This window comes from Oceanobacillus timonensis (genome assembly GCF_900166635.1).
Classification (GTDB): domain Bacteria; phylum Bacillota; class Bacilli; order Bacillales; family Amphibacillaceae; genus Oceanobacillus; species Oceanobacillus timonensis.
In genome coordinates this window covers 4,136,526-4,194,196 of sequence record NZ_LT800497.1, presented here as the reverse complement: position 1 = coordinate 4,194,196, position 57,671 = coordinate 4,136,526, and the positions used below count along the sequence as shown (strand labels likewise).

The 57,671-nt window shown below is 38.8% G+C and carries 54 protein-coding genes, 8 tRNA genes, 3 rRNA genes, 1 pseudogene and 1 riboswitch (2 of these 67 cut by a window edge); of the genes and pseudogenes, 47 read left to right on the top strand and 19 right to left on the bottom strand.

Translation table 11 applies throughout. The features are described 5' to 3' along the window. Positions 1-87 carry the start of a hypothetical protein gene (locus B7E05_RS20605; protein WP_080875962.1) on the bottom strand. Its footprint begins 243 nt before the window's first position, so 87 of the gene's 330 nt are visible here — the first part of the coding sequence; it begins with the start codon at positions 85-87; the stop codon falls past the left edge of the window. Positions 88-106: 19 nt separating this feature from the next. Then, positions 107-865: an SDR family oxidoreductase gene (locus tag B7E05_RS20600; protein ID WP_080875961.1), complete on the bottom strand. Its 759-nt coding sequence runs from the start codon at positions 863-865 to the stop codon at positions 107-109. 738 nt (positions 866-1,603) lie between these two features. Between B7E05_RS20600 and B7E05_RS20590 the strand changes: the two genes are divergently transcribed. The 3 genes from B7E05_RS20590 to arsC all read left to right on the top strand — a co-directional run bounded on the left by B7E05_RS20590 (position 1,604) and on the right by arsC (position 3,749). Beyond that, complete coding sequence (locus B7E05_RS20590; RefSeq protein WP_080875959.1) at positions 1,604-1,954, top strand: DUF4181 domain-containing protein; 351 nt, start codon at positions 1,604-1,606, stop codon at positions 1,952-1,954. A 62-nt stretch (positions 1,955-2,016) separates the two neighbouring features. Then, on the top strand, positions 2,017-3,315 hold the full coding sequence (locus B7E05_RS20585; RefSeq protein ID WP_080875958.1) for an arsenic transporter: 1,299 nt from the start codon (positions 2,017-2,019) through the stop codon (positions 3,313-3,315). A 14-nt stretch (positions 3,316-3,329) separates the two neighbouring features. After that, positions 3,330-3,749: an arsenate reductase (thioredoxin) gene (gene arsC, locus B7E05_RS20580; protein ID WP_080875957.1), complete on the top strand. Its 420-nt coding sequence runs from the start codon at positions 3,330-3,332 to the stop codon at positions 3,747-3,749. Between the two features lie 152 nt (positions 3,750-3,901). Here the strand turns inward: arsC and B7E05_RS20575 are convergent, their stop codons facing one another. From B7E05_RS20575 to B7E05_RS20560, 4 genes are all read right to left on the bottom strand, one after another. After that, on the bottom strand, positions 3,902-4,471 hold the full coding sequence (locus B7E05_RS20575; protein WP_080875956.1) for a Uma2 family endonuclease: 570 nt from the start codon (positions 4,469-4,471) through the stop codon (positions 3,902-3,904). Between the two features lie 109 nt (positions 4,472-4,580). After that, positions 4,581-5,624, bottom strand: coding sequence for a YkvI family membrane protein (locus B7E05_RS20570; protein ID WP_080875955.1), 1,044 nt, complete (start codon positions 5,622-5,624; stop codon positions 4,581-4,583). Positions 5,625-5,686: 62 nt separating this feature from the next. Next, a complete protein-coding gene (locus tag B7E05_RS22725; protein ID WP_080875954.1) occupies positions 5,687-6,142 on the bottom strand; it encodes a CBO0543 family protein in 456 nt (151 codons plus the stop codon). Further along, the gene (locus B7E05_RS20560) at positions 6,063-7,229 is read right to left on the bottom strand and encodes a DUF2515 domain-containing protein (RefSeq protein WP_080875953.1); all 1,167 of its coding nucleotides are present in this window, start codon (positions 7,227-7,229) and stop codon (positions 6,063-6,065) included. The genes B7E05_RS22725 and B7E05_RS20560 overlap by 80 nt, the downstream gene beginning before the upstream one ends. A gap of 84 nt (positions 7,230-7,313) precedes the next feature. Between B7E05_RS20560 and shc the strand changes: the two genes are divergently transcribed. The 6 genes from shc (at position 7,314) to B7E05_RS22275 (ending at position 13,138) form a co-directional block, all read left to right on the top strand. After that, positions 7,314-9,188 carry a squalene--hopene cyclase gene (shc, locus tag B7E05_RS20555; RefSeq protein ID WP_080875952.1) on the top strand — a complete coding sequence of 625 codons (1,875 nt, stop codon included), beginning with the start codon at positions 7,314-7,316 and terminating at the stop codon, positions 9,186-9,188. A 164-nt stretch (positions 9,189-9,352) separates the two neighbouring features. After that, positions 9,353-10,402 (top strand): 2,3-butanediol dehydrogenase, encoded by a 1,050-nt coding sequence (locus tag B7E05_RS20550; RefSeq protein WP_080875951.1) that lies wholly within the window; start codon positions 9,353-9,355, stop codon positions 10,400-10,402. A 293-nt stretch (positions 10,403-10,695) separates the two neighbouring features. Then, on the top strand, positions 10,696-10,989 hold the full coding sequence (locus B7E05_RS20545) for a hypothetical protein (RefSeq protein WP_080875950.1): 294 nt from the start codon (positions 10,696-10,698) through the stop codon (positions 10,987-10,989). Between the two features lie 310 nt (positions 10,990-11,299). Beyond that, positions 11,300-11,399, top strand: a riboswitch (guanidine-I (ykkC/yxkD leader). A gap of 80 nt (positions 11,400-11,479) precedes the next feature. Then, positions 11,480-11,821, top strand: coding sequence for a DMT family transporter (locus tag B7E05_RS20540; protein WP_080875949.1), 342 nt, complete (start codon positions 11,480-11,482; stop codon positions 11,819-11,821). Further along, positions 11,821-12,135 (top strand): DMT family transporter, encoded by a 315-nt coding sequence (locus tag B7E05_RS20535; RefSeq protein ID WP_080875948.1) that lies wholly within the window; start codon positions 11,821-11,823, stop codon positions 12,133-12,135. Before B7E05_RS20540 ends, B7E05_RS20535 begins: the two co-directional genes overlap by 1 nt. Positions 12,136-12,256: 121 nt before the next feature. Continuing rightward, on the top strand, positions 12,257-13,138 hold the full coding sequence (locus B7E05_RS22275; RefSeq protein ID WP_179134602.1) for a hypothetical protein: 882 nt from the start codon (positions 12,257-12,259) through the stop codon (positions 13,136-13,138). A gap of 198 nt (positions 13,139-13,336) precedes the next feature. Here B7E05_RS22275 and B7E05_RS20525 read toward each other — a convergent pair whose 3' ends face one another. Further along, positions 13,337-14,230 (bottom strand): DMT family transporter, encoded by an 894-nt coding sequence (locus tag B7E05_RS20525; protein WP_080875947.1) that lies wholly within the window; start codon positions 14,228-14,230, stop codon positions 13,337-13,339. A gap of 138 nt (positions 14,231-14,368) precedes the next feature. Here B7E05_RS20525 and pdxR point away from each other — a divergent pair, with 138 nt between their 5' ends. From pdxR to B7E05_RS20385, 28 genes and pseudogenes are all read left to right on the top strand, one after another. Next, positions 14,369-15,796 carry a MocR-like pyridoxine biosynthesis transcription factor PdxR gene (pdxR, locus tag B7E05_RS20520; protein ID WP_080875946.1) on the top strand — a complete coding sequence of 476 codons (1,428 nt, stop codon included), beginning with the start codon at positions 14,369-14,371 and terminating at the stop codon, positions 15,794-15,796. Between the two features lie 541 nt (positions 15,797-16,337). Then, positions 16,338-17,902: ribosomal RNA gene (locus B7E05_RS20515) — 16S ribosomal RNA — on the top strand. Between the two features lie 247 nt (positions 17,903-18,149). Further along, a 23S ribosomal RNA gene (locus tag B7E05_RS20510) occupies positions 18,150-21,071 on the top strand. Positions 21,072-21,137: 66 nt separating this feature from the next. Continuing rightward, a 5S ribosomal RNA gene (gene rrf / locus B7E05_RS20505) occupies positions 21,138-21,253 on the top strand. The 16S, 23S and 5S rRNA genes sit together here with 8 tRNA genes alongside, the layout of an rRNA operon. 129 nt (positions 21,254-21,382) lie before the next feature. Beyond that, positions 21,383-21,457 (top strand) — tRNA-Glu (locus B7E05_RS20500). Between the two features lie 29 nt (positions 21,458-21,486). Further along, positions 21,487-21,562, top strand: a tRNA-Val gene (locus B7E05_RS20495). A 22-nt stretch (positions 21,563-21,584) separates the two neighbouring features. Continuing rightward, a tRNA-Met gene (locus B7E05_RS20490) sits at positions 21,585-21,661 on the top strand. A gap of 4 nt (positions 21,662-21,665) precedes the next feature. After that, a tRNA-Asp gene (locus tag B7E05_RS20485) sits at positions 21,666-21,742 on the top strand. Positions 21,743-21,764: 22 nt separating this feature from the next. After that, positions 21,765-21,840, top strand: a tRNA-Phe gene (locus tag B7E05_RS20480). A gap of 15 nt (positions 21,841-21,855) precedes the next feature. Then, a tRNA-Tyr gene (locus B7E05_RS20475) sits at positions 21,856-21,941 on the top strand. Between the two features lie 10 nt (positions 21,942-21,951). Then, positions 21,952-22,025 (top strand) — tRNA-Gly (locus tag B7E05_RS20470). A gap of 10 nt (positions 22,026-22,035) precedes the next feature. Next, positions 22,036-22,109, top strand: a tRNA-Ile gene (locus B7E05_RS20465). 414 nt (positions 22,110-22,523) lie between these two features. Next, a complete protein-coding gene (locus tag B7E05_RS20460) occupies positions 22,524-23,126 on the top strand; it encodes a class I SAM-dependent methyltransferase (protein WP_080875945.1) in 603 nt (200 codons plus the stop codon). 622 nt (positions 23,127-23,748) lie between these two features. Then, positions 23,749-24,648, top strand: coding sequence for an ABC transporter ATP-binding protein (locus B7E05_RS20455; RefSeq protein ID WP_080875944.1), 900 nt, complete (start codon positions 23,749-23,751; stop codon positions 24,646-24,648). Positions 24,649-24,671: 23 nt separating this feature from the next. Next, complete coding sequence (locus B7E05_RS20450; RefSeq protein WP_080875943.1) at positions 24,672-25,418, top strand: ABC transporter permease; 747 nt, start codon at positions 24,672-24,674, stop codon at positions 25,416-25,418. 31 nt (positions 25,419-25,449) lie between these two features. Continuing rightward, complete coding sequence (locus tag B7E05_RS20445; protein WP_080875942.1) at positions 25,450-25,899, top strand: LytTR family DNA-binding domain-containing protein; 450 nt, start codon at positions 25,450-25,452, stop codon at positions 25,897-25,899. A 1-nt stretch (position 25,900) separates the two neighbouring features. Continuing rightward, positions 25,901-26,311: a DUF3021 domain-containing protein gene (locus tag B7E05_RS20440; RefSeq protein ID WP_080875941.1), complete on the top strand. Its 411-nt coding sequence runs from the start codon at positions 25,901-25,903 to the stop codon at positions 26,309-26,311. A gap of 218 nt (positions 26,312-26,529) precedes the next feature. Further along, positions 26,530-27,093, top strand: coding sequence for a Uma2 family endonuclease (locus B7E05_RS20435; RefSeq protein ID WP_080875940.1), 564 nt, complete (start codon positions 26,530-26,532; stop codon positions 27,091-27,093). A 15-nt stretch (positions 27,094-27,108) separates the two neighbouring features. Then, on the top strand, positions 27,109-27,399 hold the full coding sequence (locus B7E05_RS20430; RefSeq protein ID WP_080875939.1) for a hypothetical protein: 291 nt from the start codon (positions 27,109-27,111) through the stop codon (positions 27,397-27,399). A gap of 264 nt (positions 27,400-27,663) precedes the next feature. Beyond that, positions 27,664-28,647, top strand: coding sequence for a tRNA dihydrouridine synthase (locus B7E05_RS20425; protein WP_080875938.1), 984 nt, complete (start codon positions 27,664-27,666; stop codon positions 28,645-28,647). 15 nt (positions 28,648-28,662) lie between these two features. Further along, positions 28,663-29,015, top strand: a pseudogene (locus B7E05_RS20420) (DUF2200 domain-containing protein). A gap of 274 nt (positions 29,016-29,289) precedes the next feature. Then, the gene (locus tag B7E05_RS20415; RefSeq protein ID WP_080875937.1) at positions 29,290-30,231 is read left to right on the top strand and encodes an alpha/beta fold hydrolase; all 942 of its coding nucleotides are present in this window, start codon (positions 29,290-29,292) and stop codon (positions 30,229-30,231) included. A gap of 729 nt (positions 30,232-30,960) precedes the next feature. Continuing rightward, positions 30,961-31,773 (top strand): AraC family transcriptional regulator, encoded by an 813-nt coding sequence (locus B7E05_RS20410; RefSeq protein WP_080875936.1) that lies wholly within the window; start codon positions 30,961-30,963, stop codon positions 31,771-31,773. A gap of 103 nt (positions 31,774-31,876) precedes the next feature. After that, positions 31,877-33,037: a Gfo/Idh/MocA family protein gene (locus B7E05_RS20405; RefSeq protein ID WP_080875935.1), complete on the top strand. Its 1,161-nt coding sequence runs from the start codon at positions 31,877-31,879 to the stop codon at positions 33,035-33,037. 2 nt (positions 33,038-33,039) lie between these two features. Next, entirely contained in the window at positions 33,040-34,224 is a 1,185-nt protein-coding gene (locus B7E05_RS20400) for a dihydrodipicolinate synthase family protein (RefSeq protein WP_080875934.1), read from the top strand. Next, positions 34,221-35,042, top strand: a complete 822-nt coding sequence (locus B7E05_RS20395; protein ID WP_080875933.1) for a sugar phosphate isomerase/epimerase family protein — start codon at positions 34,221-34,223, stop codon at positions 35,040-35,042. Before B7E05_RS20400 ends, B7E05_RS20395 begins: the two co-directional genes overlap by 4 nt. 92 nt (positions 35,043-35,134) lie before the next feature. Continuing rightward, positions 35,135-36,226 (top strand): Gfo/Idh/MocA family protein, encoded by a 1,092-nt coding sequence (locus B7E05_RS20390; RefSeq protein WP_143833321.1) that lies wholly within the window; start codon positions 35,135-35,137, stop codon positions 36,224-36,226. Next, positions 36,223-37,410, top strand: a complete 1,188-nt coding sequence (locus B7E05_RS20385) for a Gfo/Idh/MocA family protein (RefSeq protein ID WP_080875931.1) — start codon at positions 36,223-36,225, stop codon at positions 37,408-37,410. The genes B7E05_RS20390 and B7E05_RS20385 overlap by 4 nt, the downstream gene beginning before the upstream one ends. A 94-nt stretch (positions 37,411-37,504) precedes the next feature. Here the strand turns inward: B7E05_RS20385 and B7E05_RS20380 are convergent, their stop codons facing one another. From B7E05_RS20380 to B7E05_RS20370, 3 genes are read right to left on the bottom strand one after another with little or no spacing between them, the layout of a single operon-like run. After that, on the bottom strand, positions 37,505-38,806 hold the full coding sequence (locus B7E05_RS20380; protein ID WP_218672726.1) for a TRAP transporter large permease: 1,302 nt from the start codon (positions 38,804-38,806) through the stop codon (positions 37,505-37,507). Between the two features lie 6 nt (positions 38,807-38,812). Next, positions 38,813-39,298: a TRAP transporter small permease gene (locus B7E05_RS20375; protein ID WP_080875929.1), complete on the bottom strand. Its 486-nt coding sequence runs from the start codon at positions 39,296-39,298 to the stop codon at positions 38,813-38,815. Positions 39,299-39,319: 21 nt separating this feature from the next. Continuing rightward, a complete protein-coding gene (locus tag B7E05_RS20370; RefSeq protein WP_080875928.1) occupies positions 39,320-40,345 on the bottom strand; it encodes a TRAP transporter substrate-binding protein in 1,026 nt (341 codons plus the stop codon). Between the two features lie 378 nt (positions 40,346-40,723). Between B7E05_RS20370 and rhaM the strand changes: the two genes are divergently transcribed. The 6 genes from rhaM to B7E05_RS20340 all read left to right on the top strand — a co-directional run bounded on the left by rhaM (position 40,724) and on the right by B7E05_RS20340 (position 48,333). Beyond that, on the top strand, positions 40,724-41,038 hold the full coding sequence (gene rhaM / locus B7E05_RS20365; RefSeq protein ID WP_080875927.1) for an L-rhamnose mutarotase: 315 nt from the start codon (positions 40,724-40,726) through the stop codon (positions 41,036-41,038). A 32-nt stretch (positions 41,039-41,070) separates the two neighbouring features. Beyond that, positions 41,071-42,390 (top strand): MFS transporter, encoded by a 1,320-nt coding sequence (locus tag B7E05_RS20360; RefSeq protein WP_080875926.1) that lies wholly within the window; start codon positions 41,071-41,073, stop codon positions 42,388-42,390. A gap of 48 nt (positions 42,391-42,438) precedes the next feature. Further along, positions 42,439-43,863 carry a rhamnulokinase gene (rhaB, locus tag B7E05_RS20355; protein WP_080875925.1) on the top strand — a complete coding sequence of 475 codons (1,425 nt, stop codon included), beginning with the start codon at positions 42,439-42,441 and terminating at the stop codon, positions 43,861-43,863. Next, positions 43,860-45,116, top strand: a complete 1,257-nt coding sequence (rhaA, locus tag B7E05_RS20350; protein WP_080875924.1) for an L-rhamnose isomerase — start codon at positions 43,860-43,862, stop codon at positions 45,114-45,116. Before rhaB ends, rhaA begins: the two co-directional genes overlap by 4 nt. Positions 45,117-45,424: 308 nt before the next feature. Next, on the top strand, positions 45,425-47,491 hold the full coding sequence (locus B7E05_RS20345) for a bifunctional aldolase/short-chain dehydrogenase (RefSeq protein WP_080875923.1): 2,067 nt from the start codon (positions 45,425-45,427) through the stop codon (positions 47,489-47,491). Between the two features lie 80 nt (positions 47,492-47,571). Continuing rightward, positions 47,572-48,333, top strand: a complete 762-nt coding sequence (locus B7E05_RS20340; RefSeq protein WP_080875922.1) for a DeoR/GlpR family DNA-binding transcription regulator — start codon at positions 47,572-47,574, stop codon at positions 48,331-48,333. Positions 48,334-48,512: 179 nt separating this feature from the next. Here B7E05_RS20340 and B7E05_RS20335 read toward each other — a convergent pair whose 3' ends face one another. The 4 genes from B7E05_RS20335 to B7E05_RS20320 all read right to left on the bottom strand — a co-directional run bounded on the left by B7E05_RS20335 (position 48,513) and on the right by B7E05_RS20320 (position 51,750). After that, the gene (locus tag B7E05_RS20335) at positions 48,513-49,196 is read right to left on the bottom strand and encodes a DUF4956 domain-containing protein (protein ID WP_080875921.1); all 684 of its coding nucleotides are present in this window, start codon (positions 49,194-49,196) and stop codon (positions 48,513-48,515) included. A 1-nt stretch (position 49,197) separates the two neighbouring features. Next, positions 49,198-49,968, bottom strand: a complete 771-nt coding sequence (locus B7E05_RS20330) for a polyphosphate polymerase domain-containing protein (protein WP_245833201.1) — start codon at positions 49,966-49,968, stop codon at positions 49,198-49,200. Between the two features lie 434 nt (positions 49,969-50,402). Continuing rightward, positions 50,403-51,401: an HAAS signaling domain-containing protein gene (locus tag B7E05_RS20325; protein ID WP_080875919.1), complete on the bottom strand. Its 999-nt coding sequence runs from the start codon at positions 51,399-51,401 to the stop codon at positions 50,403-50,405. Then, entirely contained in the window at positions 51,388-51,750 is a 363-nt protein-coding gene (locus B7E05_RS20320; RefSeq protein ID WP_080875918.1) for a PadR family transcriptional regulator, read from the bottom strand. Before B7E05_RS20320 ends, B7E05_RS20325 begins: the two co-directional genes overlap by 14 nt. Positions 51,751-51,942: 192 nt before the next feature. Between B7E05_RS20320 and B7E05_RS20315 the strand changes: the two genes are divergently transcribed. Then, the gene (locus tag B7E05_RS20315) at positions 51,943-52,479 is read left to right on the top strand and encodes a GNAT family N-acetyltransferase (RefSeq protein WP_080875917.1); all 537 of its coding nucleotides are present in this window, start codon (positions 51,943-51,945) and stop codon (positions 52,477-52,479) included. Between the two features lie 329 nt (positions 52,480-52,808). Here B7E05_RS20315 and B7E05_RS20310 read toward each other — a convergent pair whose 3' ends face one another. Next, entirely contained in the window at positions 52,809-53,264 is a 456-nt protein-coding gene (locus tag B7E05_RS20310) for a hypothetical protein (RefSeq protein WP_080875916.1), read from the bottom strand. Positions 53,265-53,647: 383 nt separating this feature from the next. Here B7E05_RS20310 and B7E05_RS22270 point away from each other — a divergent pair, with 383 nt between their 5' ends. After that, positions 53,648-53,800: a hypothetical protein gene (locus tag B7E05_RS22270; protein WP_179134601.1), complete on the top strand. Its 153-nt coding sequence runs from the start codon at positions 53,648-53,650 to the stop codon at positions 53,798-53,800. Between the two features lie 59 nt (positions 53,801-53,859). Here the strand turns inward: B7E05_RS22270 and B7E05_RS20305 are convergent, their stop codons facing one another. Together B7E05_RS20305 and B7E05_RS20300 are read right to left on the bottom strand one after the other, a co-directional pair. Beyond that, complete coding sequence (locus B7E05_RS20305) at positions 53,860-54,075, bottom strand: YjzC family protein (protein ID WP_080875915.1); 216 nt, start codon at positions 54,073-54,075, stop codon at positions 53,860-53,862. 175 nt (positions 54,076-54,250) lie between these two features. Beyond that, a complete protein-coding gene (locus tag B7E05_RS20300) occupies positions 54,251-54,919 on the bottom strand; it encodes an RluA family pseudouridine synthase (protein ID WP_080875914.1) in 669 nt (222 codons plus the stop codon). A 248-nt stretch (positions 54,920-55,167) separates the two neighbouring features. Between B7E05_RS20300 and B7E05_RS20295 the strand changes: the two genes are divergently transcribed. Further along, positions 55,168-55,635 (top strand): nucleoside deaminase, encoded by a 468-nt coding sequence (locus B7E05_RS20295; protein ID WP_080875913.1) that lies wholly within the window; start codon positions 55,168-55,170, stop codon positions 55,633-55,635. 210 nt (positions 55,636-55,845) lie between these two features. Next, positions 55,846-56,445 (top strand): class I SAM-dependent DNA methyltransferase, encoded by a 600-nt coding sequence (locus B7E05_RS20290; RefSeq protein WP_080875912.1) that lies wholly within the window; start codon positions 55,846-55,848, stop codon positions 56,443-56,445. Between the two features lie 46 nt (positions 56,446-56,491). Here the strand turns inward: B7E05_RS20290 and B7E05_RS20285 are convergent, their stop codons facing one another. Both B7E05_RS20285 and B7E05_RS20280 read right to left on the bottom strand, forming a co-directional pair. Further along, on the bottom strand, positions 56,492-57,403 hold the full coding sequence (locus B7E05_RS20285; RefSeq protein ID WP_080875911.1) for an EamA family transporter: 912 nt from the start codon (positions 57,401-57,403) through the stop codon (positions 56,492-56,494). Between the two features lie 93 nt (positions 57,404-57,496). Continuing rightward, positions 57,497-57,671, bottom strand: partial view of a helix-turn-helix transcriptional regulator gene (locus tag B7E05_RS20280; RefSeq protein ID WP_080875910.1) — the final stretch only. 518 nt of this gene lie beyond the right edge of the window; 175 of the gene's 693 nt are visible here — the last part of the coding sequence; the start codon falls outside the window, past its right edge; it ends in the stop codon at positions 57,497-57,499.

Below are 57,671 nucleotides of genomic sequence, written 5' to 3'. Positions count from 1 at the left end.
TTTTCTACTTGCGTTTACATCCCCGGTGGAAGCCAAAATAGATATTGTCGTTTCTGTTGGAGCATATTCAGCTAAAAAACAATGCATGGAAATCTCCTCCTTTTAATTAGCGGGTTGTATACCCTCCGTTAGCAAATATGGTTTGGCCATTAATCCACCATCCGTCTGTTGTCAAAAATGTAACGACAGGAGCGATATCTTCAATTTGTGTTAATTGATTATGAAGTGCTTGCGACTGATGAAACGCTACTCTTTCATCCGTTTCTTGGGGATAAAAGAAAGGAGTGTCCATTGGACCGGGAGCAATGTTATTTACGGAAATTCCCCGGCTCATTAATTCTGCTGAAGCAGCTCGTGTATAGTGCTCAACAGGCGCTTTTTCACCCGCATACGTAGAATATCCATCCGTATAAGCGGCTAATAATGCTGTGACGATGGTAACGATTTTCCCGTTGTCGTTCATATGCTTCGCTGCTTCTTTGATAAAAAAGTAGGCGGTTTTTGCATTAATCTGCTGCATGCTGTCATATTCTTCTTCCGACGTTTCTACAATCGGTTTGCGAAGAACTTTGCCCGTTGTATTAACAGCAATATCAATGTTGCCATACTGACTTACAGCAAAATCGAACAGTTCTTCCATTTTCGCTGGGCTTGTTAGATCCCCTTGAAATAATACAGCTTCACCGCCATTATCTTTCATCCATTCAACCGTTTGTTTTGCTTCTTTCTCAGAGGAAGCACTATGATAATGCACAACTACTTTTGCTCCGTCATTTGCAAAATTTTTGCTTACCAAAGCGCCAAGGTTCTTCCCGCCGCCTGCAACAACGACTACTTTATCTTTCAATGTATCAAATTTTGCCATGATCATTACCTCCTTGATAATTATTCATCTAGAGTGTAAACCTTGAAGCGCGCTTGAAGGCAATAGAAAAATAACATACTACAAATATTTCTTCCCGCAAAGCTTAGATATATAAGGAGATGAATGCATCTTTTTCGTTCCTTTCTAGCGGAAGTGCAGATTGCAAATAGGGGTATCCAACGTCAAACCAATAACCTTTACTCCCCTTGAGATGATAAATCTAGAGCGTTTGAAGAAAACAAATGAATAGTGGTAGGATAAGGAAGAAATGGTGAGATATGATTTGAAGGATACCATGAAAAATAATTTTCTATATTTGTTTTAGTTTTTGTGCTTATGCTTATCATGTTTCAAATTCCTCTTGCTGCGATGTAGGGTACGAGTGGAGTTTTTGAGGTTTATACATTTTGGGTTGTTGTACTGTATAAAGAAATTAGAAGAGGCAGAGAGGAGAAAAGTATGCATGTATAATAACAAAGATAAAAAATTCCATTGTGATCATTGCAACAAAATCATAGAGACAGGTGAAAAATGCTGGATAAAATGGAATTTTCCTCCTAGCCATTTAAAGACACAAACAATGCCCAGAAAGAGTTTTGAATGGGGAAATGTGCCTTTGATTTGCAGCCAGTGTTCAAATAAAGATATTAAAATGTCAGATTACTAGCCTATATCTTTTGGTAAGCTTGCATCGATTAACATTTATATATAATGCCGGCCACAGGAAGGAGGCATAAAGTGATACGCATTCTTACCATGATCATTGTCATTTTGATTTTAGATCATTTTATCAACCGATATCTCATAAAGAAATGGGATATACAAACATCTGATTTGGGATTAAAATATGTGAATAAGCTACATAAATATGGGGAGAGAATACTTTACCTGGGAAGTTTAATTGTGTTAGTTATTGCAGTAAATGATTTTCCAGACCTTCGAATATGGGTGTTTATTAGTATGGCCGTTTTGTTCGCATTTCGTACTATCATGAAATGGACGTATGCAAAAGAAAACAAAACATATCTTCTAAATGCTGTAACCTGTGGATTATTTATTGTAAGTTCATTTGTTTACGGCTTTTTATAAATTAAAAGAACTGGAAAAGAAAGGAACACGCATTTGTTGTTGTTAGGTTTGGAGGTTTTATTTTGTCGGCGACACTTGTATTCGCTATTATTATATTTATATTAACCCTCGTTCTGGTTATTTGGCAGCCGAAAAATTTAAATATCGGCTGGTCTGCCATGGGGGGAGCTGTTCTTGCTTTACTCACAGGAGTAGTGGGATTGAGTGATGTACTGGAAGTTATCGACATCACATGGAATGCAACATTATCCTTTGTTGCCATCATTCTTATTTCTTTAGTATTAGATGAGATTGGCTTATTTGAGTGGGCAGCATTACATATGGCGCGTTTAGCAAAAGGGCACGGAATCAGGATGTTTATCTATATAAGCATGTTAGGTGCGGTTGTCGCAGCTTTATTTGCAAATGATGGTGCAGCACTCATTCTAACGCCGATTGTACTAGCGATGGTCCGTCATTTGGATTTTAAAGAAAAAATGATTTTTCCATTTATTATGGCGAGCGGTTTTATTGCGGATACAACCTCCCTGCCGTTTATTGTCAGTAACCTAGTGAATATTGTTTCGGCTGATTTCTTTGGAATTGGATTTGTGGAGTATGCTTCAAGAATGCTTATTCCAAATTTATTTTCTTTCGTCGCAACGATTTCAGTATTATTCATTTATTTTCGTAAAAACATACCAAAAAATTATGATGTATCCAAATTAAGAGCCCCGAGTGAGGCGATCAGGGATGTGAAAATGTTTCGCCTATCATGGCTTGTGCTAAGTATATTAGTAATTGGATATTTTACGAGTGAATTTATCCATGTCCCTGTGTCGTTTATCGCCGGCATCATTGCAATTTTCTTTATTGTTATGGCCAAAAGCAGCACCGCTGTGAATACGAAAGAAGTCATAAAAGGAGCCCCATGGAATATTGTATTTTTTTCCATTGGCATGTACGTGGTGGTCTATGGATTAGGTAATGCCGGACTTACATCGGCACTTGCAAGCGTGATTCAAACTGTAGCCGATCAAGGTTTATTTGTTGGGACAGTTGCGATGGGATTTATTGCAGCATTCTTATCTTCCATCATGAACAATATGCCTACTGTCATGATTGATGCATTAGCTATTGCGGAAACAAATACATCTGGTGTGCTGCGAGAAGCGCTTATTTATGCAAATGTAGTCGGATCGGATTTAGGGCCGAAAATCACACCAATTGGTTCTTTGGCAACATTAGTATGGTTGTATGTATTATCACAAAAAGGCGTGAAGATTTCTTGGGGAACGTATTTTAAGACAGGGATTATTTTAACCCTTCCTATTTTATTAATTACATTAGTAGGTTTATATCTAACATTGATTCTAATTTAACAAGGAGCATGATGATGTCTACAAAAAAAATTTATTTCTTATGTACTGGAAACTCTTGCAGAAGTCAGATGGCTGAAGGCTGGGCGAAGAAACATCTTGGAGATACTTGGGAAGTGAAGAGTGCAGGTATAGAAGCGCATGGTTTAAATCCAAAGGCTGTAAAGGCAATGCAAGAGGTGGATTTGGATATTTCAGATCAAACATCCGATATAATTGACTCCGCAACCTTAAATAATGCGGACTTTGTCGTCACTTTATGCGGAGATGCTGCGGATAAGTGTCCTATGACACCGCCGCAAGTGAAACGTGACCATTGGGGATTTGATGACCCTGCAAAAGCAAAAGGAAATGAAGCGGAGAGATGGGCAGTGTTCCAACGAGTTCGTGACCAGATTGGAGAAAGAATCAGGCGCTTTGCGGAGACAGGGGAATAATGTGTGTACGGGTTTATGATAAGGTAGTCAACAATGCGCTTTCGATTATCATAAAATGATTCGAAAGCGCATTGTTTTAGCTATAGTATAAGGGGATAGATGTAAAATCAAACAACATATAGTAATGGGCTGTTATCCGTTGCTTTTGATATTTAGTCCTCAAACAAATTTTCAGTTTCGATGGTAAAGTCTTCAAATAATCTGGAAGCCACTTTCTCATTCTCACTAACTAAATCAAATTGCACCTCGCCATTTTCATCCAGCGTGTACATCATGATACGTTTTTCCATCGGATCAACAATCCAATATTCCTTTACGCCAAATTCCATATAAAGATTTAGCTTTCTTACTAAGTCGTGTGATTTATTTGATGGACTCAATATCTCAATGATAAATTCTGGTGCTCCGATATATTCATTTTCAGTAAAGTTTTCAGGGTTACATGTCACAAATAAGTCGGGAACAACCCTTTTATTTTTATTATGATCATTCTCGTTTTGCTCAAATAGGACATCCGTTGGTGCAGAAAAAACTTCACAGCCGCTATTTTTTAATACTTGATGCAGTTCTCCATGAAGAAAAGAAGCTATTCTTTGATGTGTTATGCTTGGAGATGGGGACATGTAAATAATTCCATCGATATATTCTAATATTTCATCCGCTTGTTGTCGTTTCTCTTCAAATTCTTCATAGGTGTTGAAATTTTTATCTGTTAAACTCAATTCAATCACCATCCTTATCTAAATTATAAGCGAATTCTTATTGAAAATAAAATGAAATATCTATTTACTTTATTATTCCCAACCAAAAACATCTATTTTTATTCCTATTTCATTTCTCAGGCATTCTTTTAACTAATAAAAACAACAGAAAGAACAACCCCAGATAACCAAACAACGGATACAGTACCGACAGTAATTTTCCATATCCCACCTGGCTGATTAGAGAGATAACAAGCAGGATTATCAAGACAGCGTGCCGATAACGAAGATGAAACGCAGACTGCAGCTGGCGTGTAATGCCAAACACATTCCCGACCACCGTATTGAAAATCTCCCCGTAAATAACAACTAAGAACAGGACGTGAATAAGAGCTCCGAAATGTTGGACAATCTCGGCCATTGGTATTTCATAAGGAAATGTTTCCGGAAAGACGGATAATGAAAAATGAATCCATAAAAGGATAAAGAATAAAGCCAGTCCACCCAGAAATCCGCCCCAGCGTAAGATATGTTCATCCTGAATTTCTTTTCCTAATGGAACAAGGACCACCTGTGCTGTCATCAGATTAAATGCTGCGTAGGCAAAAGGGGAACCCGCCCATGAAAGGTTGTCCGATAACTGAACAGGGAGGAGTTTTTCTGCAAGCAGATACGGATGTTCGCCCGCGATAGAGCCTGCTACAAACAGGACGAAAAGAAGCATTAATGGCACAATGTAGGAGTTAATGGCAAATAACCCATTTAACCCTTTCATGACAACGATGTAAGAGAGAATCAGTGTCAGGATAATTCCTAATTGAAACGGAAGGCCAAGCTGTTCATGAAATACAGCGCCTGCCCCGGAAAGCATAACGGAAGTAACGCCGATAACGACGAAAAAGATAAAAAGATTAATCACTTTGGCAATCTTTCTTCCAAAGAGGTATTCATTTAAATCCTGATAAGAATAGGCTCCAATTCGGGCAGATATTATCATTATTTTAGTTCCAATCCAAATAAACAAGACTCCGCTGAATGCAATGCCAATGGTCCCTAAAGCTCCATAGGTACTAAAAAATGTGACAATCTCTTTCCCTGATGAAAAGCCTGCCCCAATAACTGTTCCGACATATGTAGCTGCTAACAGCAATATAGATATTTTTCGATTTCGCATCACGCCACCTCCTCATCATTTTTATGATAAGCAGGACAAGGAAATACCAGCTTTTCCAAATTTCATTTGAAAAAACGAAATACCCTCCAAACAATAACGAGGAACAGCATATATCCGAAAAAAGAATAGGCATGGTTCCAATCCGGGTGATGTATAAAGCCTCCCAGTTTCTCAGCAGCTTTTTCAATAAAAATGACCGCTGTACTAATCGTAAGGATCATTATGCACCGCGGAAGAATCCTCATCCGATTGACCAGATACAAAAATAAAATGACGGAGACAGGAAGAATCAGCAGCGTAAAGGCAATATTGACTGTAAATATTTCTGGGAAAAGACGCATGGGAAAGTGATACATCCCGATGCCGACAAAAAATAAATCTAAGTAGGTCCCGACGACGGAAGAAAAGAGAGCTGCGATGACATACGCCTGCTGTTCTTTACTCCTCTCTAAGGAAGATTGCCTTTTTTGCAATGATGATAAGTTCGATTTTTTCCATTGCCTTGCAGTATTTTTCATGAATTTCCCCACCTGTATTTTTTTCTTCTTCTACGAAATAATCAATCACACTTACATTGTCAAACCAGTCTCCTCTCTCAGCCGGGGAGTGGTTCACGTTTTTCCAAGCATATTTCAATGGAGGGCTATAGATTCGGGGAGCTCCTTTTCTCCGTTCACAATGCCTTGTTCTTCGCCGATAGACCGTACCCGGTGCAGATTCATTCACAGAATGAAACAAATCCTTCCAATAATCGGCTCGGGAGCCTGTATGCGGATGCTTCCTTGCCCAAAGCAGAATATCTTTTAAGACAGATTTCTGTTGAAAAAGGATGGCATATAAACGTTTCCCCAGCATAATCCGCTCATGGAGAGAGCCAAAATGGTGCAGGGTATCGCCAATTAAGGCGGGCTTCTTTTCTATTTTCCCAAGGTGATAATGCGGGAAAATAACATGGTTAAAGCGTAAAAAATCATATAGCTTAAAACCCAATGTATCTAAAACCGTTTCTTTAAAATGAGGATGATGCACCACTCTTTTTTCTAAATAGCTTTGTTCATTAATAATGGTTGCGATGGCTAACAGATAACGGTCACCATGCTCCCAAAAATGATTCCACACCACTTCCATAAATCTAGAGACATTCAAGAAAGGAAGAAGGTGAAAAAGATTTTGATGCATTCTTACACTTTGCTGATACAGCAATAATTGCGGATAAACATCCTGGAATATTAACCAATTACCCCGTTCTAAAAATAAATAGAAGTTTTTTTGTTCTTTTTCAGATAACAAACGTGATAGGAGGTCCCCTTTCAAATCGGTCATGTTCCAGCCGCCGTTGCGTGATACCATATGCCCTAATAAAGCCCAATGGATTTCTGGATGCTGCAAGTAAAAATCGAAGTAGGCTTGTGTCCGGGTGACATTATTTTTATTCCATTTAGTTGTCATGTGATGGATGTTCTGAATGAATACCTGTTCTCTTTTAGGCAGCATGGATACGGATAGGCCGTTTGTTTGTTGGTTCCTTTTATTCTTCAGTTCTCTTTTTATCTTAAGAACAGACTTTTCATACACTTTTTTCTTTTGGAAACAGCCAATTGTCATCCAGTCTCCTCCTTCTCTAAGGAATATGCTTACACGGTGTGTCATATGTATAGGAAAAACGGTTCTTATAAGAGAGGTTTTCTGATGAAGGAAAAGGTAGATGTAGAAATCAATCGTCTGGTTGACAGGCTTACAAAAGAACAAGAGCACGATGGTTCCTGGGCGTATCCCTTTGAAACGGGGATTTCCACAGATTGTTATATGATTATCCTCTTGCGTACATTGGAAATGGATGATGAGGATCTTATCGATGCGCTGGTAAGCAGAATCCTTCGTAAACAAGGAAAAAATGGTGCTTGGAAAATATTCCATGATGAAGGGGAAGGGAACCTCACAGCAACGGTAGAGGCCTGTTATGCGCTCCTTTATTCCGGCCATCGAAAAAAGGAGGACCGGGAGATTCGTTTGGCAACAAGGTTTATCCAGCGGCATGGCGGCTTAAAAGAAATCAATATGTTTGCAAAGGTTATGTTAGCTCTAACAGGACAGTATAAATGGCCGCGTTATCTTCCTGTTCCGGTTCAATTCATCCTTTTTCCGGTTTCTTTTCCACTTAACCTATTTGACTTATCGTTATATGCACGGTCCAATTTGGTTCCGATATTAATTACTGCGGATTATAAATTCAGCCGGAAAACGAAGCGATCGCCTGACTTGTCCTACTTATTTTTACAGCGGGGCGATGACGGCGATTGGGAAGCGGAGTTAAACGATTGGCGTTCCTTTCAAACGCCTTTTCAACGGGGGATTGGCAGTCTGATAGGGAATCCGGAACAGCTCCATGAATTAGCCTTACAGCGTGCAGAGGATTATATGCTGAATCGAAGGGAATCAGACGGGACATTTTACAGCTATTTCAGTGCGACATTTTTGATGATATTTGCCTTGATGGCCAGGGGATATTCGAAAAAAGACCCGATTATTACGAAAGCTGTAGAAGGGTTAAAATCGTTTCAAACCAATATCGGAAAACAAACGCATATGCAGTATACGATGGCAAACGTCTGGAATACGGCTTTAATCAGCCATGCTTTGCAAAAGGCTGGTGTACCGTCATCCTCAACGGAGATTAAAAATGCAAATCAGTATTTACTTGGGAGAGAGCAGATGAAATACGGCGATTGGGCCATCCATAACCCGGATGTGGCACCAGGTGGATGGGGATTTTCTAATATCAATACGTTTAACCCTGATCTAGATGATACAACGGCTTCGTTAAGGTCTATTTGTTCGTTTGCCAGCAACACCCCTGTCTATCGACAAGCGTGGGACCGCGGAATTCAGTGGGCAGTATCCATGCAGAATGATGATGGGGGCTGGCCTGCCTTTGAGAAAAATGTGGATAATACATTACTCTCCTGGCTGCCGATTGAGGGAGGCGGATCGATGCTCTTAGACCCATCAACGGCAGATTTAACTGGAAGAACATTGGAGTTTTTCGGAAATGATACGCATACAGATACGTATCAGCCTTTTATCAAACGGGCAGTGAAGTGGCTTCTCCACAATCAAGAAAAGGATGGCTCCTGGTATGGCAGATGGGGGATTTGTTATATCTACGGAACCTGGTCGGCGATTACAGGGTTAGCAGCGGTGAAAACTTGCAGTAATCACCCGCAGGTTCAACAAGCGATTCAATGGTTGTATGCTATTCAAAATCAGGATGGCGGCTGGGGAGAGTCTTGTAAGAGTGATATAGAGAAAAAATATGTTCCATTAAAGGAAAGTACGCGTACACATACTGCGTGGGCATTAGATGCGCTGATTGCGGCAGAGGAAAAAGCAACGCCAGAAATCAAGCGGGGGATTTCGTATTTACTGGAGACGTCGGAGAAAGCGGATTGGACGACAGCCTATCCGAAGGGCCAGGGGCTTCCGGGAGGATTTTATATTCACTACCATAGCTATGAATACTTGTTTCCCTTGCTGGCTTTGGCGAATTATCGGGAGAAGTTTTGATGATTTTTAAATTTTGACATGATATGCCATACAAGTCGCTTTGTTTAAATATAGGAAGCTTCTGAAAAGGTTTCATTTAAAAACAGTTTCTTTGAGAGAGGAAGTTTTACAGCGTATAATAATAGATGTAATAAAATTTAGTTAGTATTTTGGGAGTGATAGCAGTGAAAGCAGCTGTATGGCATGGAAAAAAAGATATTCGTATTGAAGAAGTGAATGAGAAACCGTTACAAGATTCAGAAGTGAAGGTGAGAGTAGCTTGGGCTGGTATTTGCGGCAGTGACCTTCATGAATATGAAGAAGGACCTGTTTTTGTTCCTGATCAGGAAAAAGATCCGTTAACAAATGAGATAGCTCCTTTGACAATGGGGCATGAATTTGCAGGAATTGTAGAAGAAGTAGGAAAAAATGTTACCAAGTTTAAGCCTGGTGACAGAGTAGCGGTTAACCCAACACTTACTTATGGAAATAAACCGGAAGATGTAGACGCTTATGATGGTTTCAGTTTTATTGGTTTGCATGGAGATGGCGGATTCACGAAATTTGCTCATGCTCCAGAGGGCAATACGTATTTATTGCCAGAGTCTCTAACTTTACAGGATGGGGCATTAATTGAACCTACTGCAGTCGCTGTTCAGGCTGTGAAAGAAGCAGGTCTTCAATTTGGTGATACGGTGGCTATCTTTGGTGCGGGTCCAATTGGCCTGTTAACAGCAATTGCAGCAAAAGCAGCTGGTGCAAGTAAAATCGTTGTACTGGATTTATCACAAACGAGACTAGAAAAAGCAAAAGAATTAGGAGCAACCCATGTGATTAATTCTGGAGAGAAAGATCCGGTAGAAGCAATTAAAGAAATTGTTCCTGACGGCGTCGACGTTTCATTTGAAGTCGCTGGAGTAGCGCCTACATTCAAACAATCTATTGAATCTACCAAACCAAGAGGAACGATGGTTATCGTGTCTATCTTTGCCAGAGAAATAGAGTGGAATCCAATTCAGTTAACGAATACAGGTGTTAAAATTACGTCATCTATTGCGTACACACCGACAACATTCCAACAAACAGTGGATCTAATGGGCACAGGGCAATTAAAACCTCAAGGCATTATTACGGACCAAATTGAACTGGATAATATTGTGGAACAAGGATTTGAAGCACTTACAGCAGATAAGTCTCAAGCAAAAATATTAGTAGAATTAAGCGGAGAAAAATAAAAAATGTACGTGATTAACTTTTGTATACTTATACTGCGCTCCTGTTGAATATGGGTATTTGCTGTTGAATGGCAGATATGCAAAATGGAAACAGAACAGGAAAATGATATATTTAATTGTTATTTAAGCGTGAAAAAAGGCTGAACCCAATAGTGGTGCAGCCTTTTTTTATGTTCACTCCCCTTTTTCATTAGAAATAGGAAGTATTATCCTTTTCATTTAACGTAAGATGTCATTTAATAGGATGTAGACAATTAAAATCAGAGAAAGTCATAACAAGATGAGGTGATAACATGAAAATATTATTAGAATTGATTCGCATCATCGTTATTTTTGGGATACTTGGCGCATTAGGATGGGCTATGATAGGACATATATATACCATCAATGAAGCAACAGAAACTTATTCGTGGCTTGGGGCAATAGCTATGTTATTACTTCTATTTGTATTATATAGAAATAAGTTACAATTTTCCGGATGGCATAAAGGAAAATCGAAACTTCCCAAGTCTGTTACAATCGTATGTATACTAATTGCTGTGATGTTGTTCCTGCTACCATTTTTAATAGGAGAATATTTATCGTAGTGTAACTGGTTGTAGGATTCCCACTTCAAGAAATGAGTGAAAATTTTATTTCTAAATGGGAGATAGGGCAGCCAGTAACGGCCCGATTCGTTTTGACCTACAGGATGTAGATTACAAAGGCGCCTGTGCGCCTAAGACAAGTTGTCGCGAACTTAGCCTTTATTCCTTGATCAGTGGGGAATGAAAGAAACCCCACTGAAGGAAGTTTGATTTTATCAAAATGTTGCATCACTTCCTTCTTTTTGATAAGATGCTTATATAGAAAGCTTGAATTTCTTTGAGACCTGTATAGAATGATAAAAAATGAAATAAAAATGTTTTCTAGGGTTCCGCAAATATAATTTTGGTCTGGACCGAGAGAAAACTCACAGTGAACTACTGTGTCACGGAGGGATAAAAGCCCGGGAGAAACTGTATGTACAGTTGTCTCTCTGGGCTTTTTTTGTTTTTTATTCCCTTTTTGGAAACAATATATTTGGAGGTGTTTACAGTGGATAAAAACTGGTTGAAAGTGTTTATAGCGGCTTTTTTGGAAATCTTTTGGGTGATTGGATTGACGCATTCCTATGATTTTTGGACATGGACCGGAACAGTTATTTGTATTATCGTTAGTAATTATTTAATGATTACAGCGGCACAGGTACTGCCGGCAGGGACAGTCTACGCCATATTTGTAGGCTTAGGAACAGCAGGCACAGTAATTGCGGGAATCTTTTTCTTTGGAGAAGTATTCAAATGGGAAAAAATACTATTAATAGCAGTACTGTTAGCCGGCGTCATTGGATTAAAAATAGTCACACCTGACAAGGAAGAGAAAGGAGCTGTATCCTGATGGCTTGGTTTACATTAATTATAGCAGGATTACTGGAGACGTTTGGTGTCGCCATGATTAATCAACTTACTGTAAAGCGAAATGTACAAACCGTTATTTTACTCATTTTAGGGTTTGGTTCCAGTCTTGCACTACTCAGCTATTCCTTGCAATTCATCCCTATGGGAACAGGTTATGCTATTTGGACAGGAATTGGCGTAGTTGGTGGTGCACTGATTGGCATGATATTTTATGGAGAATCAAAAGACTGGAAGCGGATGGTTTTTATAGCGATGGTTTTATGCTCTGTAATTGGACTTAAACTGATTACGTAATCTCAGTGGAATAAGAATTTGTTACTGTGCATTATTTTGGTTATAATCATGTAATCACCGTATAAAGTTTATCTTGATTCGCTATTTACTCCATAGGAAAAGAACAAGAACGGGGAATTTTATGACAAAAACAAAATGGCTGCTCATTATTTTAGGAATCATGGATTTGATTCTTATCACTGTCCATTATACAGATTATAGCTTTCTTTTTTTGAAACCAACTGGATATGTTATTCCGATGATTATAAACCTTATTGTTCTTACTGTAATTGGTTTTCGTTTAAAGCTCCCTGTACGTTCGAACCTTCCTAAAGTATGGACAATTGCTGGTCTTTTTCTTTTTATACCAATCCTATTGTTTCATGGCTTTATGGTTTTATTAATGGAATATAGTTACACTAAAATCGATTCACCATATGATCAGCAGTCAGTCGTAATCGAATATCGTCACTTTACTTTAGGAGAAACGACATATTCTTATAATTTCTATAAAACGAAATTTGGTTTGCTGGGCAAACAACTGGAGGACCAATCCATTAGCATGATTGTTCGAGACAGAGAACTTCAGTCTGGCGGCCCTGATGCGGAAGGTGCTTTAGGTTTAGGGAACGAAGAATGGTTAACAGCAAATATTGTTCGTTTCTTTACTTGGAACGGAACCGAGGATATTTATTTAGATCCTTCACAAGCCCCGTCTGAAACAGAAGAGACAGAAAACTTGGAGGAAGACGTCGAGCAATTTATGGATAAAGCTAAAAAGAAAGAGAATGGGCAAACAATTACCGTGAATGGAAATACATTAACCATACGGCATGATGAAACGGCGGACCAAGAGTGGATTGATATAGCCAACGAAAATGGAACAGGAGCAATTCCGGCACAGCAATGTTCGCGTATTGTCCCAAATGAGGAGCGCGGATATTATATGTTAGAAGAATGTACACATCAGTGGGAGTATCCCTTCTATCCGATGTCTGAAAAAAAGATAAATCCTCCCAATTAATAATGGATGCGAAATGATATGAGGGGAGGTACAGCCAGTCAACAAGGAGCAATTGTTGTGTATCGATTTCTATAATGCAGGAACAAAATAGGGTATCATTTGTCTGCTTTAAAGAGAAGACTAACGAATAATAGAAAGAGAGAATCGGAACGATATTCGAGTAAACGAGTTTCATTCCGATTCTCTCTTTGTCTGTTTTTAACGATTTCTGAATAACTCGCCCTCTTTCTTGATGTTTGACATAAACACTCCAAATAAAGTAACCACACCTCCTGCGATTGCAAAGAAATGAGGAACCTCGTTTAGCCAAACCCATGCGATAAGAAAAGCAAAAACAGGAGTTAAATAAAGGGAACTCGTTGCTTCTGACGCCCCAGTTTTGGAAGTTATGTACGCCAGCGTGAAATATGGAATCACCGTTGGAAAAACCCCCAGATAAACCACCGCCAGCGTTGCATTCATTGAAGCATTTATGATTGCTTCTCCAAGTCCTGGTAGAAAAATCAACATAAAAAGTGTCCCTGCCCAAATCGTATAGATCGTAAATGAAAAAAATCCATATTTTTTTAAATAAGCACGTTGAAAGACAAAGTAAATACTTTCGGAAAGGGAAGCAATTAAAATAAGAATAACCCCAGCATTCAATGAAAAGTTACCGGCTGAGTCGCCTAATGCGATAAATGCGACACCACAAAAACTGATGAAGGAGCCAATCCATCCCCATAAACCAAATTTTTCACGAAAAAATAGTAAAGCGAATAAAGCTGCGAAGATAGGGGTTGTGGAAACCAATAAACTGGCAATCCCGGCACTAACCGTTTGTTCTCCCAAATTAAGTGCTGTTTGATAGACGGAGAATCCCAAAAAACCTAATAATAAAATAATCGGTACATCTTTGATTTCCGGCAAGCGAATTCTTTTTATACATGCTACAAGAATGAGTACTAATGATCCCACTAATAATCGCAAAAGGGATATATGCCCTGGTGAGTAAGCAGTTAGAGCAGCCCTGATTCCGGGGAATGCGGATGCCCATAAAATAATGGTTACCAAATGGGCAGCAATGATTTTAACATGGAATGATTTTAACATACGTACACCTCATTTATTCTTAAATACAACCAGTTGATAGCGATGCTTCTTATGTTAATATGGCTGTGATAAAATGTATGCAACAGATGAAAAAGAAAAAATCCAACCAGTTTAAACATGATTGGAAAAGGAGTACCTATGAAAAAGCCAAAATATCAAATCATTATTGATTTTATAAAAGAGAAAATTTCTAAGGGAGAGTGGGCGATTGGAAGTCAAATTCCGAGTCAGCGTCATTTGGCGAAAATGTTTGGAGTGAATCGAAGTACAATTATCATAGCATTAGAGGAGTTAATGGCAGATGGATTGATAGAAGGCATAGCAGGGAAAGGGACTGTTGTTACCAATAATACATGGACATTAATGGGAAACCATTTTTCAACCAACTGGAATGGAAATGTCACACAAGGTATTCATAAGCCAAGTGTCTCAACCGTACAAGAAATCAATGATGCAGAATCAGATAATCGTTTCATTCAATTAAGCAAAGGAGAATTATCGCCAGCGTTATTCCCTTTAAAGGAGATGCAGGATATCATCCAAAAGGTCTCGAATCAATTGACTCCATTCGGGTATGAAGAACCAAAAGGGAATAAAAAGCTGCGTCAGACCATTAGTCATTATCTGAAAGAAAGAGGTATCCATGTGTCCCCATCATCCATTTTAATTGTTTCTGGTGCACTTCAAGCTTTATACCTTATTTCTATCGGCCTTTTGAAGGAAAAATCAACGGTCTTCTTGGAAAAACCTTCCTACCTCTACTCGTTATCTGTTTTTCAATCAGCTGGGATGGATTTGGATGGATTACCAATGGATAATAAAGGGGTCAAGGTTGATTCCATTTTTCAAAGGAAGGAAATAGGCAGAAACATTTTATATATCATCCCAACCTTTCATAATCCAACCGGCATCTTAATGGAGGAGGAAAGGAGAGAGGAATTAATGGAATACTGCATCAGAGAGCAGATCCCTATTATTGAAGATGATGTGTATCGTGATTTATGGCTGGATAATTCACCTCCAGAACCGTTAAAAGCACAAGATCGTCATGGTAATGTTTTATATATTGGGAGTTTATCCAAAACATTAAGTCCCGGTTTACGCATTGGCTGGCTGGTTGGCCCGGAGTCAGTGATTGATCGATTGGCAGACTTGAAGATGCAATTAGATTACGGGTCAAGTACATTATCGCAGCTTGCAGCAGAAAAATGGTTATCCAGCGGCATGTATGAACATCATATGGAAAATGTCAGGAAACAGCTGAAAGTTCGTCGGCAAAGAGCGTTAGATGCATTGGAAAAATACTTAGATGCTTTTGCTACTTGGAATGTTCCAAAAGGCAGTTTCTTTATATGGGTGAAAATAAAGCCAGCTTTTAAAGTGAAAAAACTATTTGAAAAAGCATTATCAAAAGGTATTCTTATCAACCCGGGAAGCATCTACAAGGAAAAAGAAGGGCAATTTATACGTTTATCCTATGGATTTGCTTCACTGGATGAAATTGAAAAGGGGATATATCAGTTGAGTGAGATTATTAAAAATAATAAGGTGGAACAAAAATATTGATGATGCATTTTGGAAGTGTATCATCAGCAATCAAATAGTGGAGGAGTTAGTTGAAAATGAGTATAGTAGAATATGCTGTTGAAAAGCCGACTCTGGTCTTTATGGTATTGCTGTAGGGAAAAATAATGTACCGAATTAGGGAACAAATAAAACTGGCTGAGTGTCATTCTAGCCCCATATAGTGATTTCATATAAAGTATTGCATTTACTATTGCAATTTGAGAGCGTAAAAAAAGCAAAAAAATATATTGTAAAGTTATTGACAATGCTTTTGAACCGTGATAAATTAAATAACGTTGCATAACGCAATGCGCATCATATAAACGGTTCGACAAGTTAACGACAAAATAAATTAAAAAAAGTTGTTGACGGCGATACGCAATTATGATATATTAATAAAGTCGCTGTTTTGAGGCGACGTTATACAAATTGCTCTTTGAAAACTGAACAAAACAACCAGTACGAAAAGAAGAAAGACAACCTCGTTTTTCTTAAAAAATAAGTCAGAAGTTGACTTCTGAAAGCTAACGTTTCAAACACTTTTATGGAGAGTTTGATCTTGGCTCAGGACGAACGCTGGCGGCGTGCCTAATACATGCAAGTCGAGCGCGGGAAGCGAACGGAACTCTTCGGAGGGAAGTTCGTGGAACGAGCGGCGGACGGGTGAGTAACACGTAGGCAACCTGCCTGTAAGACTGGGATAACTCGCGGAAACGCGAGCTAATACCGGATAACACTTCCCATCACCTGATGAGGAGTTAAAAGACGGCTTTTGCTGTCACTTACAGATGGGCCTGCGGCGCATTAGCTAGTTGGTAAGGTAATGGCTTACCAAGGCGACGATGCGTAGCCGACCTGAGAGGGTGATCGGCCACACTGGGACTGAGACACGGCCCAGACTCCTACGGGAGGCAGCAGTAGGGAATCTTCCGCAATGGACGAAAGTCTGACGGAGCAACGCCGCGTGAGTGATGAAGGTTTTCGGATCGTAAAACTCTGTTGTCGGGGAAGAACAAGTACGATAGTAACTGATCGTACCTTGACGGTACCCGACCAGAAAGCCACGGCTAACTACGTGCCAGCAGCCGCGGTAATACGTAGGTGGCAAGCGTTGTCCGGAATTATTGGGCGTAAAGCGCTCGCAGGCGGTTTTTTAAGTCTGATGTGAAATCTTGCAGCTCAACTGCAAACGTGCATTGGAAACTGGAGGACTTGAGTGCAGAAGAGGAGAGTGGAATTCCACGTGTAGCGGTGAAATGCGTAGAGATGTGGAGGAACACCAGTGGCGAAGGCGACTCTCTGGTCTGTAACTGACGCTGAGGAGCGAAAGCGTGGGGAGCGAACAGGATTAGATACCCTGGTAGTCCACGCCGTAAACGATGAGTGCTAGGTGTTAGGGGGTTTCCGCCCCTTAGTGCTGAAGTTAACGCATTAAGCACTCCGCCTGGGGAGTACGGCCGCAAGGCTGAAACTCAAAAGAATTGACGGGGACCCGCACAAGCGGTGGAGCATGTGGTTTAATTCGAAGCAACGCGAAGAACCTTACCAGGTCTTGACATCCTTTGACCGCTCTAGAGATAGAGTTTTCCCTTCGGGGACAAAGTGACAGGTGGTGCATGGTTGTCGTCAGCTCGTGTCGTGAGATGTTGGGTTAAGTCCCGCAACGAGCGCAACCCTTAATCTTAGTTGCCAGCATTTAGTTGGGCACTCTAAGGTGACTGCCGGTGACAAACCGGAGGAAGGTGGGGATGACGTCAAATCATCATGCCCCTTATGACCTGGGCTACACACGTGCTACAATGGACGGAACAAAGGGAAGCGAAGCGGTGACGTTTTAGCAAATCCCAGAAAACCGTTCTCAGTTCGGATTGCAGGCTGCAACTCGCCTGCATGAAGCCGGAATCGCTAGTAATCGCGGATCAGCATGCCGCGGTGAATACGTTCCCGGGTCTTGTACACACCGCCCGTCACACCACGAGAGTTCGTAACACCCGAAGTCGGTGGGGTAACCTTTTTAGGAGCCAGCCGCCGAAGGTGGGACGAATGATTGGGGTGAAGTCGTAACAAGGTAGCCGTATCGGAAGGTGCGGCTGGATCACCTCCTTTCTAAGGATTAAAAAGGAACGTCGATTAAGTTCGCCACATCCTGTGGCAACATCGACATGACCCACATCGTGTGGGCCCTCGTACTTGGTTGTTTGGTTCAGTTTTGAGAGAGCAATTCTCTCGTTTGTACCTTGAAAACTAAATAAGAGTAACAACGACATCAAACTTTAGAAATAAGGCAAAAAGCTATGGATATAGCAACACAAATGATTACTTTCAGTAATCAGCCATCTTATTCAAAAACTTTAGTTAAGTGAATAAGGGCGCACGGTGGATGCCTTGGCACTAGGAGCCGATGAAGGACGGGACTAACACCGATATGCCTCGGGGAGTTGTAAGTAAATGTTATTATCCGAGGATTTCCGAATGGGGGAACCCACTGTTCGTAATGGAACAGGACATCTATCTGAATACATAGGGTAGGTGAGGCATACCCGGGGAACTGAAACATCTCAGTACCTGGAGGAATAGAAAGAAACATCGATTTCCTGAGTAGCGGCGAGCGAAACGGAAAGAGCCCAAACCAAGGAGCTTGCTTCTTGGGGTTGTAGGACATTCCATTGGAGTTACAAAGAAATGCTTTAGATGAATCGACCTGGAAAGGTCAGCCAAAGAAGGTAACAGCCCTGTAATCGAAAAAGCGTTTCCTCCGGAGTGTATCCTGAGTACGGCGGAACACGTGGAATTCCGTCGGAATCCGGGAGGACCATCTCCCAAGGCTAAATACTCCCTAGTGACCGATAGTGAACCAGTACCGTGAGGGAAAGGTGAAAAGCACCCCGGGAGGGGAGTGAAATAGAACCTGAAACCGTGTGCCTACAAGTAGTCGAAGCCCGTTTATGGGTGACGGCGTACCTTTTGTAGAATGGACCGGCGAGTTACGATCGTATGCAAGGTTAAGTGGAAGACACGGAGCCGCAGCGAAAGCGAGTCTGAATAGGGCGAGTGAGTATACGGTCGTAGACCCGAAACTGTGTGATCTACCCATGTCCAGGGTGAAGGTCAGGTAACACTGACTGGAGGCCCGAACCCACGTATGTTGAAAAATGCGGGGATGAGGTGTGGGTAGCGGTGAAATTCCAATCGAACACAGAGATAGCTGGTTCTCTCCGAAATAGCTTTAGGGCTAGCCTCAAGCAATAGAGTACTGGAGGTAGAGCACTGATTGGACTAGGGGCCCCTACCGGGTTACCGAATTCAGTCAAACTCCGAATGCCAGTTACTTCCGCTTGGGAGTCAGACTATGGGTGATAAGGTTCATAGTCGAAAGGGAAACAGCCCAGACCGCCAGCTAAGGTCCCTAAGTATACGTTAAGTGGAAAAGGATGTGGCGTTGCACAGACAACCAGGATGTTGGCTTAGAAGCAGCCATCATTGAAAGAGTGCGTAATAGCTCACTGGTCGAGTGACGCTGCGCCGAAAATGTACCGGGGCTAAACGTATCACCGAAGCTGCGGATTGTTCTTACGAACAATGGTAGGAGAGCGTTCAAAGGGCAGAGAAGTCAGACCGTGAGGACTGGTGGAGCGCTTTGAAGTGAGAATGCCGGTATGAGTAGCGAAAAAAGAGTGAGAATCTCTTTCACCGAAAGCCTAAGGTTTCCTGAGGAAGGCTCGTCCTCTCAGGGTTAGTCGGGACCTAAGCCGAGGCCGACAGGCGTAGGCGATGGATAACAGGTTGATATTCCTGTACCACCTCATGATTGTTTGAGCAATGGGGGGACGCAGGAGGATAAGGAGTGCGCACCGATGGATGTGCGTCCAAGCATGCGAGGAAGTCAGATAGGCAAATCCGTCTGACATATTTCTGAGCTGTGACGGGGAGGGAAATGAAGTACCGAAGTTCCGGATTTCACACTGCCAAGAAAAGCCTCTAGTTAGATCATAGGTGCCCGTACCGCAAACCGACACAGGTAGGCGAGGAGAGAATCCTAAGGTGAGCGGGAGAACTCTCGTTAAGGAACTCGGCAAAATGACCCCGTAACTTCGGGAGAAGGGGTGCTCAGGCTGAGTCTGAGCCGCAGTGAATAGGCCCAAGCGACTGTTTAGCAAAAACACAGGTCTCTGCGAAGCCGAAAGGCGAAGTATAGGGGCTGACACCTGCCCGGTGCTGGAAGGTTAAGAGGAAGAGTTAGCTTTCGGGCGAAGCTCTGAATCGAAGCCCCAGTAAACGGCGGCCGTAACTATAACGGTCCTAAGGTAGCGAAATTCCTTGTCGGGTAAGTTCCGACCCGCACGAAAGGTGCAACGACTTGGGCACTGTCTCAACGAGAGACCCGGTGAAATTATACTATGCGTGAAGATGCGCATTACCCGCGACAGGACGGAAAGACCCCGTGGAGCTTTACTGTAGCCTGATATGGAATGTTTGTGCAGTTTGTACAGGATAGGTGGGAGCCTTTGAAACGTGAGCGCTAGCTTACGTGGAGGCATCCGTGGGATACCACCCTAACTGTATGACCATTCTAACCCAGGACCGTGATCCGGTTCGGAGACAGTGTCAGGCGGGCAGTTTGACTGGGGCGGTCGCCTCCTAAAAGGTAACGGAGGCGCCCAAAGGTTCCCTCAGAATGGTTGGAAATCATTCGAAGAGTGTAAAGGCAGAAGGGAGCTTGACTGCGAGACCTACAAGTCGAGCAGGGACGAAAGTCGGGCTTAGTGATCCGGTGGTTCCGCATGGAAGGGCCATCGCTCAACGGATAAAAGCTACCCCGGGGATAACAGGCTTATCTCCCCCAAGAGTTCACATCGACGGGGAGGTTTGGCACCTCGATGTCGGCTCATCGCATCCTGGGGCTGTAGTCGGTCCCAAGGGTTGGGCTGTTCGCCCATTAAAGCGGTACGCGAGCTGGGTTCAGAACGTCGTGAGACAGTTCGGTCCCTATCCGTCGTGGGCGTCGGAAGTTTGAGAGGAGCTGTCCTTAGTACGAGAGGACCGGGATGGACACACCGCTGGTGTACCAGTTGTTCCGCCAGGAGCATAGCTGGGTAGCTACGTGTGGTAAGGATAAGTGCTGAAAGCATCTAAGCATGAAGCCCCCCTCAAGATGAAACTTCCCATCACTTCAAGTGAGTAAAATCCCTCAAAGACGATGAGGTTGATAGGTCCGAGGTGGAAGCGTGGTGACACGTGCAGCTGACGGATACTAATCGATTGAGGACTTATCTAAGTTTTTGTTTGTCACGTTACTCTTATTTAGTTTTCAGGGTGCAAATCCTAAACAAGCTAAAAATAGTCTGGTAGCGATAGCGAAGAGGTCACACCTGTTCTCATGCCGAACACAGAAGTTAAGTTCTTCAGCGCCGATGGTAGTTGGGGGCTTCCCCCTGCGAGAGTAGGACGTTGCCAGGCAATCGATTATTTCACAGTACCTTCACGGTAGAACATCGGTTAATCCCCGATTGCTCGTAGATTTAAGCTCAACTTTTAAAATCTGCCTGTGAAATTATTTATTTGTCTAATATTTGGAAAAAATTAACTGGCCCGTTGGTCAAGTGGTTAAGACACCGCCCTTTCACGGCGGTAACACGGGTTCGAATCCCGTACGGGTCACCATTTTATTTTTATTGACGCATTTGTACTTTGGAGGATTAGCTCAGCTGGGAGAGCACCTGCCTTACAAGCAGGGGGTCGCAGGTTCGAGCCCTGCATCCTCCACCATATAAGATTTATATATTTATATCGCGGGGTGGAGCAGTCTGGCAGCTCGTTGGGCTCATAACCCAGAGGTCGCAGGTTCAAATCCTGCCCCCGCAACCAAACTGGTCCGGTAGTTCAGCTGGTTAGAATGCCTGCCTGTCACGCAGGAGGTCGCGGGTTCGAGTCCCGTCCGGACCGCCATTAAAAATTTAAAACTGCTTATGGCTTGGTAGCTCAGTCGGTAGAGCAGAGGACTGAAAATCCTTGTGTCGGCGGTTCGATTCCGTCCCGAGCCACCATCTTTTCAAAAAAGCGGAGGGATAGCGAAGTTGGCCAAACGCGGCGGACTGTAAATCCGCTCCCATCGGGTTCGTAGGTTCGAGTCCTACTCCCTCCACCATCTTAAATATGCGGGTGTAGTTTAGTGGTAAAACCTCAGCCTTCCAAGCTGATGATGAGGGTTCGATTCCCTTCACCCGCTCCATTATCAAAATGGGCCTGTAGCTCAGCTGGTTAGAGCGCACGCCTGATAAGCGTGAGGTCGGTGGTTCGAGTCCACTCAGGCCCATTACTTATACATATATTTATGGTGCAAATCTCATACATTTGTATGTTAATGTAACGATTATCATTACGTTCTTGAATTAGAACAATAATGCAACTGCCTTCTAAGACCTGGGCAAAGTTCTGAACTCTAAATGAGTTCTTTTTTTGATTGTATTATAATTGGTTGTATAATATTTGACGTTGGTGAAAGAAATCCCTGTCTCCTTAGAAAAGGAGACAGGGATGGAAATTCGCTAACGTCTTTTTTATTTTTTTATATAGAAAACAAGTGCGTTTCCCTATAGAATATGAAGTAAATAGATATTTTTTGGTGAAAAAGACGAAATATTAAAATAATAATATTTCATGGGAGGTATCCAAGGTTTCATGAAGTAAAAAACATTCAAATAAATAGGAAATTGAGGGATAAAATAATATGAATCAAAAATCATTAATTAAAAAATTTGATAAGCAAGCTGAAAAATATGATAAACGGCGCAAAAATGATCCATTGTATCGATTTCGCAAGCGAATTTTTCAAGAAACAGCGGGGAACGTTCTGGAAGTTGCTATTGGTTCAGGTCTTAACTTTCCTTTTTATCGTAGAGATATCGAACTGACAGGAGTGGATTTTAGCTCCGAAATGTTGAAAAGAGCAGCGTATGCGGCAAAAGATTATCCTTTTCAAACGACACTTATCCAAAATGATGTTGAAAGACTTGATTTAAATGAAAACAGCTTTGATACAATCATATCGTCTACTAGTTTTTGTGCCTACCAAGAACCAGTGGGGGTCCTGAATAAGTTTCAAAAGTGGTGTAAGCCGGATGGGAAAATACTGATGCTGGAACATGGCATTAGCGAAAATAAACTCCTGGCAGGAATGCAAAAAATGGTAGATCCATTGGCTTTAAAGGCTGTAGGCTGTCATCAAAATAGAAATATATCTGCTATTATAGAAAAGTCTGATGTAAATCTGATTAGAGAAGAACGTTACTTGGCGGGTTCCTTATATTTGATATGGGCTAAGCCATGTTAATAATTGGTTTTAGCAAAAAAGGTTTAGATTCTCTTCACATCAGTTAATAGGAACAATTTAAGGTAAGTATACACAATAAAATACGCATGAAATGCATCTAAGAACAGAAACCAGGCCTGCGTGAGCTTTGGTCTTTACATTTTGTTTTAAAAATTTGCCATTCCCCCTTTTGTATAGAGTTATATGAAGGGGGGTTATATGGGAAAGTATCGTACCATGAAACCTACCATTAACTAGAACAATTCTTCCAATCTGTATAGATGTCAATCCGTATTCTTAGCAGGTCATACATATATTTCTGCATACTATTCTCCTCCATTCCCCAACGCTTTGTTCTTTTGTCATAATATAAGAGAAAGGAGGGGAAATAATGACTTTTCCAACAGCTATTGTAGTGTCCATAGCGATTATCTGTTTAACATATTTCGTTACGGCAATTACGTTGAAAGCCATGAAAAATGGTGAATAAATAAAGGCTTGCACCGAAAAAACAGCTAACAGTAACTTTCTTTTTTTATACAATTATTTCAGCATGTCATACATTCAACCTTACATGTTATCTCCTTCCTTCCCGCAAACCTTCATTCCTTTGCCATAATAGAAGTGAAAGGAGATGGTGAGTATGCTGACGGTTCAAAACGTAACAAAGCGTTATGATAAAACGGAAGCACTAAAAAATGTTTCCATGACTATCCCTGAGGGAACCTGTTATGGGCTTGTCGGCCCAAATGGCGCAGGAAAATCCACATTAATTAAAATGATTACATCTATTATTCGCGATTACCAAGGAAAAATCGAATGGAATAAACAACGCATCTCAGACAAAACAAAACAGAAATTTGGATATGTTCCACAGGATATTGTTTTGGAGGAGCATATCACAGCGTCTGGCAACTTATATTTATTTGGCAGAATATATGGGTTAAAAGGAAACAAATTGGCCCAGCGGACAAGAGAAGTGTTAACACAAATTGGTCTTAGCGAAAGGAGCAAGGATAAAGTAGCTACTTTTTCAGGAGGGATGAAGCGGAGACTGAATATTGGATGTGCACTGATGCATAATCCGGAGCTTATCATTATGGATGAGCCGACGGTTGGCATAGATCCACAATCACGACAATATATTTTTCAAATGATTGAAGAACTGAAAATTGCTGGAAAGACTGTTATCTATGCGAGTCATTACATGGAGGAAGTGGAAAGACTCTGTGATGATGTTGCTTTTCTCGATCGAGGGAAATTGATTGAAAATGGTGCGGTTGGTGAATTACTCCAACAATATGCAGTTCCTTCCATTTATATTAAAGCAGACTGTATTTCAGAGGAACAGCTGGAATCGTATGGTGAAGTTTCGCAGGAGAAGGATGCATTTTTAATCTATACAGAAGAAGCTCTGTCAGCAATGGAAAATCTGATTTCTTATTGTAGAGAAAATAATATAGATGTAGAGCGGTTAGAACTTGTCCGTCCGCGGTTAGAGGATGTATTTTTTAGACTGACTGGAAGTAATTTGAGAGATTAAAAGTAAAGCTGGAGGTGTTTAGGATGAACGCTGTTATGATAGTGGAATTAAAAAAGCATGTACAGGATAAAGGGCTTGTGTTTTGGATATTTCTTCTGCCGATTTTATTTACGGTTGTATTTATTGCTATCTTTACAGCAGGTGTGGATGATACGGCTAGACAGGAAGTTATTCAGTCTATTGTTCCGGCATATATTGTGATGTTCGTCTTTTTTATTATGATTTCGATGGTACAGGTATTTATTAAAGACAGGGATAAAGGGATGACAGCAAGATTGGCTAGCACACCTCTCAAAAGTTATTTCTATCTATTTGGCAAGTGGCTGCCCTTCATGTTTATTGTTTTCTTTCAGATAATTGTGTTATTTTTATTTGGAGGAGTCGTTTACGATATTTCATTTGGTGAGCCGTTGATTCTGCTGATTGTGTCGTTGTTTATAACATTTACAGCCACAGCAATCGGGTTGGCGATGGCGCTTACCGTTAATACGGAAAATATGGGAATTGCAATTACTCAAATCATTGCATTAGGCGGAGCAATGTTGAGCGGATTATGGATGCCGATTGAGATGCTTCCGGATTTTATGCAGACAATCGCTCAATTCTTACCTCAATACTGGGCAAACCAGTCTTTTCAGGATGCGATGGCAGGAACCACGCAAACTTCCGAGTTATTCCAAACGCTAGGCGTATTATTTGCGATTGGTTTAGCGGCATTTATGATTGCCATAATCCGATACCCATATTTTCTGAAACGAGCTGTGAACTAGCCGAAGATAGTAGCTATGTGGAGGGGTCGGAATGAAAATAAACATTGATATCGATGATAACCATGAAGAAACGCAAATCACTATCCAGGCCAAGGAATGGACGCAGGAACTGGAGGATATTGTGAATGTGATCAAAAGGAAAAAACAGCAGCGTTTATTTGGGGTTGATGAAGAACAGACGGTCCTGCTGGAGCCAAAGGAGATTGATTTTATCCATGCGGAAAAACGAAAAATCTATGCGGTGTCCAAAGAGTGGCGTTTTGAAGTGCGAATGAAGCTGTATGAAGTGGAGGAGTTCCTGATCCCCCATGGTTTTATGCGTTTTTCCAAGTCGGTTATCGGGAATATTCATCGTATTGAAAAATTTGAAGCATCCTTTAATGGGAATTTATGTGTTTATTTTCAATCCGGCAACAAGGAACATATTACGCGAAAATATGTCAGTGCCATTAAAGATAAACTGATGCAGGGAGGGCAGTAATATGATACTTGAAATAGTAAAGCGTTCGACGCTGGGTATCGCTTTCGGAGCGATATTAACGTTTATTGTCCTCACCATTATGAAACTCAATGCCGTGGAGTCAACAGTTTCTGAAATATGGATGCATATGGGAGCAAGCATGTTAATGGGAATCTATTTTGGAGTATCTTCGCTTATTTTTGGAGAAAGCGGGAACCATCTGATTAAAAAATCAATTATCCATTTAGTCCTTACGTATAGTTTCTGGCTGATTATTGCTGGTTTAGTCGGCTGGATTCCTCTCAACGGCTGGGTTATTTTATGGGGCAGTTTGATTTTTATCCTTCTGTATGTCGTCAACTGGTTCTGCTGGTATCTATACTTTAAAAGACAGGAAGCAGCGTTAAATAAATATTTGCATAAAAATAAATAGATGTGGAGGCTGGAACGCTTTTTCTGAATCTGGATTAATCAGGAAAGATATGTTTCAGTCTTTTTATGATGATAATGTATCAAGAAATGATAAAATAAATATAGGAAATACTATCGAAACGGATATATTTATTTTTAAGAAGCGTATCCATGTTAGATGAGTAATCGTTCTGACTATGCTATGATAACTGTAAAATACGCGTTGACGGGAATGATTTCATGTCTATTCCAAATAAAAAGGAGACATATTCGTATGCGGATTATCTGACCTGGGAGGAAAACATTCAATTAATTGATGGCGCCATTTTTAATATCTCGCCTGGCCCTTCACGTAAACACCAGCAAGTATTGCGGGAGCTGTCTGCTGCTTTTTCTGTTTTCTTGAAGGGAAAGGAGTGTGAAGTATTTTTTGCTCCCTTTGATGTACGGTTGTTTGGGCAAGATAAGAAGGATAATGAGATAAACAATGTGGTTCAACCTGATTTATCTATTATATGTGATTCTAAAAAATTGGATGACAAAGGATGTAATGGATCTCCAGATATGATTGTCGAAATCCTTTCACCTGCATCAGTTAAACTAGACCGTTGGATAAAATATCGCCTTTACGAGGAAGCGGGAGTGAAAGAATACTGGATTGTTGATCCGGTGAATGAATCTGTAGAAATCCATCAGCTAACTGACGGGCAATATACATTTAAAGGAGTCTTTACAAAAAGCGATATGATTTCTGTTGAGACACTGCCTAATTTAGAATTAGATTTAGAGCAAATATTTATATAGAGGGAGGAGTCAATAATGTTCGGATGTGCATGGTGTATGAAAAAAATAGGAGAAAATCAGCCATTAACCGCGCTAAATGTGAAGTTTGCTGAAGGAGTAGATTTCAAGGATAAAGAAGGAGAAATCATCCAGGTCTATCTATCCTCACGGCGGACAAGTGTACCAATGGTTGTTCCCACTGCTGACTCAGAAGCAAAAAAGAATAGACAAGACGGCCTGTTTACGGTTTGTGATGAGAAATGTGGCCAGAAGATGAAAAACGCACTTTCCAAAGAAATCGATACGTTCCAGAACATAGATATATAGCAGCAAGTAAAGCTTCCTAATGGAAAAATGGAAGTTAATAAAAATTTGCTAATCTGTACTTTAAAACAACAGGCTTAAGGGTCAAGGCAAAAGGCACTGATCCTTGTTTTACGTGGTAAGAATTCTTTTTGTACTCTCCAGCCCTCTTATGATAATATTATCATGGACAAAATAAAAACGAAGCAGCATCAATGACTGCTTTAACATATTGGATAAGTATATAATGCTTTATCCATCCATAAATGAGAGGATTGAAATGGAGAAATGACTACTAATTTTTGGCGTGATTTACCACGACCGTTTTTTATATTGGCGCCGATGGAGGATGTAACGGATGTTGTTTTCCGTCACGTTGTAGCGGAAGCTGGCCGCCCAGATGTGTTTTTTACAGAGTTTACGAATACGGAAAGCTATTGTCACCCTGAAGGCATTTATAGTGTTCGTGGGCGTTTGACTTTTACGGAAGACGAACAGCCAATGGTTGCGCACATATGGGGAGACAAGCCGGATAATTTTCGTGAAATGAGCATTGGAATGGCGGAAATGGGCTATAAAGGTATAGACCTTAATATGGGATGCCCTGTGCCTAATGTTGCCTCTAAAGGAAAAGGAAGCGGGCTTATCCAACGTCCGGAAGTAGCAGCGGAAATTATTCAGGCAGCCAAAGCGGGCGGAATTCCTGTCAGTGTAAAAACGCGACTTGGTTATTCATATATAGACGAGTGGCGTGACTGGCTGAGGCACGTGTTTGAGCAGGATATAGCGAATCTTTCCATTCACTTGCGTACGAGAAAGGAAATGAGTAAGGTCGATGCACATTGGGAGCTCATTGGTGAAATCAAGAAACTCCGTGATGAGATTGCACCTGATACATTGTTAACTATCAATGGAGATATACCAGACCGGGAAGCAGGATTAAAGCTTGTGGAAGAATTTGGCGTAGACGGTGTCATGATTGGGCGAGGAATTTTTAAAAATCCATTCGCATTTGAAAAAGAGCCGAGGGAGCATAGCAGTCAGGAATTGCTGGATCTGTTACGACTGCAGCTGGATCTGCATGATAAATATTCAGACCAGGAACCGCGGGCTTTCAAACCATTACGTCGATTTTTTAAAATTTACGTGCGCGGGTTCAGGGGAGCCAGTGAACTAAGACATCAATTGATGAGTACCGAAACAACGGATGAAGTTCGCGAGTTACTAGATAAGTTTCATTTGGAAACGGAAGATGCAGTGATGGAACAGTAAAAGGGAGGCTATGCCATGGCGAATCATCGTATATACACAATGACTTTTGCAAGTGTTTATCCTCACTATGTAAACAAAGCAGAGAGAAAAGGCCATACAAAAGAAGAAGTCGATGAAATTATTACTTGGCTGACAGGGTATAGTCAGGAAGAACTAGAAGCGCAAATTGAAAATGAGTAACCTTCGAGATGTTCTTTGCTGAAGCTCCACAGATGAATGGTTCCCGTTCTCTGATAAAAGGTGTTATTTGCGGTGTGCGTGTAGAGGATATAGAAGAACCGCTGATGCAGGAGATTCGTTATTTGGATAAGCTCATTGATGAATTGGCAAAAGGGAAGAAGATGGAGAAGATTTTAAGAAAACCATAATGTACATGAAAAGACACTGATTCTATTTACGGAATCAGTGTTTTTAAATTCTGGAAAGGAATTCCAGCATGAAAAATGGTTCAGAGTTTGAATATTAGTGAAATAATAATTCTAATTAGGTACGTAGATATCGAATTGACAGCGTTTACAATTAGATTTAGACTTAAATGAAGGTGATTGAGGCGATAAGAGAGTAAGCTTTGTTAGAAAGAGAGTTTATTGAAGTGTGCTTTTTTTCATTATTTGAAGAAGTATATAGAGGGAGGAGATTATTATGGGATTACATGAAGTATCATTTATGTCATTTAGTGAGCAGGATACCATTAAAGGATGGATTTATACACCAATACGTAAACCCAAAGGCATTGTTCAGCTGGTACATGGGTTTGGAGAACATTCCAGAAGATATTTGCATATGATTTTACGGTTGAATGAGGAAGGGTATATTGTAGCTTGTGATGATCATATTGGTCATGGGAAGACGGCATATGATTCCGGCAATTGGGAAAATTGGGGAGAGGAAGGTTATATGACGATGGCAGAAGATGAACATCAACTACGCAAAATTGTGCAGGACGAGTTCCCTGATGTACCATTTTTCTTGTTTGGTCACAGTATGGGCTCTATGATAGTCCGAAGCTATCTCACGAAGTATGGAGAAGGTGTAAAAGGAGCAATTCTATGTGGAACGTCAGGAGTCTGGCCGAATGCTCCTGAATTACGCGCAGAATTAAAAGGTCGGATCGATGCAGGGGAAGGTGATCAGGTTGATCCAGAAGTGCAAGGCAAGTTAATGGGCTGGATGACAGAGCGGATTGATCAACCGAATACAGCAAATGACTGGATTAGTGGGGATCCAGATGTTGTAGCAGATCATGCGAACGATCCATTTAATAACTTTGTATCCCCGCCGAATATACGGTCTTTATATTACTTTGTGGAAATGATGGAGCAAATTATTGGAAAAGAGTGGGCAGAGAAGGTTCCTGTTTCCATTCCTATATATAATATTGCTGGTGATCAGGATCCTGTCGGTTTATATGGAGAAGGTGTATATGCTGTAACGAATTGGTTAGCAGAAACAAATCATGCGGTAACAACAAAACTGTACAGCGGTTACCGTCACGAAATTCATAACTATCGTGATATTCGAGAAGAAGTGGAAGATGGTATTGTTGACTTTATAGAAGGTGTGCTAAATAAAGGAGTAAGGTAAATAGGATTGCACTGTCCCTACCCTTTGGTTACTTTGTATCCAAAGGGTATTGTTATACAAAAAATCATTTAGCTTTTGTTTTATTTAAAAATACAAAAATAAATGTAACTTTATTTCATTTTATTCGTCTCACTTATACAGGAAATGATATGGAGAAGCTTACTTATGTCAAAAATCACTCATTCGAAATGATTAATGATTGAGGAAATCTATCATGCGCTTTATCTCTATTAAGAACTATTTAATCAGGTTGAAAAAAAGTGTTGAGATGGCAGATGATGCTATTAAAGCTCGTAATATTAAGAGAGTTCTTTACAAAGATACTATAATAAAAAAAATTAGAGAATGCTGCTATCTAAACTGTTATAATTATTTTAAGTAAGTTAAACGTCTTAATAGGCTGAAAAATACATGTTAAGTGTTGTTAATAATGGCATTTGATAAATTAGAATAAAATATAAAATGTATTGTAAGATGATAAAAAAGGTCAAAAAGATATTTGTAATTATATAGTGAAAATTGAAATTTTCATCAATTATCTAGTTGACAATGTATGAGCAATGAATAATAACAAAGACTCCGGTGGTTTATGTTAGGAATAATCAATGGATACATAACTGCTGTCTTTAATTAATAAAAGCAAGTATGATCTATTTTAGATAAATAATAGAGTTTAGTCTTCACCAGAAAGATTGTTTGATCTAATCGAATTATAAGCAGGTGATAAATATGAACCATTCAGCGATTATCTCACTGTATGAGAGTCAGCATAAAGATAAAGATTTAGTGGAGGCTCATGACCATGTAACCCACCAAATCTTATACATATTAGAAGGCGAGGGGGAGTGTACGCTTAATAAAAAAGACTTCTATACTGAAAAGGATTATTTTATTATTATTCCTCCAGAAACAACACATGCAATTACAGCTAAATCCAAAATGACTGTATTAGTACTAGAATTTGACGCAACGGTGTTGGGAGTCGATGTTCAAAATGAATTAGTACAGACAATTTTTGATGAACCTCGTGTTCAAAAATTAAGCGTATTCGATAGCAGTGAACTTCGTCAACTTTTACGTAAAATGTTATATGAGCAATCACATGGAGACCATTTTTGGAAGATGGCTTTGCAAACCTATATGATTGAATTGTTATTTACTATTGCTCGGTCTTACCAGGAAATCACACAGCCACAAGATATGAACAGTTTAAGAGTGGAACGATTAAAACAATTCATTGAAACACGTTACTTTGAAATTACAAATGCAGAGGACATCGCAAATCGAATGGATATGAGTACACGCTATATTCAAACTATCTTTAAAGAGTATTATGGTTATACTCCCTTACAATACTTAACAAAGATACGGTTAGCTGCAGTTAAAGAAATGTTAGTTGAAACAAACAAAGATATTATTTCAATTTGTTTTGAGGTAGGGTTCGAATCCATTCCTACTTTATATCGTTTGTTTAAGAAAGATACAGGCATTCCTCCAAACAAATACAGAGAAATCACTAAAAAGAATAACCGTGAAAAGTAAGACAATCGTTTAGTTCTGAAAATGATAATTTAATTCCTCTTATAATAAGACGCTTTCTTATAAGAAAATTACAATGTAATTAATATTATAAGGAGGGAAACAAATGACTACACATAATATAGGAATTATTATGAATGGGGTTACAGGAAGAATGGGTACAAGGCAGCATTTAATTCGTTCTATCGTTGCTATTCGTGAACAAGGAGGAGTAGAGTTGGATAATGGGGATTTTGTAATGCCGGATCCTATCCTTGTTGGACGAAACAAAGAAAAATTAAAAGCGCTTGCAGAAGATTATAATATAAATAGATGGACAACGGATTTATCAGAGGCATTGGAAGATGATAGGAATGTAATATATTTTGATTCGCAAACAACTTCTTTACGCGAAGAAGGGATAAAAAGAGCAATCCAAGCAAACAAACATATCTATTGTGAAAAGCCAACTGCTACCTCATTAGAAGGTTCTTTAAAATTGGCTCAACTTGCAAAGGATGCAGGCATAAAAAATGGTGTCGTTCAAGATAAATTATTTTTACCAGGAATCATGAAATTAAAAAGGTTATTGGATTCTGGCTTTTTTGGAAAGGTTTTATCAGTGCGTATGGAATTCGGTTATTGGGTATTTGAAGGAGATTGGCAAGAAGGGCAACGTCCATCCTGGAATTATAAGAAAGAAGAAGGAGGAGGGATTGTTGTTGATATGTTCCCTCACTGGCGCTATGTACTAAATCATCTTTTCGGTTCAATTAAATCTTTATCTGCAAAAACGGCTACTCATATTCCTAAACGAGTGGATGAGCAGGGAGAATTTTATCATGCTACAGCTGATGATGCGGTATATGCAATTTTTGAATTAGAAAATGATGTAATTGCTAGCGTGAACTCTTCTTGGGCAGTTCGTGTGGATCGAGATGACTTATTAACTATACAGATTGACGGGGTAGAGGGCAGCGCTGTTGCCGGATTACGAGATTGTAAGACACAACATAGAGTTAATACCCCAAAACCAGTTTGGAATCCTGATATAGAAAATGAGGTTGATTATCAAACCCAATGGGAAGAGGTACCCGATAATCAATTATTTGAGAATGCTTTTAAAATTCAGTGGGAAAAGTTTTTAAAACATGTTTATCAAGATGATGCTTTCCCATGGGATTTTCTGGAAGGCGCTAAAGGAATGCAACTTGCGAACTTAGCGCTAAAATCTGATGAAGAACGTCAATTTGTAGAAGTGCCAGAATTGGATTTAAGGAGTAAATAAATATGAAAAAATCCATTTATTTACCAAACCAAGATGGAAATGTGTTCGAATATAAATTAACCCAAACAGACGGTTTAAAGAAACCTGAACATAGCCAATTTTCTTCTCGTGTTGCTTATTCTGCTGCTCATGTGGTGGCAGATCCATTTGGAAGTGACGACCCGGTAAGTAAACCAGCTATTGATTGGGAACATACTATGAAATATCGTCATTATTTATGGTCGTTAGGTTTTTCAGTAGCTGAGGCGATGGATACTGCCCAAAGAGGCATGGGACTTCAGTGGGAAGAAGCGAAAGAATTAATTTCCCGTTCAGTAAAAGAGGCCAAGAGTGTAGGAGGGGATATTGCAAGTGGCGCAGGAACGGATCACCTGGAACCCGGGGCAAAAGTTACTATAGAAGATGTTATTCATGCTTACGAAGAGCAAGTGTCGTATGTTGAAAGTGCAGGTAGTAAGGTCATTTTGATGGCAAGTCGAGCACTTGCAACATGTGCCCAAACTCCAGAAGATTACGAGTATGTTTATGGAAGAATACTGACCCAAGTATCACAACCTGTGATTCTACATTGGCTAGGTGAAATGTTTGATCCTAATTTGAAAGGCTATTGGGGGACGAACAATATAGACGATGCTATGAACGTTTGTCTACGAATTATTGAAACACATGCAGATAAAATTGAAGGAATAAAAATTTCTTTACTTGATGATCAGAAGGAAATTGAAATGCGACGTTTATTACCTGAAAACGTACGTATGTATACAGGCGATGACTTTAATTATCCATCTTTAATAGAGGGAGATAATCAAGGTTACAGCGATGCGCTCTTAGGAATTTTTGACGCTATTGCACCTGTTGCATCGATGGCTCTTCAAGATTTAGATAGAGGGGATACTGCTGATTTCCGAGAGAAGTTAAATCAAACTGTCCCTTTAGCTCGACATATCTTTCAACACCCAACATACTCTTATAAAACTGGCGTAGTTTTTTTAGCGTATTTAAATGGACACCAACCTCATTTTCGCATGGTAAGTGGAGCCGAGAGTTCCCGCTCTATACTACATTTTAGTAAACTTTTTGAGTTAGCTGACCAAGGCGGAGTGTTGGTGGATCCAGAACTGGCAATTGAAAGGATGGATCCTGTATTAAAATTAGCAGGTATTCATCAAATGGGGGCAGTAAGATGAATAGAGATGTGGAAATGAGTAGACTCAGTTTGAATCAGATTACTACGGAAAATTGGTCACTAAAGGAAGCTGTAGATGGATGCGTACGTAATGATATTTCTGCAATTTCCATTTGGAGACATAAAATAGCCGAGATAGGGTTAAAAGAAAGTAAACATTTAATTAAATCATCAGGATTAAATGTTTCAAGTGTTTGTCGTGGTGGGATGTTCCCTGCTTCTACAGCTTCTGAACGCCAAGTTCGTATTGATGATAATAAACGCGCTATTGAGGAAACTGCTGAGCTGGATGGAAATGTACTTGTACTTGTATGTGGACCATCACCTGATAAAGACATACAGGAAAGCCGTAAGTGGGTAAAAGAGGGTATTGAATCTATTATTCCTTTTGCTGAGCAGCATGGTGTGAAATTGGGGATTGAACCTTTACATCCTATGTATGCAGCAGATCGTTCCGTAATCACTACGTTAGGAGAAGCAAATGTATTGCAAGCTTCCTTAGGTTCGAAACAAGTTGGTGTGATTGTTGATGTATTTCATGTCTGGTGGGATCCTTTTTTATATGAAGAGATTAAACGTGCGAAAGGAAATATTCTTGGGTTTCATGTTTCTGATTGGAAAGTACCTTTACCAGATATTTTTAAAGGGCGTTCAATGATGGGAGAAGGTGTTATTGATATCCCTCGTATTCGCAAAGCTGTAGAAGAGAATGGTTATCACGATTTTGTTGAGGTAGAAATTATTAACCAGGAAATTTGGGACAGGCCTGGGGGTGAGACACTTCAGTGGATGAAAAATAGCTTTGCTAAGTACGTGTAACCTATAAACAAATGTGCGGAGTGTCTTTTGCTCCGCTTTTTGTAATGTATGTTTATAAACCAAAAGAAGGAGGAATGATTTTTGTGTCTTCAATAAATCCAACTCAGCATACAGAATTTGAACCACAATACCACGAAGAAAAACCTGTCAAAAAGAATGAGCTAATAATGGGCGTTGCTGGATTAGAGCATGGACATATTTATGCAATGTGTCATGGAATGAAAGAGGCAGGAGCAACTATTCGATGGGTTTTTGATGAAGACCCAAAAAAAATCAAAGCTTTTCAAAAAGTATTTCCTGAGGCTAGAAAAGCAAATAGTTTACCTCAAATATTGAAAGATAAAGCATTGCATTTGATTTCAAGTGCTGCTATCCCTTCCGAACGGTGTGCAATAGGGTTAAAAGCGTTAGATAGTGGGAAACACTTTTTTTCTGCTAAAGCTCCATTTACAACTATTGAGCAATTGAGACAAGCTGAAAAAAAGGTGAAAGAAACAGGTCTGCATTGGGCAGTTTTTTATAGTGAAAGATTGCAAGTTGAATGTGCAAATTTTGCTGAACAATTAATTAATAAAGGAGCAATAGGTAACGTTATTCAGGTACTAGGGATGGGGCCGCATCGATTGAATATTGAACAACGTCCAGAATGGTTTTTTTGGAAGAAAACCTATGGTGGAATTATTTGTGATATTGGAAGCCATCAAATTGAACAATTTCTTTGGTTTACCGGGGCAAAGGATGCGACTATCCTGAGCAGTACCGTTCAGAACAATACGCAACCAAGTTTTCCAGAATTTGAAGATTATGGTGATTGTCATTTAATAGGAGATAATGGAGCTGTTCATTACTTTCGAATTGACTGGTTTACTCCGGATGGATTAAGTAATTGGGGAGATGGCCGTACTTTTATTCTTGGTACTGATGGTTATATTGAGCTTAGAAAATTTGTTGATATAACAGAACAATCGATAGGAGAGCGCCTGTACCTAGTTAATCATGGAGGAGAAAGAAAGTATGATGTAAGTGGAAAGGTCGGTTTTCCTTACTTTTATCAATTAGCTCATGATATACTTAATCATACTTGTTCAGCCATGCCGCAAGAACATACATTTAAAGCAGCAGAGCTTAGCTTACTAGCGCAACAAAAAGCGCAGTTTTGGTCTAAGGGAGAGGAAAATGAATGACAAAAACATGTGAGATTGTCATAATTGGAGCCGCTGGTTATGGAGAAATATATCTAGAAGCATTACAAAAAGAGAATAGGCTTAGTTGGATTAAAGGGATTGTAGACGTTCACCCTGAACGAAGTGCTTTTTTTTCTGTCTTCAGACAAATGAATATCCCGATTTATAATTCCGTTGAATCATTCTATGAAGTGAATACAGCTGACTTGGCTATTATTGCAACGCCAATTCATTTACATGCTCAACAAGCAATAACAGCGATGTTAAACGGCAGTAATGTGTTATGTGAGAAACCGGTGTCGGGTTCCTTACAAGAGGCAGAAAAAATGCGTGAAGTTGAACACCAAACCAACCGTTTCTTGGCTATCGGTTTCAATTGGTCTTTTAGTGAATCTGTCCATCAATTGAAAGAAGATATTATTGCTGGTTTGTATGGGGAGCCAATCTGTGGAAAAACAGTTGTACTATGGCCAAGAAATGAAGATTATTATAATCGTTCGAATTGGGCAGGTAAATTATTCGGCCCCAACAACGAACCTATATTTGATAGTATAGCAAATAATGCAACTTCGCACTTTTTTCATCATCTCTTTTTTGTCTTGGGAGAACAAATGGAACAGAGTGCCAAAGTAAACAAATTCGATGTGGAGTTATATCGGGCGAATTCAATTGAAACGTTTGATACATGCGCAATCCGTGCTAAAACTGATAAGGCAGTCAAACTTTTGTATTTTGCATCTCATGCCGTTGATGAAGAATATGGCCCGGTTTTCGAGTTAGAATTTGAAAAAGCAATCATACAATATAAGAATGGCGGTCCTATTAAAGCAACTTTTACAGATGGTACTGAAAAGTATTATGATGATCCAGAAAAAGAACATATAAATAAACTGAATGTATGCATAAAAGCAACTATGGAGGGACATAAAGAAATTTGCTGCAGTATTGACTCAGCTTATTCACATCTGTTAGGAATCCATTATATGCATGAAGCATTTACTAACATACCGTTTTTTCCCTCCAATGAGATTAAAAAAAATAAGGATCGTTTAACATATGTTCAAGGGTTAGCTGCAAGCCTTAAAGAATGTTATAGACAACAAAGCTTGCCAAGTGAATTGAATTTTCATTGGGCTGAAAAATATAAGAGCATTATCGTTCCTAAAGGAAGTTATCCTTATTAAACGATTAAAGTTAAAACCACTTGAAATAAAAATGACCCGGTGACTTCAATGAAATGAAGATTCCGGGTCATTTATTAGTTAAAAAGTATATAGTTTATTCAAGTAATCCGAACAACCTTGGCAGGAATAAACTAATTTCTGGGATAAACGTAACTAAGAGCAAAGCTACAATTAATGGGACATAAAAGATAAGCAATTTAGGCATTATTTTTTCAATACTGACTCCGCTGACACTGCTTCCTATAAACAATACAGTTCCAATTGGTGGTGTTGTTATTCCTATAGCAAGTGCCATACCAATGATTATGCCAAAATGTACTGGATCAACTCCCAGCTGTGTAGTTATCGGGAATAATATTGGTGTAAAGATTAATAATGCAGGTGCTATGTCCATAAAAGTCCCCACAATTAGCAAAATAAGCAGTATCATCAGTAGAAGTAAAACATAGTTCCCAGTTGCTGAGAGCATTGCATTTGTAATGGCAGCTGGAATACCTGTATAAGCTAATACCCACGACATAGCTGTTGAAGCACCAATCAGCAGTAAAATCATACCTGAGTAGATAATTGTTTCTTGTAAGATTTTGGGTATATCAGATAAATGAAGCTGCTTATAAATTAAGCTTAGAATGGTTGTATATAATACAGCAACAGCAGCACCTTCAACAGCTGTAAAAATACCAGCGGCTATACCGCCAATGGCAATAATAATCAATAACAAACTCGGTATAGATTGTAAAATAATCTGAATCGACTGGCTTTTGCTTGGTTTATCAGCCACAGTGTAGTTTTCTTTTTTAGCTAAAAAGTAAGCAACAATTATTAATAAGGCAACCATTAAAAGACCTGGTAAATAACCAGCAATAAAAAGTGCGCTTATGGATGTACCGCCAGTGAGCAGCGAATAGATAATAGGAGTTCCACTCGGCGGGATAATTAGTCCAGTTGGCGCTGAAGCAATGTTTACTGCCGCTGAATATGATGGGTCATATCCTTCCTTTGTCTGTTGAGGATGCATCACTCGTCCCATTGTGGCAGCAGATGCGATGGCTGATCCGGATATTGAACCAAATAGTGTGTTTCCTAATATGTTTGTATGAGCAAGCGAACCCGAAAATCTTCCACCAATTAATTTTGCTAGATTTATTAAACGTTCAGCTATTCCGCCATTATTCATAATATTTCCTGCTAGCATAAAAAAGACAAGTGCTAATAAAACGGTACTATCTACGCCAGTGATTAATTGCTGTGATAGAACTAAAACGGAAGAATCCACCGGAAGTATAAATAACGCTGCAATAAAAGATGCAATAGCGATACCAACTGCAATTGGTACTCCAACGAATAGTAATACAAAAAATGATATAAATAATATAATCCCGGTTAATACGGTTATATCCACTTATACTTCCCCCTTTTCAGTTGACACAGGTTTTCGATTTATTAAATTATTAATCTCATAGAATAATATAAAAAGACCTGATATAGGCAATATAGAATAAATATATCCCATAGGAACACCTAGCATTGGTGATAATTCTGCCATCGTTGCACTTGCGATTATATACCCGCCAATTACTAGAACAAATAAAGTGAAGCCAATTACAGCTAGGTCAATTGCTGTAAATAGCCATATACGTGCCCTGCCTTTCACCTTATCTTTAAAAATTCCGAAAGATAGATGGGCATCGTGTCCAAATGCATATGCGCTCCCAATCATAGCTAACCATATTAAAGAAAAACGCATTAATTCTTGAGTGATGATACTAGGATCTTGTAAAACGAACCTGGTAAACACTTGCCAAATAGCTCCAATAACTAAAACGAAAATTAAGATACTAGCAGCTATAAATAATATAAGGTCCAACCAATTTTTTATTTTTTTCAATGTAACGACCTCCTTCACATATTACTCTATTGCTTCAACCGAATCTAAAACCTGATCAAGATCTTTGTTATTCTGGCGTCGATCCTCAATAAGCGGTTGAACTTTTTTACGAAATGGGGCTTGTTCAGGGTTAGAAAATTCGACTCCCATTTCTTCTTTAGCCTGTTCTATTCCTTCATCTATCATTTGATTCCAGCGTTCATTATGATCTTTGGTCGTTTCCTCTCCAGCTTCCATAATGGCTTGCTGTTCGGTTTCGTTTAATTTATTCCAAGTTGAATCACTCATGATTAAAAAATCAGGAATTCTAGTATGTTCATCAAACGAAAATTGCTTTGCAACTTCTCCATGATTTGCATCAATAAGTGCAATCGGGCTGCTTTCCGCTCCATCAATAGTCCCTTGTTGTAAGCCAGTGTACACTTCTGTAGCATCCAATGGCGTTGGTGCCGCACCAAGCATTTCCATCGTTTCAATAGAAGTGACATTATTCATCACTCTTATTTTTAGTCCACTCAAGTCATCCGGCGTATCTATTTTCTTATCTGCGGTATAGAAACTTCTTGCTCCTGCATCATAGTAAGTGATACCACGCAGTTGGGCCTCTTCCAACCCTTCATACATGTCACTCACTGTATCCGTTTTCATAAAGTTATAAAAATGTTCATCATCTCTAAATATATATGGGAGGCTAAATACAGAAAATTTTTCATCAAACATTTCTACCACACCTCCGTTTACCTTTGTCATATCAATAACATCATTTTGCACCAGTTCCATTACTTTGTTTTCATCTCCCAAAACGCCTTCAGCAAAGATATCGATTTTCACGCTACCGTTTGTTTTTTCTTCAACCTTTTCTGCGAAATCTTCTAAACTTTGATAAACAGGACTAGCGTCATTATGAATATGAGCTAATGTTAGAGTTTTGGTTTCTTCTGCTGAAGCTTGTTTATTTTCACTGGATGATTGTGTAGCGCAGGCTCCCAAAATGGTGAGAACGAGCATTAAAACAAAACCATGCTTTAAGAAACGATAAGGAAACATTTTGTAACCCCTTTCAATATTCGGAAATATAAATTGATTTAGATTCACTTTAAATAATAACTGTTACATATGTCTTATTATTTTTGGAATTATATTATCAATTTCAGAAATAATAAAAAACAAACAGGTGAAAACACTTCAATATATAGCTGATTTTCTTTATTTATCAAGTGTACATGAACTTATATTTAAGTTTAACAGATTTTATACTATTTAGATAAACAAAATAAAAAGTAAATATGATGTTTGATTTTTGTTTTGTTTATGTTGAAATGTGTTGACTTTATAAATGAATGATTTTATTATTTATTTATTAACCATTTTCATAATTAAATGTAAGCGGTTAAAAATGAAATAATTAGGAAGGGGCAGATATAAGTGATAAGAAAAGCTTTTTTAATGTCAGTCTATCCAGATAAACATGAAGAATATGAAAAGAGGCATAATGAAATATGGCCTGAAATGGTAGATGAACTACGGAAGCATGGAGTAAATAATTATTCTATTTTTTTGGATAAAGAAACTAGTAACCTATTTGGTTATATCGAGGTTGAAGATGAAGAGACATGGAGTGAAATGGATTCAACTGAAATAAATCAAAAATGGTGGGCCTTTATGGAACCTTTAATGGAAACGCATTCAAATAATAGGCCAGTATCTAAAGATCTAAAAGAAGTGTTTCATATGCAGTAATGTTTAATAAACAAAAGGGGGATAAAAATTAAATGACTGCTCGTAGAAAATTTGGGGCGAAGAATGTAACCGGCTGGAAAGCAACAATTGCTATAGCAATGGCAAACTATATCGAAGCAGGATCAATTATTGCTGCAGCAAGTAGTTTAACATTATGGCAAGCATATCTAGGTTTGGATAATTTTGCAGTAGGTCTTTTAGGTGCTGTGAGCGCAAACGCTCTTGGTGCTGCTGTTGGTGCTTTAATTGGTGGCCCAATAACTGATAAATACGGAAGGGCCATGGTTTTCAAGTATGATTTATTAGTTTATATGGTCGGCGTCCTGTTGATTGCGCTCTCGTTTAATTTTCCGATGTTATTAGTTGGCACTATTATAACTGGAGTGGCTGTGGGTGCAGGAGTACCAGTATCTTGGACATTTATTGCGGAAGAATCTCCTGAGGATAAACGGGCTGCTCATGTTGGAACCGCTCAGTTGGCTTGGTCTATAGGGCCAATGATTACGTTTTTTCTTGCTGTAGCGGTGGCGCCATTAGGGTTGTTAGGATCAAGATTAATCTTTTTACATTTACTTGTTATCGCATTTGTCACTTGGTATATAAGGCAAGGAATGAGCGAATCGAAAATATGGGAAAGGGAAAAAGAAGAACAAAAAAAACTTGCACAGAAGAAAGGGAAGGGAAGTTCTGTTAAAGAACTTTTTACGTTGGCTGTTAACCGTAAAGCGTTGTTTTTGCTTGTAGGAATCTATCTATTTTGGAATTTGGTCTCTGGGGCAATGGGGTATTTTATGCCGTATATTTATGAGAATGTCGGTGGTTTAAGTAATTCACAAGCGAACTTATTGCAAGGATTTTTATGGATGTTCACTGTTTTAGGGACGTTCTTTGGATTTATGAAATATGGAGATAAAATAAGCAGGAGATTTATATTTGGTCTTGGAGCTATTATGGGTATCGTAGCATGGATGATTTTAACCTTTATGCCGATGGCATGGGTTTCATTAATTTTATTTGTTGTTCTATGGGGAGCAGCTGCTGGTATTGGTGCTCAAGCCTTTTATGCTTTATGGACAAGCGAACTGTTTCCTACTCTTTATCGTGCAAGCGCTCAAGGGCTTATGTACTTTACTGTTCGCACCGGTATTGCTATATGGTCTTTGATATTGCCGACACTTATGGCCACATTGGGCTTTAAAACGGCTGGAATTGTTATGATTATCTTTTTGGTAATCCATGCTGTGATTGGTATCGTACTTGCACCGGCAACGCAAGGAAAGACATTGGAACAAATAGAAAGAGAACGTTATGGAGATAAAAATTTATTGAAAGGACAAACGTTAGAAAAGTAGTAGAAGGTTCAGAATATCGAAGTTAGAATAACTGCGGGGAGGGTTTATATGCCTGAATGCAGCTTGGCAGTGGATATTGGGGCATCAAGCGGAAAAATGCTTATAGGCTATATAGAGAAAGGAAAATTGAATCTAAAAGAAATACATCGATTTGAGAATAAGATAATCAAAAAGAATCAACATTTTTGTTGGGATTTGCAAGCGCTTTTTTCTGAAATACTGACAGGAATACACGCAAGTAGAAATCAAGGATTTACACCAAAAAGTATAGGTATTGATACTTGGGCTGTTGATTTTGTTTTATTGGATGAACAGGATAGGTTACTCACTGATGCTGTCTCTTACCGTGATCCTAGAACAGATGGCATGATGGAAGAAATATTTCAAAAAATTAGTAAAGAGAGGCTGTATTTGGAAACAGGGATTCAGTTTCAAAAATTTAATACGATTTATCAGTTGTATTACCTTAAAAAGCATTATCCTGAAATACTTGATAGAGCAAAATCTTTTTTAATGATACCAGATTATTTAAATTATTTATTAACAGGTATTAAAGCAAATGAATACACCAATGCAACGTCTACCCAGCTGGTCAATGCCTTTACGAAAAAGTGGGATAAGGACTTATTAGATCAATTAAGAATAAATAAAGAAATATTTCAAGAAATTTTACCTCCTAAATCAATATTAGGAAATCTTAAACCGGAGCTGTCCAACGAGATTGGTTTTGATATGAATGTATTGCTTCCGGCGACACACGATACTGGTTCGGCAGTCGCGTCTGTTCCTGAATCCGCTGATACAATTTATATTAGTTCAGGTACTTGGTCGTTAATTGGTGTAGAAAATAATTTCCCAATCTGTGTAACAAAAGCACTGGATTATAATTTTACAAATGAAGGCGGAGTTGATTATCGTTTTCGTTTTTTAAAAAATACGATGGGACTTTGGATGATACAAGAAGTGAAAAGAATCTATAATAATCGTTATACTTTTGCCGAATTGGCAGCAATGGCTAATCAAGTGTCAGGTTTTTACTCACAGGTCAATGTGGATGATGACAGGTTCCTTAAACCAGAAAACATGGTTCAAGAAATTCAAAATTATTGTGAAGAAACGAACCAACCCATTCCAAATACACCAGAGCAAGTAGCGAAATGTGTATTTGATAGTCTAGCTGAAAGTTATCAGATGGCAATTAATCAAATTGAAGAGATTTATGAAAAGGAGTTCAAAAGGATTAATGTTATTGGTGGCGGGTCGCAAAATGAAATGTTAAACCAATTGATTGCTGATACCACCGGGAAAGAAGTATTGGCAGGGCCATCTGAAGCAACTGCTATAGGCAATTTGATTACTCAATTAATGGCATTAGGACAAATTCAGACATTAGATGAGGCCAGACAAATGGTAAAAAACTCTTTTGAGATGAAAGCCTTTACGAGTAAAAATAAAACGGAGGGATTAAAATGACCATTCAAAAAAATTATCAGGAAGCAAAAAAATATTATGAAAAATGGGGCATTGATGTAGACGCAGCTTTAGAGCTGTTAAAAGAGGTACCTATTTCAATACATTGCTGGCAAGGTGATGATATCGGAGGATTTGAAGTCAATAAACAAGAATTATCAGGAGGGATTGATGTAACTGGTAACTATCCCGGAAAAGCTACAACACCGGAAGAATTAAGAAGTGATTTGGAAAAGGCGCTTTCTCTCATTCCTGGAAAGCATCGTATTAATTTGCATGCCATCTATGGAGAAACAGCTGGCAAAGCAGTTGATCGAGATGAAATTAAACCTGAACACTTTAAGAATTGGGTGGATTGGGCAAAAAAACATGAATTAGGGCTTGACTTTAACCCTACGTTTTTTTCGCATACAAAAGCAGATGACGGTTTAACATTGGCACATCCGGATAAAGAGATCAGAGACTTCTGGATTCGCCATACTATTGCCTGCCGTAAAATCGCTGAGTATTTTGGAAAAGAATTAGGAACACCGGCGTTAACAAATATTTGGGTTCCCGATGGATATAAAGATGTTCCTAGTGATCGTTTAACACCTAGAAAGAGGTTAAAAGAATCGTTGGATGAAATATTTTCAGTAGAAATTGACGAAAAATACAATATGGATGCAGTGGAGAGCAAGTTATTTGGTATCGGTTCAGAAGCTTACGTCGTTGGTTCGCATGAGTTCTATATGGGCTACGCCTTGAAAAACAATAAGCTGTGTTTATTAGATACAGGACATTATCATCCAACAGAGGTTGTTTCAAACAAAATTTCAGCTATGCTCTTATATAGTGATAAGTTAGCTTTGCATGTATCACGACCGGTTCGTTGGGATAGTGATCATGTTGTCATCTTAGATGATGAACTACGTGAAATTGGATTAGAGATTGTCCGTAATAATGCATTGGATAAAGTATCAATTGGCCTTGATTTCTTTGATGCGAGTATTAATCGTGTCGCAGCATGGACTATTGGAACACGCAATATGATAAAAGCATTATTAAATGCTTTGTTGACACCAAATGAGTATTTAAAACAATTACAAGAAGCGGGAAACTTTACTGAAAGACTGGCGTTAATGGAAGAGTTCAAAACATACCCTTTTGGTGCAGTATGGGATTACTATTGCGAGCAAATGGGTGTGCCGGTAAAAGAAGCTTGGTTAGAAGAAGTTAATGAATATGAAAAAACTGTCTTATCTCAAAGAAAATAAAAAGTTGAAGAATGAAATTGTTCCATGAAGGATTGTAATTTCACTTAAATAAGTAATTCTTTGAATAGTTTTGTACACGTTTCTTTTTGGAAAAGTTTAGACGATATTTCTGTAATCTATATTACAAAGAAAAGTTTAAAGTAGATACACCTTGTTAGCCTAAACTTTTAAAGGCAGTGTATAAATAGATTGGGTTGATTTCCACATTAAACAACTTTTATGGCGATAAAACAAAAACAAACAAAAATATATAAACATTAAGTAAAAAATGATATACTTGATTTAAAGGATTACAGGAGGGAATTCTATTGGTACAAAATCGTTGGGATGGAAATAAAAGCAGTAATAAAACTGGTTTAGATGAACTTGTATATCGCTCGAATTTATTAGGTCAAGACCGTTCTGTAGCCAATTGGGGCGGTGGAAACACATCTGTAAAAACAATAGAAACAGACTTTAAAGGCGATGAAATAGAAGTAATGTGGGTGAAGGGAAGCGGTTCTGATCTTGCGACAATGGGGCCTAAAAACTTTACTGGCTTGAAGATGGAGGATATTAGACCATTAATAGAGAAAGAAGATATGTCTGATGAAGAGATGGTGGAATATTTAACACATTGCATGATTGATTCAAAACATCCTCGTTTTTCCATTGAAACATTGCTTCATGCATTTTTGCCTTTTAAACATATTGATCATACACACCCAGATGCTATTGTTAGTATAGCGTGTGCAGATAATGGTCAAGAAATAGCCGAAGAAATTTATGGTGATCGTTTTGTTTGGGTTCCGTATATTCGTCCAGGATTTAAACTTTCTAAACAGATTGTTGAAGGTGTTCGTAATAATCCACAAGCTGACCTAGTTATCATGGAAAAGCATGGGTTGGTAACATGGGGCGAAACATCTAAGGCAAGTTATGATAAAACTATATCCGTTATTCAGGAAGCTGAAGATTATATTGAAGCTAAAACAAAGAAGAAAACATTATTTGGTGGACAGAAACACGATTCATTGAGTAAAGAGGAAAGAGAAAAAATACTTGCACAAGTACTACCTATTATTCGTGGACAAGTTAGTTCTGATAAAAAAATGATTGTTACAAATGATGATAGTGACGCAATTCTTGAATTTGTTAATAGTGAACAAGCTAAAAAGCTTTCACAAATTGGTGCGGCATGTCCAGACCACCTTGTTCACACAAAACGGGCTCCTCTCTTTATAGAGTGGAACCCGGCAAGCAAGGATGTAGAAGAACTAATAGAAAATATTAAAACAGGAATTAATGCGTTTAAAGAAGAATATACAGCTTATTTTGAAAGAAATAAATCAGAAGGTGACAAAATTACTGAAACGGCTCCACGTGTTGTGTTGATTCCGGGAATCGGTATGGTTAATACAGGGAAAAGTTGGTCTGCTGCCAATGTGAGTGAATCTTTGTATCATAGAGCTGTATCTGTTATGCGTGGGGCTACTGTTTTAGGAAACTTTGTATCGCTTAATGAAGCAGAATCATTTGCAATAGAATATTGGCCGCTGGAGCTTTATAAATTGAGCTTGGCACCGCCAGAAGCAGAGTTTTCCCGTCAAATTGCATTTGTAACTGGTGGAGCCGGCGGTATCGGGGGAGAAACCTGTAAGCGTCTTTTATCGGAAGGAGCACATGTTGTTATTGCTGATATTGATTTAAGAGGAGCTCAAAATCTTGCAAGTACAATGAATGAGTTTTATGGGGAAAACCGTACCTTCGCAGTGAAAATGGACGTTACAAAAGAAGAAGAAGTAGAATCAGCTATCAAAGATTCTGTTCTGAAATATGGCGGGCTGGATATTATTGTGAATAATGCTGGGTTGGCAAGTTCTAGTAAATTCGAAGAAACAACGTTAGACAAATGGAATATGAATATGAATGTGCTAGTGACAGGATATTTCCTTGTTGCAAGAGAAGCATTCAAACTGATGAAGGAACAAGAACTGGGAGGCAGTATGGTTTTCGTCGGATCAAAAAACTCCGTCTATGCTGGTAAAAGTGCAGCTGCTTATAGTACTGCTAAGGCAGCTGAAGTTCATCTGGCAAGAACAGTTGCTGCAGACGGAGGCGAACATGGTATTCGAGTGAATTCAGTACTACCTGATGCAGTAATCCGCGGTTCAAAAATCTGGGATTCTAATTGGAAAGAAGAGCGAGCAACTTCATATGGTATTGAAGCGGATGAACTGGAAGAGCATTATCGAAAACGTACAATTTTAAATGTTAATATTCTTCCAGAGGATATCGCTGAATCCATTGCGTTTCTTTCATCTTCTAAAGCAGCTAAAACAACAGGCTGTATGGTAACTGTTGACGGCGGTGTTGCTGCAGCATTTACCAGATAAATATAATGCAATGATTCCCTGTCCTGTGACAGGGATTTATTGTTATTATTGAGACAAGTCATATGAAAGAAGGTAGTTGGATGTTTGTTGCAGAAAGACAGCAAAAAATTGTTGAATTAGTTAATAAACGTAAAAGTATACGTGTTACAGAATTAAGTCAAGTTTTTTCAGTGACGGAAGAGACCATTCGGAGAGACTTAGAAAAACTGGAAAAACAGAAAAAGTTATCCCGCAGCCATGGAGGTGCTATCAGTACAAACACTTCAGAACAATTGGAAGTTCCTTATTTTGAAAGAGAAATCACAAATGTGAACGAAAAAAAGGAGATTGCTATAGAGGCTGTTAAACAAGTGGAAGAAGGGGACCAATTAATTTTAGATGCGAGTACTACTGCATGGTATATGGCAAAATCTCTTCCGGATATCTCATTAACAGTGCTCACAAACTCTATTAAGGTGGCAATGGAATTAAGTACAAAAAAACAAATAACAGTGGTATCCACAGGAGGCACTCTAATGCCTAAGTCCCTTTCCTACGTGGGCCCATTAGCTGAGACTTCCCTGGATAATTATCATGTGAAAAAAGCTTTTATATCATGCAAAGGGCTCCATATAGATCGTGGAATCAGTGAATCTAATGAACAGCAAGCTCGAATAAAGAAGAAGATGATTGAAAGTGCCGATAAAGTTTATATTATGATTGATCATAGCAAATTTGGTATACAAGCATTTTCATCTATTGGTGGTTTGGAAATTATTGATCACATTATTACAGATACCATTATAGAAAGTAAAACCATTCAACAGTTAGAAGATAAATCAATGAATTTAATTAAGGTGTAAACATATGTAAAAAGGAAGATAAAGGGGGGAATCATTTCTATTCAATTATGGAAATGATTCTCTTGAAAAGTTGTTTCATTTGTAGAAAAATAAACTTTAGTGTTAGAGGATGGGATTAGTGAAACTCCAACTGAATGAAGTTCCACTTTATAAAAAATTATTTTATGATATCTAACTCACTACCCATCAGTATTTTCCATGTAAGTAATCGAAACTTTTAAATTAGCATTTTTTTCGCGAATGTGGTCTAGCAATTCTTTATCATGTACTTCATTTTTCATACGGATAGCATAAGTGTACAAAATCATTGTTCCAAGATTAGTCGTTTCAACCTGTCGCAAGGAAGAACTTAGCGTATATGCAGCAAGTACATCATGCATCAGGTTTTCGTAATTTAAGTTTTCTGGTACAGTGACCTTTAAAATTTGTGTATCTTTCCCTTTTCCATATTCGAATTTGTAAAGCAAATAAAGAACGAAACAAGCAAATAAAGTGAGTATGATTGCTAAGTCAAAACGAAAAAGCCCACATGTCATACCTGCGCACAGACCAAAGAAAATATAGGCAATATCTTTCACATTGGTGACCGCACTTCTGAATCGAATCAGTGAAAATATAGCAAATAAACCAAATGCAACGCCGGCATTGTCACTAACCACGTTCATAACCACGGAGACGATAATACTCAAAATAATAATGGTGTGTACGAATGATTGAGCATAACGTTCGCCTGTAAATGTGATGATGTATACCTTCGTAATAGCCAAACTCAACAAGGTTGACATAATCAATGCGAGTAATATCATATAAATACTGGATGGTTCACTAGCTTGTAAATCGAATATTTTATCTATAAAATCCATTCTATCTTCCTCCTGCTGTTACATATTCTCTTTCTATTCCTTCTGACATTTGATTTTTCTGCAGTAACTCCATACTAGTACAGTATTTTGACGCACTACGCTGTTCACATTGAAGCGCTTGTAAAATACGGGTTAACCATAATGGAACACTATCATTTACTTTGACTTCCAATACAATTAGATTGTTATCAATAAATTGTTCCCCATCAGAACCATGTTCTAAAAGTAAATCATCATTACGGCAGCGTAGATTAAAATCAAAAGTGATACGCAAATCAGGGTTGTCTATTCCATGAAGTGCATGGCGTTCATAGCTGACAACCATTTCTGGTTTTAATTTGTATAATGTTCTAAAGTGATCAATTTCACGAAGTACCTGCAAATTCGAAGTATGAAAGTCCTTTAAATGTTTTTTATCTCCTTTTTCCAGGTAATGATATGCTTCTTCTAAGGGTAGTAACATTCTCCGTTTGTTGACCACGTTGTTATGTTTTTGTTTTACCTCGAAAAAAGCTGTTTCATCAATACCTGTTTCATTATAAGTGCGAAGGCGGAGCTTTTGTCGGAAAGTCAATTTATTCTTTGTTTCAAAATAAATATTGTGATCATCGCTATCAAAATATAAACTGCTGACAATATATCTTCCATCTACGCCAAATTTATCTGAACGCATATACGGCATGATTTGTTCAAGCAAAAGCGAATATTGATCTAACGTAATCAGATATTTTTGTTCTTTTCTTTTGAAAATTTCTATTGCCAATTTTTTCACCTCCCTTTTATATAACATCTTAAGCGAAGTGGATAAGATGACGATTAAAACTTGGTTAGAATTCCATTAGAAAATAAAATATCAACAATTCGTTGCTGAAAAAATGAATATACAGAAGCAGTTTTATTTTTGTAAGAGTTGGTATTTGGAGCTATTGATTTAAATATCAACCATCATGTTATTATCTAAAGGAGACTGTTCGAGGAGAATCGATTAAAAGAAAGGATGTATAGGCTGAGCAAAAATTACGTGCTTTATTTATGAAAAATAGGAAGTTCGTTAAAGGGAAGCAAAAAGGCAACATATTCCTTTAAGCGAAGAGGTACATATTGATTTATCTACTCATTCACTTCTTATTCCAATGTTAAAATTATGGAAATAAAAAACGCATGATGGAACTATTTCCTGTTCCATCATGCGCCATTAACACGTATCTATTTTTTCCGAGACTTGATAAATCCATCTACAGCATCCCACACTAAACCGAAAATAAACAGAATAAGAATCCAGAATGTAGATTGATTCCATATCGCGGACACTGTATCAAATGTCTCAGAACCAGCTGTAATAACACCAGCTTCTACTAATTCACTCATAAAATCAGGATTCCAAAAATCAGGTCCGCTAATCATAAATAGTACTGCTGCCATCGATACGACATTTACAATTGTTGTATAAGCAGCTAACCTATACGTCCATTCCCCGGCAACAAGCTTCAGGCATTCTTTGATAATTCCAGATCCGAATATGAGGACAATAAACAATAAATAGGAGCCATAGGTCTGTTCATTTAAAAATGGAACAACTCCGTTAAATTCATCTTGAAACACCCAAATTCCAAAGTACTCATTCGAAAAGGCGAGAAATACAATGATAATCGTGTAGAAAATAATTCCGATAATCGACTCACTGCGTTTGATTTGTCTCTTTTCATCTGGAATGGGCGGTAAGTCTGCAGGCTTCCATTCCTTCCCGATTAAATCTTTTTGTTTCATTCCACCATACAGCTCACCGATAGCAAACCAAAATGTTGTCCAGCCGAAAGCCGTTGGAAGGTCTGTAACGACAGAAACAATCATATCAATAAAATGATCTAAAATAGACATCGGCTCTAAGATGGTTTGAATGATAAACCCAATACCTATTAAAGAACTTATAACAATGAGTACAATCTTCACCACCAAAATATAGGTATCAAAAAGCTCTGGCCCGATAATATATTTCTTTTTCCCCCGATATTTATCAGCTAATGACCTTGGACTGCCCAGCTCCAGCAGAATTTCTTCTACATCGTTTTCCTTCTTGTTCCCTTGCCCGGCCCGTTCCTCCAGCATATCCTCAATTAGCCCGCGTAATTCAATGGCAATATCTTCTCGCTGGGATGGAGGCAGCTTTTGCGTAACCGCATAAATATACCGATTAATCATTTCCATTTTCTTCACCTCTCTTATTTTCGATGATCTGATCCATGCTGGCTGCAATATTTTTCCATTCAATAACCAGCAAATCAAAGACCTCTTTTCCAGTCTTACTCCGTACGTAGTATTTTCTCGGCCTTGATTCATTTGTGTCCCATGTACTATCCAAGAGTCCCTGTTTTTCCAGCCTTCTCAGTAATGGATATAATGTTCCAGGCTCAACATGTATCCCTTTTTCATGAAGCATGGTCACAAGCGAGTATCCATACTGCGGCTCTGAAAGTTGACTTAATGCACTAATTGTAATGGTTCCTCTTCTTAATTCTTGCATAATTTTATCTAAATGTTCATTTGCGTCTGTCATGTGATCAACTCCTGAATTCATTATAGTGTATGTCACATACTATTGTAAAGTACATATTAAAGTTTGTTGCAAAATATTTTAATTGATATATGTTCGTTTTCATAAAAATCGGTAATTTTTAAAAGCGTTTGATACAATTGGATAGACTGTTGGAGTAAGAATGATTCAAAATTTTAAATAGGGGGGATCTCTTTGGAATTTAAAACAGGCAGGTTACTTATTAGACCGTTTAATGACGGTGACTTAGAGGATGTATTTCATATTTACAATAATGATGCTACTTGTAAATATCTTTTGCATGATAAGTGGACCGATGAAAATAAACAAGAGGAGTTTCATAAAAAATTGGAGAATAACGCACTCACAAAAGAGACGCCCTTAAATTTGGCAGTAGTAAGGGGTACAGAAGTAATTGGTGATTTAGCTGTATGGTATACAGAAATGAAGGATACGGTTGAAATTGGTTATAGCTTTTCGCAAGAAGCTAAGGGAAAAGGCTATGCAACAGAAGCAGTGCGCGATTTAGTGAAGATATTATTTTCGGTATTTAATGTGCATCGTATCCAAGCGAATTTGGATGCGAGAAATGAAGCATCACAAAAATTATGTGTGCGTATAGGGATGGGAAAAGAAGCACATTTCATTCAAGATTTTTGGAATAAAGGGGAATGGACAGATAGTATAGTATATGGAATGCTGTATTCTGATTTGGAAGAAAAGAGTATGTGACAATACTTTTCATTACACAAAGGATAAAACTTTAAGGTACCGGTTTTTCATCCTAATATAGAAAACAATAAAAAGGAATAAAGTTTGAGTTGAATAATAGGCGTGAGCATCCCGCGCACGCCTATTATTTAACGTGAAGTCTGTCCATCGATTTGTGCTATCCGCTAACTCGGACTCAAAGAGGCTCCTCATTTTTTTAAACCTTTTGCTTCATAAACGAAAAAAGAATGTTTAAAGATAGGAATACCTATATATAAGGTGGATGGCATTCTCCGCCTTTTATACAAGAACCACCCCCGCAATTTTCAAGTTCTGCAATCTTCATTAGCTTATGCCGACATGAATTTTTTCTTAATAAAATGTACGAGAGAACCGACTGCTCCTGTTATTACACCTAAAGCAATACCAGTTGTTACACTGCTGAAGAATGCAAATATACGCGCAATAATATTTACTGCAACTGGTGGCAGATTGCTTAAGTTACCACCAAATTGAATAGGTGTATCTAAGGCGGTGTTCCAAAAAAGTTGGTGAACCATTGCTAAACATATTCCGTAGAAAAAACCGATGAGCAATAGAGACAAAAAGGTCTTTTTTACATTTTTTATCACGAGAAATACAATCCAAATGATAATTGGTGCAAAGACCAATATACTGTTTACCAGACTGCCTTCCTCAACCATCGATAAATCATGGGCAATGACACGAGGAAGACCTAACAAAGATAGGAATATTAACGTAAGTACTGGTATACCTAAGTATTCATTTATTTTTTGAACGGACATCCAGGGAACTCCTTTCTATTTTTTATCGCAGTGTAACTGGCTATAAGACTCCCACTTCAAGAAATGAGTGAAAATTTTATTTCTAAGTGGGAGATCCAACAGCCAGTAACGGCCCGATTCGTTCAACTAACCTTCACTGGGGGGAGCAGACTAAATTCGCGACGTCGTGTCGTAACGTCTGCACTAGCACATCCATGTGCGTCGAAAAACCCCACTGAAGGAAGTTTCACTTTATATACAATTTTTTCGCTTGCAGTTCATATCATAAGAGGAAGAGCTTAAAGAAATCTAAACCGTTTATTAAATATTTATTAAATGTTAACGAAGTCTGGTTCAAAAAATGATGCAAGGGTGCGATTTTGATTCAATATAGGAGGGATAAGATGGTTGTTGGCGGTTTGATGTGTTTGGGAATCGGTGTTGGTTTATTTACAGGAAATGTTGCAGCGGGAACGATGATAGGAATAGGGTTAGGTCTGGTTGGCGAAGCGTTATTTCAGAAGTTTGGAAAAGAGTCAGAAGGGGAGGAGTTGTAATTGGGGGATATGCAAAGAAGCAAAGGAATATAGTTGAGGAATTCCTTTGCTTCTTTATATTAATTCGTACTTCTACTATTTCGCGGACTTGGGTGGGATTGGTTGCGTTTGTTTTTCCAAACACGGTCATTGTTCTTCGTTTCTGGAAATTTTTCTCCAGATTTCATGGTGACTTGTTGTGGATCTTCTACACTGCTGCCCGTTTCACCAACTTCAATATAGACCCCGTTATTGGGAGCCTTCTCTCCGCCTTTGAATTGACTGATTTCACCCATTACAGATACCTCCTTATGATATTTCCTGTTTATTATGAGGAATAACGAAGGAATCTATGAGTGGAAATCATGATAATGGACGAACTTTTTCTACCATCACATTACAAGCTAGGTTTTCCAGCATGGTTAACTGAAGAGTAACCTGTCAGAAAGTGGGGAATTGGCTCTCGACTTGTCACCACAAGTTCCAAGGAAATTTATTTGGTGGCTGCGATTGGATTTTAATTTCCTCTTTTTTGACTGGATGTTCCACTGCAAGTGTTTCGGACCATAACGCAATCTGTTCGCCGGCCTGGTTCACTTTTTCCCCATATTTTTGATCTCCGTAAAGCGGTAAATTGCGGGAAGAGAATTGTACACGAATTTGATGCGGTCTGCCGGTATGCAGTTTAATGGAGAGCAAACTCATATTGTCTTTACTTCCAATTACTTCATATTCTAGCTTTGCTTTTTTAGCATTTTTATTATTTGCATGTGTTGTGTGAACTTTGTTTTCTTGTTTATCTTTGACTAAATAATCTTCTAACAAGTCCTGCTTTTTATCAGGGACGCCTCGAACGATAGCCAAATATTTCTTTTCTACAGCTTGCCTGCGAATCGCATCAGAGAGGCGGGATGCTGCCTTAGATGTTTTCGAAAACACCATGACACCTCCAGCAGGGCGATCCAAGCGGTGCACCAATGCCAAATAGACATTGCCCGGTTTCTGATAGCGTACTTTTATATCCTCTTTCAAGAAATTCAACAAATCCTGGTCTTTTGATTGGTCCTCTTGAACAGGGACATTGACTGGTTTTTCCACAAAAAGTAAATGATTGTCCTCGTAAAGAATGGGAACATTCATGGGTAATAACTCCTTTATTTCAATACTGAAGCAATAATAACACAGCAGTTTTTTTAATCAAGGAATTGGACATGATATAACTAGTAAAAGGGATCGTAATGAAAAGAGCAGAGAAGGAGTATGTTTATGGAATGTAATAAATGGAGACCTTCCTTATCAGTAACAGATATTCCAAAATAAAAGGCTTTTTATGTTATAATGACGAACGCGTTTTCATTATAGATTGGAACTGAAAGGGAGGGATCATGATGGAAAATAAGGAGTTGATGGAAAAGGCAGTGGAAATTGCACAAAAAAGTGCAGTCACTGGCGGCGGCCCATTCGGAGCAATCGTTGTAAAAAATGGAGAAATTGTTGGCACGGGGAGGAATCAAGTTACAGCAACGAACGATCCCACAGCTCATGCAGAGGTACAGGCAATTCGGGAGGCTTGTAAAGCTTTGGATAGTTTTCAATTAACCGATTGTGAAATATATACCAGCTGTGAACCGTGTCCTATGTGTATCGGTGCCATCTTTTGGGCCAGACCAAAAGCGGTTTATTACGCTGCTTCCAAAACAGAAGCTGCAGAAGCAGGATTTGATGATCAATTTATTTATGAACAAATTGCGCTTCCGGTAGAAAATCGTGATATAAGAATGAAACAAATTTGTCCGAACCAATATGATATGCCTTTTCGAATTTGGAAAGACGCTGATAATAAAGCGGAATATTAGCTTAGATATCAGCCCTTTATAAATCTTCCTTATAAAATAAATCAATCGTTTGTTTGAATGATGAGAGGAACAACTGATAAAAATGGTACTAGCTTCGAAAGCGATAACCTTTTGCTTATGTATTGTGCATGTCTGGAATGATGGTATATTGGTTAATCAAGAAACTTCAAGTTAAAAAAGCCCAACGTGCCCATGGCAGGAGGAAAGAGGATGGAAGAGAATGTATTTAATCAAATGGCAAAAAAATATGATACAGAAAATCGAAAAGAGCTAGCCAATATCATTGCCGATGAAATCAAGAAAACCCTGGCAGGAAAGCAGTATCATTCTATTCTGGATTATGGTGGAGGGACTGGCTTGGTTACCTTTCAACTAGCTGATCAGTTTGAAAAAGGATGGCTAGTTGATTCTTCTCAGGAAATGATTCAAGTTGCGCAAAGTAAAATAGAGCAGAACCAATTGAAACACTTCGAAGCAATGGCGTTCAATTTAGCGAAAGATGACCGTTTGGATATAAAAGCAGATGTCATCGTCTTATCATTAGTTTTACTGCATGTTCCAGATATCGAACCGCTTCTGCAAAGATTAAACAAGCGGCTGAATACAGGCGGTCTGCTTATTATTGTAGATTTTGATAAAAATGAAAAGATACAACATCCGAAAGTGCATAATGGTTTTACGGAAGCAGAAGTAAAAGATGCATTAAGTTATGCCGGTTTTCGGGACATAAACAAGCATACTTTTCATTATGGAAGTAATATCTTTATGAAGCAGGACGCCTCTTTATTTATCGCCACAAGCACGAAATGATTAAAAAGGGCAAGAAAGATAGCATTCTCTCTGCCCTTTAGCTATTTTAATTATTTACCTGGGAAGAAACCGTCCCCGCAGCTTCATTTTTCCGTTTAGACGATCGGGACGATCCAATCAATATCGCAATTCCCGTAATCAAAAGACCGATACCAAGCCAAGCAATAGTATTTAAGCTTTCCCCTAATAGGAATACTCCTAGTAATGCCGCTGTTAAAGGCTCTGCTAAAGCAAGCGTTACTGCTGTTGAAGAAGAGACTTTAGCCAGTCCCTTGGCAAAAAGGAAATAGGCGATTCCTGTAGCTACGACTCCAAGCTGAATACTCACACCAACACCTTGCAAGCTCGCCACCCACGACATATCAAAGATAAAAAGGAAGGGGGCTAAGAAAATAGCGCTAAGTGTAAAAATAATGGCAACTACGTTTAAGGAAGAAAATTTTTGAACCATATCTCTGCTCGCAAGAGTGTAACTGGCAAACGAAAGTCCTGCACCTAATGCCATCACGACACCGATTGGGTCGACATAAGTAGATTCTCTATTTATAAATAGCAAGGTGCAGCCGGAAATGGAAAGAAAAGTAGAGCACCACCAAATTTTTGACGGCCGCGTTTTAAAAAACAACCATTCCAAGAGGCCTGATAAAATTGGTGCACTCCCAATGGCGACAACTGTTCCAATAGCTACACCAGTGACGGTAACAGCAGAGAAAAATAACGGCTGGTATAAGGCCATACTTAGAGCAGCCAGGATAGTCGCTTTCATTGGCCAATTTTTCAACTCCAACTTGCCAAATAAGAGAACAAGGGATAATAAAAAAAGACCGCCTACAGCCAATCGGATGGTACCAATTGCAATAGGATGTGCATTTTCTGGTGCAAAAGCCTGCGTTGTACCAGTTGTCCCCCAAAGTACAGCAGCAAACAGGATAAGAAAGGCAGATAGTTTTCCTTGCATGTTGTTCACTCCGAAATAAAAAGGATTGTAAATGCATCATAGAAAATAATTGCTCTTATTTCTATACCAGATTTAATATTTCTTTTATCCATTTTAAAGGTAACGATATTTTTTCGGTGCTACGCCTTTATGCCGTGCAAACCATCTTGTAAAAGAGGAGGCATTCTCGAAACCCAATTCCTCACTAATCCGGGATATAGACCATCCAGTTGACAGTAATAAATGTGCAGCCTCTTGTAAACGAAGCTCTGAAATATATGTTTTCGGA

Bases quoted from the DNA above. Each gene is read 5' to 3' on its own strand.
- B7E05_RS20600 (WP_080875961.1), bottom strand. From the start codon at position 865: ATGGCAAAATTTGATACATTGAAAGATAAAGTAGTCGTTGTTGCAGGC.
- arsC (WP_080875957.1), top strand. From the start codon at position 3,330: ATGTCTACAAAAAAAATTTATTTCTTATGTACTGGAAACTCTTGCAGA.
- B7E05_RS20570 (WP_080875955.1), bottom strand. From the start codon at position 5,624: ATGCGAAATCGAAAAATATCTATATTGCTGTTAGCAGCTACATATGTC.
- B7E05_RS22725 (WP_080875954.1), bottom strand. From the start codon at position 6,142: ATGAAAAATACTGCAAGGCAATGGAAAAAATCGAACTTATCATCATTG.
- B7E05_RS20560 (WP_080875953.1), bottom strand. From the start codon at position 7,229: ATGACAATTGGCTGTTTCCAAAAGAAAAAAGTGTATGAAAAGTCTGTT.
- shc (WP_080875952.1), top strand. From the start codon at position 7,314: ATGAAGGAAAAGGTAGATGTAGAAATCAATCGTCTGGTTGACAGGCTT.
- B7E05_RS20545 (WP_080875950.1), top strand. From the start codon at position 10,696: ATGAAAATATTATTAGAATTGATTCGCATCATCGTTATTTTTGGGATA.
- B7E05_RS20535 (WP_080875948.1), top strand. From the start codon at position 11,821: ATGGCTTGGTTTACATTAATTATAGCAGGATTACTGGAGACGTTTGGT.
- B7E05_RS22275 (WP_179134602.1), top strand. From the start codon at position 12,257: ATGACAAAAACAAAATGGCTGCTCATTATTTTAGGAATCATGGATTTG.
- B7E05_RS20525 (WP_080875947.1), bottom strand. From the start codon at position 14,230: ATGTTAAAATCATTCCATGTTAAAATCATTGCTGCCCATTTGGTAACC.
- pdxR (WP_080875946.1), top strand. From the start codon at position 14,369: ATGAAAAAGCCAAAATATCAAATCATTATTGATTTTATAAAAGAGAAA.
- B7E05_RS20460 (WP_080875945.1), top strand. From the start codon at position 22,524: ATGAATCAAAAATCATTAATTAAAAAATTTGATAAGCAAGCTGAAAAA.
- B7E05_RS20455 (WP_080875944.1), top strand. From the start codon at position 23,749: ATGCTGACGGTTCAAAACGTAACAAAGCGTTATGATAAAACGGAAGCA.
- B7E05_RS20450 (WP_080875943.1), top strand. From the start codon at position 24,672: ATGAACGCTGTTATGATAGTGGAATTAAAAAAGCATGTACAGGATAAA.
- B7E05_RS20445 (WP_080875942.1), top strand. From the start codon at position 25,450: ATGAAAATAAACATTGATATCGATGATAACCATGAAGAAACGCAAATC.
- B7E05_RS20440 (WP_080875941.1), top strand. From the start codon at position 25,901: ATGATACTTGAAATAGTAAAGCGTTCGACGCTGGGTATCGCTTTCGGA.
- B7E05_RS20435 (WP_080875940.1), top strand. From the start codon at position 26,530: ATGTCTATTCCAAATAAAAAGGAGACATATTCGTATGCGGATTATCTG.
- B7E05_RS20430 (WP_080875939.1), top strand. From the start codon at position 27,109: ATGTTCGGATGTGCATGGTGTATGAAAAAAATAGGAGAAAATCAGCCA.
- B7E05_RS20425 (WP_080875938.1), top strand. From the start codon at position 27,664: ATGACTACTAATTTTTGGCGTGATTTACCACGACCGTTTTTTATATTG.
- B7E05_RS20415 (WP_080875937.1), top strand. From the start codon at position 29,290: ATGGGATTACATGAAGTATCATTTATGTCATTTAGTGAGCAGGATACC.
- B7E05_RS20410 (WP_080875936.1), top strand. From the start codon at position 30,961: ATGAACCATTCAGCGATTATCTCACTGTATGAGAGTCAGCATAAAGAT.
- B7E05_RS20405 (WP_080875935.1), top strand. From the start codon at position 31,877: ATGACTACACATAATATAGGAATTATTATGAATGGGGTTACAGGAAGA.
- B7E05_RS20400 (WP_080875934.1), top strand. From the start codon at position 33,040: ATGAAAAAATCCATTTATTTACCAAACCAAGATGGAAATGTGTTCGAA.
- B7E05_RS20395 (WP_080875933.1), top strand. From the start codon at position 34,221: ATGAATAGAGATGTGGAAATGAGTAGACTCAGTTTGAATCAGATTACT.
- B7E05_RS20385 (WP_080875931.1), top strand. From the start codon at position 36,223: ATGACAAAAACATGTGAGATTGTCATAATTGGAGCCGCTGGTTATGGA.
- B7E05_RS20370 (WP_080875928.1), bottom strand. From the start codon at position 40,345: ATGTTTCCTTATCGTTTCTTAAAGCATGGTTTTGTTTTAATGCTCGTT.
- B7E05_RS20360 (WP_080875926.1), top strand. From the start codon at position 41,071: ATGACTGCTCGTAGAAAATTTGGGGCGAAGAATGTAACCGGCTGGAAA.
- rhaB (WP_080875925.1), top strand. From the start codon at position 42,439: ATGCCTGAATGCAGCTTGGCAGTGGATATTGGGGCATCAAGCGGAAAA.
- rhaA (WP_080875924.1), top strand. From the start codon at position 43,860: ATGACCATTCAAAAAAATTATCAGGAAGCAAAAAAATATTATGAAAAA.
- B7E05_RS20340 (WP_080875922.1), top strand. From the start codon at position 47,572: ATGTTTGTTGCAGAAAGACAGCAAAAAATTGTTGAATTAGTTAATAAA.
- B7E05_RS20335 (WP_080875921.1), bottom strand. From the start codon at position 49,196: ATGGATTTTATAGATAAAATATTCGATTTACAAGCTAGTGAACCATCC.
- B7E05_RS20325 (WP_080875919.1), bottom strand. From the start codon at position 51,401: ATGGAAATGATTAATCGGTATATTTATGCGGTTACGCAAAAGCTGCCT.
- B7E05_RS20320 (WP_080875918.1), bottom strand. From the start codon at position 51,750: ATGACAGACGCAAATGAACATTTAGATAAAATTATGCAAGAATTAAGA.
- B7E05_RS20310 (WP_080875916.1), bottom strand. From the start codon at position 53,264: ATGTCCGTTCAAAAAATAAATGAATACTTAGGTATACCAGTACTTACG.
- B7E05_RS22270 (WP_179134601.1), top strand. From the start codon at position 53,648: ATGGTTGTTGGCGGTTTGATGTGTTTGGGAATCGGTGTTGGTTTATTT.
- B7E05_RS20305 (WP_080875915.1), bottom strand. From the start codon at position 54,075: ATGGGTGAAATCAGTCAATTCAAAGGCGGAGAGAAGGCTCCCAATAAC.
- B7E05_RS20300 (WP_080875914.1), bottom strand. From the start codon at position 54,919: ATGAATGTTCCCATTCTTTACGAGGACAATCATTTACTTTTTGTGGAA.
- B7E05_RS20295 (WP_080875913.1), top strand. From the start codon at position 55,168: ATGGAAAATAAGGAGTTGATGGAAAAGGCAGTGGAAATTGCACAAAAA.
- B7E05_RS20290 (WP_080875912.1), top strand. From the start codon at position 55,846: ATGGAAGAGAATGTATTTAATCAAATGGCAAAAAAATATGATACAGAA.
- B7E05_RS20285 (WP_080875911.1), bottom strand. From the start codon at position 57,403: ATGCAAGGAAAACTATCTGCCTTTCTTATCCTGTTTGCTGCTGTACTT.